Annotated in this window: 44 protein-coding genes; 11 read left to right on the top strand and 33 right to left on the bottom strand. The window is 64.9% G+C overall.

The genetic code is table 11. From position 1 onward, the window contains the following. The 4 genes from PMI42_RS38310 to PMI42_RS39535 all read right to left on the bottom strand — a co-directional run. On the bottom strand, nucleotides 1-124 hold a 124-nt coding region (locus PMI42_RS38310), incomplete at its 3' end, for an FAD-dependent oxidoreductase (protein ID WP_008144011.1). Next, entirely contained in the window at nucleotides 124-963 is an 840-nt protein-coding gene (gene hpnD / locus PMI42_RS34760) for a presqualene diphosphate synthase HpnD (RefSeq protein WP_008144012.1), read from the bottom strand. The genes hpnD and PMI42_RS38310, both read right to left, overlap by 1 nt. Beyond that, nucleotides 953-1,837: a squalene synthase HpnC gene (hpnC, locus tag PMI42_RS34765; RefSeq protein ID WP_008144013.1), complete on the bottom strand. Its 885-nt coding sequence runs from the start codon at nucleotides 1,835-1,837 to the stop codon at nucleotides 953-955. Before hpnC ends, hpnD begins: the two co-directional genes overlap by 11 nt. 192 nt (nucleotides 1,838-2,029) lie before the next feature. Further along, on the bottom strand, nucleotides 2,030-2,263 hold the full coding sequence (locus tag PMI42_RS39535) for a hypothetical protein (RefSeq protein WP_008144014.1): 234 nt from the start codon (nucleotides 2,261-2,263) through the stop codon (nucleotides 2,030-2,032). 459 nt (nucleotides 2,264-2,722) lie between these two features. On the opposite strand from PMI42_RS39535, the gene PMI42_RS34775 reads away from it, so the two are divergent. Next, nucleotides 2,723-3,220 (top strand): hypothetical protein, encoded by a 498-nt coding sequence (locus PMI42_RS34775; protein WP_008144015.1) that lies wholly within the window; start codon nucleotides 2,723-2,725, stop codon nucleotides 3,218-3,220. Between the two features lie 97 nt (nucleotides 3,221-3,317). On the opposite strand, the gene PMI42_RS34780 is transcribed toward PMI42_RS34775, so the two are convergent. The 4 genes from PMI42_RS34780 to PMI42_RS34795 all read right to left on the bottom strand — a co-directional run bounded on the left by PMI42_RS34780 (nucleotide 3,318) and on the right by PMI42_RS34795 (nucleotide 9,810). Further along, nucleotides 3,318-5,684, bottom strand: a complete 2,367-nt coding sequence (locus tag PMI42_RS34780; protein ID WP_008144016.1) for an efflux RND transporter permease subunit — start codon at nucleotides 5,682-5,684, stop codon at nucleotides 3,318-3,320. A gap of 205 nt (nucleotides 5,685-5,889) precedes the next feature. Next, nucleotides 5,890-6,675: an ethanolamine ammonia-lyase subunit EutC gene (gene eutC, locus PMI42_RS34785; RefSeq protein WP_008144017.1), complete on the bottom strand. Its 786-nt coding sequence runs from the start codon at nucleotides 6,673-6,675 to the stop codon at nucleotides 5,890-5,892. A gap of 6 nt (nucleotides 6,676-6,681) precedes the next feature. Beyond that, nucleotides 6,682-8,268, bottom strand: coding sequence for a B12-binding domain-containing radical SAM protein (locus PMI42_RS34790; protein WP_008144018.1), 1,587 nt, complete (start codon nucleotides 8,266-8,268; stop codon nucleotides 6,682-6,684). Between the two features lie 159 nt (nucleotides 8,269-8,427). Then, nucleotides 8,428-9,810 (bottom strand): ethanolamine ammonia-lyase subunit EutB, encoded by a 1,383-nt coding sequence (locus PMI42_RS34795; RefSeq protein WP_008144019.1) that lies wholly within the window; start codon nucleotides 9,808-9,810, stop codon nucleotides 8,428-8,430. A gap of 321 nt (nucleotides 9,811-10,131) precedes the next feature. On the opposite strand from PMI42_RS34795, the gene PMI42_RS34800 reads away from it, so the two are divergent. Then, nucleotides 10,132-11,871, top strand: a complete 1,740-nt coding sequence (locus tag PMI42_RS34800) for a methyl-accepting chemotaxis protein (protein WP_008144020.1) — start codon at nucleotides 10,132-10,134, stop codon at nucleotides 11,869-11,871. Nucleotides 11,872-11,952: 81 nt separating this feature from the next. On the opposite strand, the gene PMI42_RS34805 is transcribed toward PMI42_RS34800, so the two are convergent. Continuing rightward, a complete protein-coding gene (locus PMI42_RS34805; protein ID WP_008144022.1) occupies nucleotides 11,953-13,446 on the bottom strand; it encodes an FAD-dependent oxidoreductase in 1,494 nt (497 codons plus the stop codon). Nucleotides 13,447-13,495: 49 nt separating this feature from the next. Between PMI42_RS34805 and PMI42_RS34810 the strand changes: the two genes are divergently transcribed. The 3 genes from PMI42_RS34810 to PMI42_RS34820 all read left to right on the top strand — a co-directional run bounded on the left by PMI42_RS34810 (nucleotide 13,496) and on the right by PMI42_RS34820 (nucleotide 16,043). Continuing rightward, nucleotides 13,496-13,975 (top strand): MarR family winged helix-turn-helix transcriptional regulator, encoded by a 480-nt coding sequence (locus PMI42_RS34810; RefSeq protein WP_008144024.1) that lies wholly within the window; start codon nucleotides 13,496-13,498, stop codon nucleotides 13,973-13,975. A gap of 24 nt (nucleotides 13,976-13,999) precedes the next feature. Next, nucleotides 14,000-14,452 carry an arsenate-mycothiol transferase ArsC gene (locus tag PMI42_RS34815; RefSeq protein WP_008144025.1) on the top strand — a complete coding sequence of 151 codons (453 nt, stop codon included), beginning with the start codon at nucleotides 14,000-14,002 and terminating at the stop codon, nucleotides 14,450-14,452. A gap of 73 nt (nucleotides 14,453-14,525) precedes the next feature. Then, entirely contained in the window at nucleotides 14,526-16,043 is a 1,518-nt protein-coding gene (locus PMI42_RS34820; RefSeq protein WP_008144027.1) for a M81 family metallopeptidase, read from the top strand. Nucleotides 16,044-16,115: 72 nt separating this feature from the next. On the opposite strand, the gene PMI42_RS34825 is transcribed toward PMI42_RS34820, so the two are convergent. From PMI42_RS34825 to hpaR, 21 genes are all read right to left on the bottom strand, one after another. After that, nucleotides 16,116-17,078 carry an alpha/beta fold hydrolase gene (locus PMI42_RS34825; RefSeq protein ID WP_008144029.1) on the bottom strand — a complete coding sequence of 321 codons (963 nt, stop codon included), beginning with the start codon at nucleotides 17,076-17,078 and terminating at the stop codon, nucleotides 16,116-16,118. A 142-nt stretch (nucleotides 17,079-17,220) separates the two neighbouring features. Beyond that, entirely contained in the window at nucleotides 17,221-18,435 is a 1,215-nt protein-coding gene (locus PMI42_RS34830; RefSeq protein WP_008144031.1) for an acyl-CoA dehydrogenase family protein, read from the bottom strand. A 144-nt stretch (nucleotides 18,436-18,579) separates the two neighbouring features. Further along, nucleotides 18,580-19,791 carry an ABC transporter substrate-binding protein gene (locus PMI42_RS34835; protein ID WP_008144033.1) on the bottom strand — a complete coding sequence of 404 codons (1,212 nt, stop codon included), beginning with the start codon at nucleotides 19,789-19,791 and terminating at the stop codon, nucleotides 18,580-18,582. Between the two features lie 117 nt (nucleotides 19,792-19,908). After that, the gene (locus tag PMI42_RS34840; protein ID WP_008144035.1) at nucleotides 19,909-20,484 is read right to left on the bottom strand and encodes an HdeD family acid-resistance protein; all 576 of its coding nucleotides are present in this window, start codon (nucleotides 20,482-20,484) and stop codon (nucleotides 19,909-19,911) included. A gap of 221 nt (nucleotides 20,485-20,705) precedes the next feature. Further along, entirely contained in the window at nucleotides 20,706-21,602 is an 897-nt protein-coding gene (locus PMI42_RS34845) for an alpha/beta fold hydrolase (RefSeq protein WP_008144038.1), read from the bottom strand. A gap of 117 nt (nucleotides 21,603-21,719) precedes the next feature. Continuing rightward, complete coding sequence (locus tag PMI42_RS34850; RefSeq protein ID WP_008144040.1) at nucleotides 21,720-22,547, bottom strand: hypothetical protein; 828 nt, start codon at nucleotides 22,545-22,547, stop codon at nucleotides 21,720-21,722. Nucleotides 22,548-22,762: 215 nt separating this feature from the next. Continuing rightward, complete coding sequence (locus PMI42_RS34855) at nucleotides 22,763-23,641, bottom strand: transglutaminase family protein (RefSeq protein WP_008144042.1); 879 nt, start codon at nucleotides 23,639-23,641, stop codon at nucleotides 22,763-22,765. Next, nucleotides 23,638-26,175 (bottom strand): circularly permuted type 2 ATP-grasp protein, encoded by a 2,538-nt coding sequence (locus tag PMI42_RS34860; RefSeq protein WP_008144044.1) that lies wholly within the window; start codon nucleotides 26,173-26,175, stop codon nucleotides 23,638-23,640. The genes PMI42_RS34855 and PMI42_RS34860 overlap by 4 nt, the downstream gene beginning before the upstream one ends. 27 nt (nucleotides 26,176-26,202) lie before the next feature. After that, nucleotides 26,203-29,472, bottom strand: a complete 3,270-nt coding sequence (locus PMI42_RS34865; protein WP_008144046.1) for a transglutaminase family protein — start codon at nucleotides 29,470-29,472, stop codon at nucleotides 26,203-26,205. A 201-nt stretch (nucleotides 29,473-29,673) separates the two neighbouring features. Then, nucleotides 29,674-30,978 (bottom strand): methyl-accepting chemotaxis protein, encoded by a 1,305-nt coding sequence (locus tag PMI42_RS34870; protein WP_008144048.1) that lies wholly within the window; start codon nucleotides 30,976-30,978, stop codon nucleotides 29,674-29,676. After that, nucleotides 30,956-31,477 (bottom strand): PAS domain-containing protein, encoded by a 522-nt coding sequence (locus tag PMI42_RS34875; protein WP_008144050.1) that lies wholly within the window; start codon nucleotides 31,475-31,477, stop codon nucleotides 30,956-30,958. The genes PMI42_RS34870 and PMI42_RS34875 overlap by 23 nt, the downstream gene beginning before the upstream one ends. 192 nt (nucleotides 31,478-31,669) lie before the next feature. Then, on the bottom strand, nucleotides 31,670-31,810 hold the full coding sequence (locus tag PMI42_RS39540; RefSeq protein ID WP_157195871.1) for a UxaA family hydrolase: 141 nt from the start codon (nucleotides 31,808-31,810) through the stop codon (nucleotides 31,670-31,672). Between the two features lie 43 nt (nucleotides 31,811-31,853). Then, nucleotides 31,854-32,315: a hypothetical protein gene (locus PMI42_RS39545; RefSeq protein WP_157195872.1), complete on the bottom strand. Its 462-nt coding sequence runs from the start codon at nucleotides 32,313-32,315 to the stop codon at nucleotides 31,854-31,856. Between the two features lie 2 nt (nucleotides 32,316-32,317). After that, the gene (locus PMI42_RS34880; RefSeq protein ID WP_008144053.1) at nucleotides 32,318-33,028 is read right to left on the bottom strand and encodes a P-loop NTPase family protein; all 711 of its coding nucleotides are present in this window, start codon (nucleotides 33,026-33,028) and stop codon (nucleotides 32,318-32,320) included. Nucleotides 33,029-33,354: 326 nt separating this feature from the next. Next, complete coding sequence (locus PMI42_RS34885; RefSeq protein ID WP_008144055.1) at nucleotides 33,355-34,878, bottom strand: UxaA family hydrolase; 1,524 nt, start codon at nucleotides 34,876-34,878, stop codon at nucleotides 33,355-33,357. Between the two features lie 167 nt (nucleotides 34,879-35,045). Further along, the gene (locus tag PMI42_RS34890) at nucleotides 35,046-35,822 is read right to left on the bottom strand and encodes an HpcH/HpaI aldolase family protein (protein ID WP_008144057.1); all 777 of its coding nucleotides are present in this window, start codon (nucleotides 35,820-35,822) and stop codon (nucleotides 35,046-35,048) included. Nucleotides 35,823-36,077: 255 nt separating this feature from the next. After that, on the bottom strand, nucleotides 36,078-36,806 hold the full coding sequence (locus tag PMI42_RS34895) for an ABC transporter ATP-binding protein (RefSeq protein ID WP_008144060.1): 729 nt from the start codon (nucleotides 36,804-36,806) through the stop codon (nucleotides 36,078-36,080). Continuing rightward, entirely contained in the window at nucleotides 36,806-38,584 is a 1,779-nt protein-coding gene (locus PMI42_RS34900; protein WP_008144062.1) for a branched-chain amino acid ABC transporter ATP-binding protein/permease, read from the bottom strand. Before PMI42_RS34900 ends, PMI42_RS34895 begins: the two co-directional genes overlap by 1 nt. Beyond that, nucleotides 38,581-39,453 carry a branched-chain amino acid ABC transporter permease gene (locus PMI42_RS34905; protein ID WP_008144065.1) on the bottom strand — a complete coding sequence of 291 codons (873 nt, stop codon included), beginning with the start codon at nucleotides 39,451-39,453 and terminating at the stop codon, nucleotides 38,581-38,583. Before PMI42_RS34905 ends, PMI42_RS34900 begins: the two co-directional genes overlap by 4 nt. A gap of 83 nt (nucleotides 39,454-39,536) precedes the next feature. Further along, nucleotides 39,537-40,679, bottom strand: a complete 1,143-nt coding sequence (locus tag PMI42_RS34910; RefSeq protein WP_008144067.1) for an ABC transporter substrate-binding protein — start codon at nucleotides 40,677-40,679, stop codon at nucleotides 39,537-39,539. A 294-nt stretch (nucleotides 40,680-40,973) separates the two neighbouring features. Beyond that, nucleotides 40,974-41,492: a homoprotocatechuate degradation operon regulator HpaR gene (gene hpaR / locus PMI42_RS34915; RefSeq protein ID WP_035967495.1), complete on the bottom strand. Its 519-nt coding sequence runs from the start codon at nucleotides 41,490-41,492 to the stop codon at nucleotides 40,974-40,976. 112 nt (nucleotides 41,493-41,604) lie between these two features. On the opposite strand from hpaR, the gene hpaH reads away from it, so the two are divergent. The 6 genes from hpaH to PMI42_RS34945 all read left to right on the top strand — a co-directional run bounded on the left by hpaH (nucleotide 41,605) and on the right by PMI42_RS34945 (nucleotide 48,005). Then, complete coding sequence (hpaH, locus tag PMI42_RS34920) at nucleotides 41,605-42,411, top strand: 2-oxo-hept-4-ene-1,7-dioate hydratase (RefSeq protein ID WP_008144071.1); 807 nt, start codon at nucleotides 41,605-41,607, stop codon at nucleotides 42,409-42,411. A gap of 32 nt (nucleotides 42,412-42,443) precedes the next feature. Continuing rightward, nucleotides 42,444-42,842, top strand: a complete 399-nt coding sequence (locus PMI42_RS34925; protein ID WP_008144073.1) for a 5-carboxymethyl-2-hydroxymuconate Delta-isomerase — start codon at nucleotides 42,444-42,446, stop codon at nucleotides 42,840-42,842. Next, nucleotides 42,835-44,373 carry a 5-carboxymethyl-2-hydroxymuconate semialdehyde dehydrogenase gene (gene hpaE / locus PMI42_RS34930; RefSeq protein ID WP_008144076.1) on the top strand — a complete coding sequence of 513 codons (1,539 nt, stop codon included), beginning with the start codon at nucleotides 42,835-42,837 and terminating at the stop codon, nucleotides 44,371-44,373. The genes PMI42_RS34925 and hpaE overlap by 8 nt, the downstream gene beginning before the upstream one ends. Nucleotides 44,374-44,497: 124 nt before the next feature. Further along, a complete protein-coding gene (gene hpaD, locus PMI42_RS34935; RefSeq protein WP_008144078.1) occupies nucleotides 44,498-45,481 on the top strand; it encodes a 3,4-dihydroxyphenylacetate 2,3-dioxygenase in 984 nt (327 codons plus the stop codon). A 3-nt stretch (nucleotides 45,482-45,484) separates the two neighbouring features. After that, nucleotides 45,485-46,354 carry a fumarylacetoacetate hydrolase family protein gene (locus tag PMI42_RS34940; RefSeq protein ID WP_008144080.1) on the top strand — a complete coding sequence of 290 codons (870 nt, stop codon included), beginning with the start codon at nucleotides 45,485-45,487 and terminating at the stop codon, nucleotides 46,352-46,354. Between the two features lie 25 nt (nucleotides 46,355-46,379). Next, nucleotides 46,380-48,005, top strand: a complete 1,626-nt coding sequence (locus PMI42_RS34945; protein ID WP_008144082.1) for a thiamine pyrophosphate-dependent enzyme — start codon at nucleotides 46,380-46,382, stop codon at nucleotides 48,003-48,005. Here PMI42_RS34945 and PMI42_RS34950 read toward each other — a convergent pair. From PMI42_RS34950 to PMI42_RS34960, 3 genes are read right to left on the bottom strand one after another with little or no spacing between them, the layout of a single operon-like run. After that, nucleotides 47,983-49,224: an MFS transporter gene (locus PMI42_RS34950; protein WP_008144084.1), complete on the bottom strand. Its 1,242-nt coding sequence runs from the start codon at nucleotides 49,222-49,224 to the stop codon at nucleotides 47,983-47,985. The two genes, PMI42_RS34945 and PMI42_RS34950, sit on opposite strands and share 23 nt — an antisense overlap. A gap of 53 nt (nucleotides 49,225-49,277) precedes the next feature. Next, the gene (gene alkB, locus PMI42_RS34955; protein ID WP_008144086.1) at nucleotides 49,278-49,931 is read right to left on the bottom strand and encodes a DNA oxidative demethylase AlkB; all 654 of its coding nucleotides are present in this window, start codon (nucleotides 49,929-49,931) and stop codon (nucleotides 49,278-49,280) included. A gap of 9 nt (nucleotides 49,932-49,940) precedes the next feature. After that, nucleotides 49,941-50,690 (bottom strand): 2OG-Fe(II) oxygenase, encoded by a 750-nt coding sequence (locus PMI42_RS34960; protein WP_008144088.1) that lies wholly within the window; start codon nucleotides 50,688-50,690, stop codon nucleotides 49,941-49,943. Nucleotides 50,691-50,788 lie beyond the last annotated feature (98 nt).

Consider the following 50,788-nt stretch of genomic DNA (forward strand, 5'->3'; position numbering starts at 1 on the left):
GGCAGCGGCCGCCGGCCTGGTGCGTCGCCTCGTGCACGGCGACCTTGAAGCCGGCATTGGCGAGCCGCACGGCGGCGGAGAGGCCGGAAATTCCGGCGCCGATGATGTGAGCTGTCTTTTGCATCAGATGAAAGCGTAACGAAGCAGGATCAGGATGCGTGTGACCTTCGACACACGCACCGGCTCGCGCGGCGCGCTGAAGCCGCGCGCGATCAGGAGGTCCAGAATGGCGTGATAGTATTTCGACATCATCCGCGGCGCGCGCACGGCGCGGCGCCTGTTGCGGTTCATGATCTCGTCCGACTTCTCGAAATACACTTTCGCGCGCTGCGCCAGCGGCAGGCAGACTTTCGGCAGCGCGCGCTCGGCGATCACGCGGTCCGGATCGTCAGAGGTGATGCCGGCATGCAGCAGCGCCTCGCGCGGCAGATAGAGCCGGCCAAGGCCAGCGTCCTCGTCGATGTCGCGCAGGATGTTGGTGAGCTGGAGCGCGCGGCCGAGGTGATGGGCGAGCTGGATGCCGTCTTCCTCGGGCAGGCCGAACACGCGTACCGACAGCCGTCCCACGGCGCTGGCGACGCGATCGCAATACAGATCGAGCGTCGCCATGTCGGGCGCACGGATGTCCTGCGGCACGTCCATCTCCATGCCGTCGACGATCGCAAGGAAATCCTCGCGCTTGAGGCCGAAGGTTTTCACCGAGCCGACGTAGTCGGCGAGCCGCGGCGGCGGATGGCCCTGGTAGAGCGCGTCGATGTCGTTGCGCCATTCCTGCAGCGCGGCGAGCCGCTCGTCGCGCGGACCGTCGGAATCGGCGATGTCGTCGACCTGGCGGCAGAAGCTGTAGATCTGGAACATCGCTTCGCGCTGGTCATGCGGCAGGATGCGCATCGCAGCGTAGAAGGAGCTGTTCGATGCGGTCGAGCCGTAATTGGCGCTGGGCGAGGTCGCCTCAAGCGTCATGTGCAGTCCCCGGTCTGGAAATGGCCTTGCGTCCGATCGCGCGGCGGCCGACTTCGCCGATCATGCCGGCGAGGCTGAAAATGAGAAGCTCGAACTTGTTCAGGTGCACCCGCTCGCGCAGGGGATCGCGCACTTTCAAGAGGCGCACGATGCGGTCGGCATAGGCCTGGATCACCGCGACGTCGACGCCGAGGCGAACATCGCGGATCTCCGCGGCCAGCGACCGGCCTTCGTCGAGCAGCGCTGCGTTGCGCACGGCGAGCCCCTGGAGGCAGGCCAGCATCGCCGGCGGCGACTGCGCGAGCCCAAGCTGCTCGACCGAGGCACCGTGTGCTGCCAGCGCATCGCGCGGCAGATAGACGCGATTGAGCTCGCGAAAATCCTTGCCGCAATCCTGCAGATGGTTGTTGATCTGGAGGCCTGCGCACAGCGCATCCGACGCCGCCCAGGTCGAGGTGTCCTCGCCATGGACGTCGAGCATGAAGCGGCCGACCGGCATCGCCGAGTAGCGGCAATAATGGATGACCTCGTCCCAGGTCTCGTAGCGCAGCTTGGTCACGTCCATGCGGAACGCGATCAGCACGTCGAGCGCGTGGCGGGGGGCCATGCCGCGCTCGGCCAGCGCACGGCGCAAGGTGACGGCTTCGGCCTGGGTATCGCCCTTGCCGAGCAGTTCCGCCTCGAACAGGTCGAGCAAGCGCAGCTTCTCGTCGGGCGGCAGCGTGGCGTGATCGGCGATGTCGTCGGCGGTGCGGACGAAATTGTAATAGGCCAGGATCAGCGCGCGATGACGCGGATGAATGATCCAGGACGCGACGGGAAAATTCTCGTCGCGGTCACCCTTGCCGGATCGCAATTCGCTCGCAGAGGTCATCGAGGGCTGGCTTACAATCGTTTGGACAGGAAGGGCTTTTTCGCTCGCGCGGGCTCATGCCGGCGATGCCGCCGCGGCCCCCATATAGGGGAATACGGCCGCAAAACCAATCCTGTCTGTCGATGGCGGCCCTTTGCTGATCGGGCCCGAAAAGGCGGCCCGGGGGCCGCCCTTGTGGGCCAGTGGCCGAGCTTACTGGTTGTGGTTCTTCAGGACCTGGTCGCAAGCCTGCGAGATCTTGGCCCGGTTCTCCTTCAGGCAGGCCAGAATCGTGAAATCGCCCTGGTCGATAACCGGACGACAGAATTTCTGCACATCGCGCGTGCAGGCCTTCTGCTCGGAGTCCGTGCCACGCCCTGCCTGGGCGAATGCCGCCGTCGAAAGGGATGCCGACAGCAGGGTGAGAGCGACGAGAAGCTTACGCATTGTATTCCTTCATTCTGACGGCAGAATCGCACCGATCCCGGACAGCACTGGGCGGACGACCGGAACGGATTATTCTGATGGCAAGTCGCCGCGAAAGTAGCGGCCTCGGGAGAAGGCACAAGCACTGGCAAATGCGGCCAAATTGGCGCCACATCCACCAAATCAGGTCTTCCCTGCACCTTCCTTGGCAGATGTAAGGGATTGATACTACGTCATAATTCAGGCAAGGCGCATTTTACTGCATGGCTGTTGCAGCGCTGCATCTCTCCGCCCCTCCGTTTCGGCCGGAAACACGCCGAAACAGAGCAAATCGCCCGCTCACGCCATGGCGCGAGCGCCTCGTGAACCCCCGTCTCTGGCGGTCAGGCGTTGAACCTGACACAGGCTCGGAGCACTAAACCTTCGATGTGGCGAGACGTTCTCCCTCAGCGAACGTCATTCGAAAACGGGATATTCAAAATGCAATTCTTTGGGCAATCTGGACAGGCGATCAAGGCGGCCGGCATTGCGGCCGCGCTGCTCTTCTCGGTTTCGGCAAGCCACGCTCAGTCGTCCGGACCGTTTGCCGGCTTCGACGGCGCATGGACCGGCACCGGCACGGTGTCGCTGTCCGACGGTTCCACCGAACGCATCCGCTGCAAGGCGGACTACAAGGTCGCCGGCAGCGGCCTCGCCCTCAAGCAGGCGCTGCACTGCGCGTCCGACAGCTACAAGTTCGACCTCACCAGCGACGTGACGAGCCAGGGCGAGCGGATCTCCGGCAATTGGAGCGAGACCAACCGCAACATCTTCGGCAATCTGCAGGGCACCGCGGGAGGTGGCTCGATCGAGGTGTTCGTCGAGGCCAACGGCTTTGCCGCCAATCTGTCGCTGCGCACCAACGGCACCAAGCAGACGGTGCAGATCTCCTCCAAGGGCGAGATCCGCGGCGTCAACATCACGATGACGAAGGGCTGATCGCCCGTCGCACTTCGAACATTCACGACAACAAAAACCCCCGGTTCTTGCGAACCGGGGGTTTTACGTTGCGGAGCCAGTTGCGAGCGACGAACTCTCAGATCGCCGGCTTGTCGGTGCCCTGAAGCCTGGCGTGCAGGTTGATCAGCCACATCGCCGTCGGCCGCAGGATGAAGAGGTCGGCGACGAGGGCCATGACCATCGAGAAGGCGCTGAGCCAGCCGAACAGCCGCAGTGACGGCAAGTCGGAGAACACGGTGACGACGAGGCCGCAGGCCAGCACCACCGTGGTCAGGATCAGCGCAGGTCCGACCAGCACGGTTGCCCGCTCCACGGCCAGCGCCGAACCGACGCCCGGCTTGCTCTCCAGGCGGAGGCGGTTGAGGAAGTGGATGGTGGCGCTGAGGCCCAGGCCGAACGAGACGGTGAGCGCGACGACGCTGGCGAATTGCAGCCCCTCGCCCATCGCCCACAGCACTGTTCCCGACATCACGACGGGGAAGATGCCCGGCAGGATGCAGGCGAACATCACGACCCAGGAGCGGAAGGCCAGGCCGATGAAGATCGCGACCAGCGCGAATTCGACGGTGAGCCCGCGGTTCAGCTTCTCGATCATGCTGGCCGAATTGCGGGCGGCGATGGCGGCAAGGCCGGTCACCGCGACCTCGTAGCCCGGATGCTTCTTGCGGACGGCGTCGAGCTCGGTGTCGAGCTTGTCGACGATCGGCAGCAACTGGCTGGAATCCTTGTCCGGCACGCGGCCGGCCACCACGACCGCATCCTGCTCCGCGTCGATGAAGCGACGAACCAGATGCTCGGGAATGACGCTCACATATTCCTTCAGCGTCGCGACATCGGCACTGCCGGCCTTCTCGGCGAGCCAGCGGCGCAGGGTCTCGACCGACCAGACGTTGCCGACACCGGCCGCCTTCTCCACGGTCGCGTGCACGTCAGCGATGGTTTGCAGCGTCTCCGGCGAGTAGAGCGTTTCGCCCTTGGGGAACTGGATCAGCACGTTGACCGGATTGGCACCGGTGAGCTTGGCGTCGAGCCGGTCGCTGGCGGCAACCGCCTGGCGCTTGTCCGGCACCTGGTCGGCGAGCCGGTAGCGCGGCTCGAGATTGGCGTAGATCACGCCGAGGCCCGCGACGAACAGCACGGCGATCAGGCTGAACAGGCCGGGACGGCCGACCATGCGCACCGCGATCCAGTAGCAGAAATTGCGCAGGGCCTGCACGCCGGCATCCGCGCTCTGGAACTTGACCGCGAACGTCTTCTCGTTGCGCACCAGCAGCACGCCGAACACCGGCACCAGCGACAGCACCGCGACCAGCGCGATGATGGTGGCGGCGAGGCCCGCCTCGCCGAACTTGCGGATCAAATCGGAGTCGGAGAACTGGAGCGCGATGAAGGAAATCCCGGCGGTGCCGTGCGTCAGCACGCAAGCCGGCCCCACCACCAGCACCGCGTTCTTGAACGCGGTGAACTTGTCCTGGCCCGCGATCAGCCGGTCGCGCGCGGCGAAGGTGAGCTGCATCGAGTCCGAGAAGCTGATGACCATGATGAGCGGCGTCATCACGTTCAGGAACATGTTGAGATTGAAGTTTGCCCAGCCGAGCGCGCCGAGCGCCAGCAGGATCGCGATCATCGGCGGGAACGCCGCGGCCACCATGAAGGAGATCTTGCGGAAGAAGATGATGGCGATGATGCAGCCGGCGAGGATACCGAGGATGTTGTAGGTGAGCCCGTCGCGCTCGACCGCGTTGCGGATCTCGAGCTGCATCACCGGCACGCCGGAGAGCTGCACGTTGAGCCCGGTATCGCCGAGGTCTTCCTTCATCAGCGCGCGGATATCCGCGACGGTCTTGGTCAGCTTGCTGGAGGCAACCACCTCCGGATCGAGCGACAGCACGATCAGCGCCAGCGTGCCGTCCTCCGACAGCAGCTTGCCGCGGATGATCTCGTTGTTCTTGACCGTCTCGATGAACTTGTCATAGGCCGCGCCCTCGGGCAGCTCGGGCGGGAATAGCGCCGCCGGCAGCTTGCCCGGCGCCGGTGCCTGACGCGCGGAGAACAGCGAGACGAGACCGCGCGTGCCTTCGACCAGCTGCATGTCGGTGACGAAGTCGCGCAGCTTCTCGAGATTGTTCCGGGCCAGGAGGGTTTTGCCCTCGACCACGACGAGGACGTCGAATTCCTCGGCCGGGAACTTCTTGGTCACCTCTTCGTACTGCTTGAACTCGCGGGTGTCGGAGCGGAACAGCTGCGACAGCGAATCGTCGATCTTGATGCGGTGGATGCCGAACACGGCGCCGACGATCAGCGCGAGCAGGACAATGCAGGAGATGATCGGCGCCCGGACCGCGATCAGCCCGATACGCTCGAGCCCGAAGGCGATCGAGGACGTAGGCCCCTGCTCGACCTTGTCGACATGAACCTCACTCTCGCTGTGCTTTTCGAGCATGCCTTGTCCAGTTCCTAAATCGGCTCAAGCTGTGAGCTTATGGCGTCCCGCGAACGGCTTGAAAACGCCATACCAATGGGAGGCTTGCCCTTTGAAAATGCGCGGAAAATCGCCGTCAGGGGTTTAGCAGGTCAAGCGGTCTTTTCGCAAGCAGGCGAAGTGTGGCCAAATCGATCAAGATGTGGCGATTTTGTCGGAATGCCCGTCATTCGGGCCGCGCCGTGCCAATTCGACGCGGCGCGCGGTCCCCGCTCTCGTCCTTGAGCGCCACGCCTGTGACCTCCCGCGCCAGCCCTTCGCGGAGCAGCCAGGCGATCTTGAAGGCGGCCTCGTCATAGCTCAACCCAGCGTGGTGGATGTTCGACACGCAATTGCGCTCGGCATCGGTGCGGCCCGGTTTTGGCGCGAAGGTGAGGTAGGCGCCGAGACTGTCCGGCGCCGACAGGCCCGGCCGCTCGCCGATCAACGTCACGACCATGCGCGCGCCGAGAATCGCGCCGATCTCGTCGCCGAGCGCGACGCGCGCGCCTGAGGCGACGACGGCATGGCCGAGCGCGACGGCATCGCCTTCGTCCAGCAGCGGCAGCAGGCGCGTCACCAGTGCCGCCGCATGGGCATGGACCGCGGCCGCCGACAGGCCATCTCCGATCACGAGCGCGAGCTGGCATGGCGCGACGGCGTCGCGAGCGAGAGCTTCGGCGGAAGCTGCATCAAGCTGTCGTCCGAGATCCGGCCGGCGCAGATAGTCCCTGCGGTCGACCGCCTGGCTCCTCGCCTCGGTGACGACGAGGCCGAGTGCGCGGAGATCGTCGACTAGGCGCGGCGCGTCGAAGGCGGCATGCACGGCATCGCGGGCACGGGCATGGTCCAGTGTGAAATCGAGCAGCGCGCGCGTCGGCACGCTTACGCCGCTGCGTCCGAGCGCGACGCGCGCGGGCGTGAATGACCTGAGATCGAGGGTCGGGCGGCGCGGAACGGCCGGATCAGACATGTCGCATCATTCGGCGGGAACCGAGGCCTCGCGCAGCCGGATCGAATAGTTCGACGCGTTCTGGCTGCCGCTGGAAGCCGCGCGCGCAAAGGTGATGAGATGGTGCGCGATCAAGGTGCAGCCGATCAGGCCTTCGAGGTCGCCGCGCTTGATGCGTCCGAGCGCGAACTTCCAGAACACGCGCCTGTAGTCGCCGAGCACGCCGACCTTCCAGAAGATGTTGCGCAGCATGACGAGACCACGCCGGATGTTGGCCCAGGTCTTCATCTCGTCCGGCGTCGGCATCTTGAGCCGATGCACATAGACGTTGTCGCATTGATACTGGAAGCGCGCGTAGACCTTCTCGGGCTCGTAGGCGACGCTCATGGCGTGCTTCCAGGACGAGACGACGTCGTCATAGGGCAACAGGAAATCGACGTTGGAATCGCGGCCGTCGTCATCGACCAGACGCCCTTCCTTCTCCAGCCGGTCCCACAGCGGCGTCTTCGGCAGCGCCTGAAGCAGGTTGATGGTGAGCAGCGGAATCCGGGACTCCTCGACGAAAGCGAGCAGCGCCTCCGAGGTGTTGGGCTTATCGGTGTCGAGCCCCATGATGATGCCGGAGACCACCTCCATGCCGTAGGAGTTGATGGTTTGCACGCCCTCCAGGATCGGGACCATCATGTTGTGGTCCTTGTGCATCGCCTTGAGCGCATCGGGATCTGGCGTCTCGATGCCGCAGAAGATGGTGATGAAATAGGCCTCCCGCATTTTCTCGAGGATCTCGGGCCGCTTGGCGATGTTGAGCGTCGCCTCGCAGGCGAGCCGCACCACGTAGCCGGTCTTCTTCTGCCATTCGATCAGATGCGGCAGCAGGTCCATCGCCGCCTTGCGGTTGCCGATGAAATTGTCGTCGACGAAATAGACCGTGTCGGTCATCCCGCATTCGCGCAGGCGGTCGAGCTCGGCGATGATCTGCTCCGGCGACTTGATGCGCGGGTTGCGGCCGTAGAGACCGGGGATGTCGCAGAACTCGCACTGATAGGGACAGCCGCTGGAATACTGGATGCTGCCGAGGAAATATTTCTTCACGTCGGCGAGCTCGTAGGCCGGGATCGGAAACTCCGTCATCGGCACGCGGTCCTTGGTGGTGAGCACCACCTGCCGTTCGGGACGCGAGGTGTCGCGCGACAGGATCTCGAGCAGCTGGTTGGTCGCGTCGCCGAGTTCGCCGACATGGAGATAGTCGAAGGACGGATAATAGTCCGGGCAGGCACTGACCGAGGGGCCGCCGAGCGCGACCGGCAGATCGAACTCATGGGCGCGGCGGCAGATGTCGTTCATCTGCTGGCGCTGGATGTGCATGCCGCTGACGAAGACGGCCTCGGCCCAGGCAAACTCCTCCCTGGTTGCGCGGCGGAGGTTCTCGTCGACGAATTTGACTTGCCAGTCCTCGGGCAGATAGGCCGCGAGCAGCAGAAGCCCCTGCGGCGGCATGAAGGCGCGGACGCCATCGGTCAGCGGATAAGAATGCTCGAACGTACCGAACGACGAGGTGTAACGCGGAAACACGCACAGAATCCGCCGGGCCGTACCGTTGCTTTCAGCTCGCATCAAAGCTCCCCCGCCACTCGACATAGCTGCGGAAATTGCCAGCCAGACACATAGCGTAATGCTGTCGCCGGAATTTCTCAATATTGTGGCATGAGCATAATTCCGAGAGGGACCAATGGTTTCCTTGACTCCTTCCGAGGGAGAGCGCCTGCGGATGCCTCACGCAATCAGGCGCGAGGCAAAATCGGGCAACAGCCCTGCATCGCCGGCAAGACGGAAATCAGCGCCCGCCAGACCCGACTGCACAAGCCAATCGTCGAATTCCGGCGCGCGGCGCAGGGAGAAGACGTCGCGGACATAGAGCGCGTCGTGAAAAGACGTCGACTGGTAATTGAGCATGACGTCGTCGGCGCCGGGAACACCCATGATGAAGGTGACGCCGGCAGCCGCAAGCAGCGTCAGCAAATTGTCCATGTCGTCCTGGTCCGCCTCGGCGTGGTTGGTGTAGCAGATGTCGATGCCGAGCGGCAGGCCGAGCAGCTTGCCGCAAAAGTGATCCTCCAGCCCGGCACGGATGATTTCCTTGCCGTCGTAGAGATATTCCGGGCCGATGAAGCCGACCACGCTGTTGACGAGGAGGGGCGCATAGGCGCGGGCGACCGCATAGGCGCGCGCCTCGCAGGTCTGCTGGTCGACGCCGTGATGGGCATTGGCCGACAGCGCAGAGCCCTGCCCGGTCTCGAAATACATTACGTTCTGGCCGACCGTGCCGCGCTTCTGCGACAGCCCGGCCTCCTGCCCTTCCTTCAGCAAGGCGAGGTCGATGCCGAAGCTGCGGTTGGCGGCCTCGGTGCCGGCGACCGACTGGAAGACGAGATCGACCGGCACGCCCTGCCCGATCAGCGCCAGCGTCGTCGTGACATGGGTCAGCACGCATCCTTGCGTCGGGATCTGCAGCCGCGCGATGATCTCGTCCAGCAGCCGCAACAATTGCGCGATCACGGCCGGATCGTCGCTGGCCGGATTGATGCCGATGCAGGCATCGCCGGCGCCGAGCAGAAGGCCGTCGAGGATCGAGGCGGTGATGCCCCTGGCATCGTCGAACGGATGGTTGGGCTGGAGCCGCGTGCTCATCCGCCCTTTCAGCCCGATGGTGTTGCGGAAGGCGGTGGTGACCTGGCATTTCCGCGCGGCCAGGATCAGATCCTGGTTGCGCATCAGCTTTGAGACCGCCGCCGCCATCTCCGGGGTGATGCCGGGTGCCAGCTTCCGCAGAACCTCGGGTGTCGCGGCATCCGACAACAGCCAGTCGCGGAAGGCGCCGACCGTCAGCGAGGCCACGGGCGCAAAGGCCCTGGCGTCGTGGCCGTCGATGACGAGGCGGGTCACCTCGTCGGTCTCATAGGGAACGACGGCTTCCTGCAAGAACTGCCCGAGCGGGACATCGGCCAGCGCCATCCGCGCCGCAATCATCTGCTCGGCGCTGCCGGCGGCAATCCCGGCCAGCCGGTCGCCGGAGCGCGGCGGGGTCGCCTTGGCGAGCAGGTCGCGCAAATCAGGGAAGGTGTAGGTCGTGGCGTCGATGGTATGGCGGTAGACCAAGGGGCCCCTCCGAGGTTCGTCGGCCAAAGGCCTACTTCCAGATCGATCTCGAAGCCGGCCCTGGCATCAGGGAATACGCGCTTGGCGGCCGGTGTGCACGCTGATGTTTGGGGCAGTCCGGGCGTTGCCCGGGGGCGATCTGCCGGAAACCGATAGGCCCGCGGCAAATCACTGAGATAGCTCATATTTTCCCTCAAACCTGGCGTGCACCCAAGGCTTGCGCGTTAACGCCGCGTCCATCTTCGTTCTGCATAGTTTTGCATGAATTTTAGATGACCGCGCTGACCGGCCGCTTCAGGCCATTCCGGGCCCCTGACCACCATGACATCAGACCGATCTGGGAATGCCACCGGGCTGGCAGGCCGTTTCACGCTTGCCGCCAAGCTCTATGCGATCTTCGCGCTGTTCGCGCTGCTGACGGCGGCGATCGCGATGCTGTCCGACTACAACAGCCGGCGGGGCGCCGATTTGACCGTCGCGATCGAGACCGCGAATGCGGCCGCGCTGAACGTCGAGCGCGTCAACTCGCTGGTCTATGCAGTGGTGATGGAATCGCGCGGCGTCTACATGTCCACCGAACCCGCCGTCGTGAAGAAATACGGCGAGGGCCTGCTCAAGTTCAACGCGCAGATCCTCGATATCGTGAAGCGCTGGGAGACCATCGTCAAAGCCGACGATGCCGAGCAGTTCGCCACCTTCAAGAAACGCATCGAGCAGTTCGTCGAATTCCGCAAGGAGCTGGTGCGCCGCGGCGTCGAGATCAATGCGGCGGCGGGCCGCGAATGGGGCGACAACGAAGCCAACCGAGCGGTGCGCTCGGCCCTGAACAAGGATCTTGAGGCGCTGTCCAAGGTCTATGCCGGGCGCGCCCAGCAGATCGCGCAACAGACCGAGACCAACCGCATCCTGTCCCTGGTCCTGACCTGCCTCGGCGGCGTGGCGCTGGCGCTGGTCGTGATCGGCGTCGTCATCATCGCCCGCTCGATCGCGCGCCCCCTCTCCGCCATCACCGCGGCCATCAAGCAGGTCGCCGACGGCACCGAAGACGTCGTGGTGCCGCACGCCGGCCGCGCCGACGAGATCGGCGCGCTGGCCCGCGCCATCCAGATCTTCCAGGACGCGATGGGCCGCAACCGCAACCTCGCCTCGCAGGTCACGCAGGATTCCGCCGCGCGCGAAGCGCGCGCCCGCCACATCGAGCAATCCGTCGAGGCGTTTCGCGAAGCGATCGGCGCGATCATGCGCGGCCTCGGCGACAACGCCTCCGTCATGCGCGAGACCGCGCGGACCATCACGCGCGTCACCGCGGATGCCAACAGCCGCGCCGGCACCGCGGCGCAAGCCACCGAGCAGGCTTCGCACAACGTCACGGCCGTTGCAGGCGCAGCCGAGGAACTGTCGGCCTCCGTGGAAGAGATCGGCCGCCAGGTGAGGGCATCCGCGGGCGCGGTCGAGCAGACCGGCCAGCGTACCGAGAAGTCGATTGCGGAGATCGAGAGCCTTGCGGCGGCCACGCAGCGCATCGACGGCGTGCTGACCCTCATTCAGACCATCGCCGAGCAGACCAATCTGCTCGCCCTCAACGCCACCATCGAGGCAGCCCGCGCCGGCGATGCCGGCCGCGGCTTTGCCGTCGTCGCGCACGAGGTGAAGGCGCTGGCAGGCCAGACCGCGAAGGCGACCGCCGAGATCGGCGAGAACGTCAGCCAGATCCAGGCGTCCACGCGCAACGCGGTCGATGCCGTCCGCGAGATCGGCGGCGCGGTGCGCGAGATCAATGACGTCACTTCGGCGATCGCGGGTGCGATCGGCCAGCAGGACCAGGCCACGCGCGAGATCTCCTCCAACGCGCAAAGCGCAGCCCAGGGCAACGAGACGCTGGTCGCCAACATCACCTCGCTGCGCGACGCCATCGGCGAGACGGATACGGCGGCATCCTCGGTGCTGACGGCGGCGAGCAGCCTGACGGAGACGGCGGAGACGCTGTCACGCGAGGTGGAGAAGTTCTTCCAGAACCTGCGCTCGGGCGCGGCGGACGGCCGTATCGCCAAGGCTGGATGACCGCGCCCGCCGCCCGCGAGGTCGCGGCCTAAACAAGGCTGGCGGCCCGCCAATCCCATCACGAGTCCACCCGCCCCCTGATCAACCCAGCCCCTGCTCAGCCAGGAAATGCGCCAGCGCATCTGTCTGCGCGGAGCCCACAACAGCCCCGACATAACCGTCCGGACGCACCAGGACCCAATTCCCCGGGGACACCGCATAGGCGCCGCGGAAGTGGCCGTTCTCGTCGATGAGCTCACCATCAGGACCGATGCAATGGATTTGCAGCCCAGTCCGCGCCGGCACGGTGCCGCGCTTCGCCTCGTAGCCGAGCAGTGTCCAATGCGGCCCCTTGAACAGCTCGAACAGGCGCCTCGGCTGTCCGCCGGCACCGCGCAGCGGCGCGTCCGGTGCGCGGTCGCCCGCGAGCACGCCTGCGACGCGCTCCGGCGTCTCCAGCGCCAGCGGCGAGCCGGGATAGCCGATGTCGAGTTGCTGGACCTCACGACCGCGCCTGATGTCGCCGCGCTTGGCGGCCTCCAGCAGTCCGGTGGCAAGGCCGAGCATGCCGGCCGCGACGGGGCGGCGCTCGCTCTCATAGCTGTCGAGCAGCGTTGCGGACGCGCCGGCGATCACGCTCGCAAGCTTCCAGCCGAGATTGTAGGCATCCTGCACGCTGGTGTTGAGACCCTGCCCGCCCGTCGGCGGATGAATATGCGCGGCATCGCCGACCAGGAACGCACGGCCGTCCCGATAACGATCGGCCAGGCGCGCGTTCATCCGATAGGCCGAGGCCCAATGCACGGCGTGAACGTGGATGTCGTTGCGCCCGGTGCGATCGCCGATCATCGCCGACAGCCCCTCGGCCGACAGATCGACCTCGCCTTCAAGCGGGACCGGCGCCTGCAACTGAAACAGCTCCGTGCCGGCCAGCGGGCACAGCGCGAGCTGGCGGTCCATCGCGCCGTTGTTGAAGCGGTGCCATGCGGTGCGGTCGAGCCCGGTCAGGACAATATCGGCCACTACGGCGCGCACGCCGAGCGTCTTGCCGGGAAAGCCGATATCGAGCGCGTTGCGCACGAAGCTGCGGCCGCCATCGGCACCGACGAGGTAACGCACCCGCATCGTCTCCTCACCGGCCGCGCCGGACAGACGCGCCGTCACGCCGTCCTGATCCTGCTCAAGTCCGACCAGCTCACGGCCGAACTCCACGCAGTGACCGAGCTCGCGCAGGCGCTCACGCATCACGCCCTCGGTCAGGAATTGCGGGATCATCAGCGCCATGCGGTAGGGCTCGGCGGGGGTCGGCGCGATGCGCTCGACGACCTCTGATACGGTGAAGCTGCCGTCGTCGCGGTAGGCGCGCTCCGGCGGGTACAGGCCGCCGGCCGCGACGATGCGGTCGATGATGCCGAGATCCTCGAAAATCTCCTGGGTGCGCGGCTGGATTCCCTTGCCGCGGGAGCCGTGGAACGGACGGTCCATCTGCTCGATCAGGCGGAAGGAGACGCCGCGGCGCGCCAGATCGATGGCGAGCGTGAGGCCGGCCGCGCCGGCGCCGCAGATCAGGACATCCGCCGTGAATTGCTGTGTCATGGGATCCTCAATATGTGTATTATGCACATATAAGGCAGGGGTCAGCGGGATGTCAAGAAGCGTGCAAAATACACATATTAAAAAACAGGTGCGCTCGCTTCACGAGGCGTTGATCGACATCATCAGCGTCATCAACCGCCGCCAGGGCGACGAAATGATGATCCGCGAGGCCGGCATCTCGCTCGATCGCGCGCTGTTTCCGCTGCTCGTCGGCATCGAGCGGCGCGGTCCGATCGGCGTCGTCGACCTCGCCGACCGCATCGGACGGGATTACACCACGGTGAGCCGGCAGGTCGCGAAGCTGGAAGGCCTCGGCCTCGTCAAGCGTCACGCCAGCAAGGCGGATCGCCGCGTCAGCGAAGCCACGATCACGCCTGACGGCAAAGCCATGACGGATGCGGTCGACCGGGCGCGCGAGCGGATCGTCGGGGGGATGTTTGCAAGCTGGGACGATCAGGATATCGAGGATCTGGTCCGCTTGATGCGCAAGCTCGCAGATGCGATGACCGCGAGAAGCGAGCCGGCCTGAGATCGATTACGGAAGCGCTGCCTGATGAGCAAGACCAATCGCGTGCTGTTTCTCTGCACCGGCAATTACTATCGCAGCCGCTATGCCGAGGAGATATTCAACCATCGCGTCGGGCACGAAGGGCTCGGCTGGCACGCCTTCTCGCGCGCCGTCGCCGAAACACTGTCGCCTCAAAACGTGGGGCCGATCTCGCCCTACGCGCTGGAAGCGCTGCAGGCGAAAGGCATCGCGCCCGGCGGCGCGACGCGCAATCCGGTGCTCTGCACGCTCGACGACTTCGCGCAGGCCGAGCTCGTCGTCGCGCTGAAGGACGCCGAGCACCGCCCCATGGTCGCGCAGCGCTTTGCCGGCGTCGCCCATCGCGTTCAGTACTGGGACGTGGACGATATCGAGTACCTCGATCCCAAGACAGCGCTGGGCAAGATCGACGAACAGGTTGGGCTCTTGATCGGAAGCCTGCAAATCCGCGCCCGATAGCGGCAAGCCTATTGCATATGACGCGAGGCTGACCTTTCGTCAGATCGTACAAGCAAGACCAAGAAGGACTCCCATGAGCCAGACCCGGCGCGTTCTGTCGGCGCAAGTCGCCCACGAGACCAACACTTTTTCGATCGTTCCGACGACGCTCGAGGACTACCGCAAACGGCTGTTTCTTCTGGATGCCGAGGTCGCCGCGGCACTGGCCGATACCAGGATGGAGATCGCCGCGCATCTGGCCGCAGCCAAACGTTACGGCTGGACCCTGGTGCAGCCGGTCGCCGCCGCGGCCACCCCATCGGGCAAGGTGACGGCCGAGTGCTGGGCCGAATTGCAGCGCCTGGTCTATGATGCCTGCGAGACCGGGCCGCTCGACGGCGTCATCCTCGCATTGCACGGCGCGATGGTGACCGAGACCGACGAGGACGCGGAAGGCGCACTGCTCGAGGGATTGCGCAAGCGTCTCGGCGACACGATCCCGATCGCGGTGACGCTCGATCTGCATGCCAACGTCACCGAACGGATGGGCCGGCTGGCCAGCATCATGCTGCCCTACCGCACCTATCCCCACATCGATCAGTACGAGACGGCGTTCCGCGCCGCCGAACTGCTGCAATCGGCGATGGACGGCACGATCCGCCCGAAAGTGTTCCGCCTTCAGGGCCCCCTGCTCGACGGCTGCAATCACGGCCGGACCCAGGGCGGCGTGATGAGCGACCTGCTGGCGCGCGCCGCGGACATGCAGGCGCAAACGCCCGGCCTTCTGTCCGTCGATGTCTGCGCCGGCTTCAGCCGCTCAGACATTGCCGAGGTCGGCCCCAGCGTCCAGGTCACCTTTGACGCCTCCCACAACGCCGCCGAGGCGGCCGCACGGCAGGCGGCGGCCTCGCTCCAGGACGAAATGATCCGCCGGCGCGCCGAGGTCACCGTCACCGCGCTCGACTTGCCGGCCGCGACGAAGCTTGCCATCGCAGCCGCGGCGGACGGCGCCGATACCCGTCCCCTCGTGATCGCCGACTTCAGCGACAACCCAGGCTCAGGCGCCTACGGCGATGGCATTCGCCTTTTGGAAGCGCTGCTGCAGGCCGAGGTCCAAAGCGTGCTCTTCGGCGTCCTCGGCGACGGCGAAGCCGCCGCCCGCTGCCATGAAGCGGGCCTTGGGGCCAGCCTCGACGTCGTCGTCGGTGCCAAGCGCCATCCCGCCAGCTATGGGCCCCCGCTCACGCTGACCGGACGGGTGACCGGCCTGTCGGACGGCGCCTTCGTCTGCGAGGGGCCGATGAATGCCGGCCAGCCCTTGACGCTCGGACCTTCGGCCCTGCTCGAGGTCAACGGCATCTCCATCGCGATTTCGACCAACACGCTGCAGACCTACGATCAGGAGATGTTCCGGATTCTCGGCGCAGAGCCGGCTCAATTCCGGATCGTCGCGGTCAAGTCCGCGCATCACTTCCGGGCTGCCTTCGGGCCGATGGCCAAGGAGGTGATCCTGGCCGACAGCGGCGGCCTTGCCACCTTTGACCACACCAAGCTGTCCTACCGAAAAGTCCGCCGTCCGATCTGGCCACTCGACGAGATCCCGGCGGGCTGACCTGCCCGCCCGGGCTTGTACTCGACGACGCGCCGAAGATGCAGTTGATCCGGCGCGTCGCCGATGCGCCCGTCATTTGCCGTCGAGGAAAGCACGCACCTTGCTCACGGTCTGCGCCGGCTGCTCTTCCATGATCCAATGTCCGGAGCCGGTGATGATGCCGCCGTCGACCTTGGTACCGACTTCGCGCATGATCGCCGCTTGCTGATTGCCGAAGGACTTTTCGGCGCCAAGGGCAAGGATCGGCATGTTCAGCTTGGTCGCGGCAAAGACCTTGTTGTCGACGGCGTCCTTCCCGAACGCCGCGAACTGCTCGAAGGCGTAGTGCATGTTGCCGGGCCGGGCGTAGAGTTTCGCATAATGGTTGCGCGTCGCTTCGTCGATCGCCTTGGGATCGGCCGACAGCTCGTTGTAGAACCGGTCGAGATAGATGCGCTCGCGGCCTTTGACCAGGCGATCGACGTCGGGACCGCGGAAATTGAAATGCCATAGCATGGGGCTCTTCAGGATTTCATCCCAGGGACCGATGCCGGGGAGCGGCGCGTCGATGACGACCCATTTGGTGATGCGATCGGAATATTGCGCAGCGAGCGCGTAGCCCACCATGTTGCCGATGTCGTGAGTCACCAGATCGGCCTTCTGGACCTTGAGCTGGTCCATGACCATGGCGATGTCGACGCCCTGGTTTTTCTTGTCGTAGCCGCCTGCGGCCTGGGACGACAGCCCCATCCCGCGCAGGTCTGGAACGATCACCGTGTGGTCCTTGTAGAGTACCTTGGCGAGCGGCGCCCACATGTCGCCGGTGTCGGCGAAGCCGTGCAGGAGCACGACCGCCGGTCCCCGACCGCCGACGCGGACATGCAGAGTGACGCCGTTGACCGAAATGCGCTCGATTCTGAAATCCGCGGGAAAGGGTTCGACCGCCGCAAGCGCGGATCGGCCGCTACAGATCATCAGGATGGTCAGGAGAGAGGCGAAAATGACTGCGATGGACCGCGCGCCGGACGTCCGGCAGCCCGGGACGAAACTGTGCATTGTTGACCTGCTCGCTGATATGCCGAGCGCAACAACGTCGGCAGTGACGCACCAAAGAATCCAGCGCACCAAAGCACACCAGGCGACCTTCTGACCAGATGCGAGCACCAGTTTTTGCGCGATCGCCCGAAAGGCTCCTTGCCTATCCCATCACCCCGCCACGCCTGATCAGCTCCTTGCCAACCGCCGCCAGGTGGACCTGGTCCGGTCCGTCGCCGATGCGGATGAAACGGGCGTAGACATAGGCGCGGGCCAGGAACGTATCCTGCGAGACGCCGGCGGCGCCGTGGATCTGGATGGCGCGGTCGATGACGCGGGCGGCCATGCCGGGCACCACGATCTTCGCAGCCGCAATCAGGTCGCGTGCGGCCTTGTTCCCTTCGCGGTCCATCTTGTCGGCGGCCTGCAGCGTGAGCAGCCGCGCCTGCGCGATCTCGCAGAAGGAGTTTGCAATGTCCTCGCGCACCGAGCCCTGCTCGGCCAGCGGCTTGCCGAAGGCCGTGCGCGACACGGAGCGCTGGCACATCAATTCGAGCGCGCGCTGGGCGCAGCCGATCAGGCGCATGCAATGGTGGATGCGGCCGGGGCCGAGCCGCCCCTGCGCGATCTCGAAGCCGCGGCCCTCGCCAAGCAGGATGTTTTCCGCGGGCACGCGGACATTCTCGTAGACGATCTCGGGATGGCCGACCGGCGCATCGTCATAGCCGTAGGTGAGCATGTCGCGGACGATGCGCACGCCGGGCGTGTTCTTCGGCACCAGGATCATGGATTGCTGGCGGTGGCGGTCGGGATCGTCGGGCGCGGTCTTTCCCATCACGATCAGGATCTCGCAATCCTCGTTCATCGCGCCCGACGTGAACCATTTGCGGCCGTTGATGACGTAGTCGCCACCGTCGCGCTTGATCTCGCACTGGATGTTGGTGGCATCGCTGGAGGCGACCTGCGGCTCGGTCATCGAGAAGCCGGAGCGGATGCGCCCGTCCAGCAGCGGCGTCAGCCAGCGCTCCTGCTGCGCCTTCGTGCCGTAATTCGCCAGCACTTCCATGTTGCCGACGTCGGGTGCCGAGCAATTGAAGATTTCGGGCGCCCAGAGGATGCGGCCCATGATCTCCTTCACCGGCGCGTATTCGAGGTTGGTGAGCCCCGGTCCGTGCTCGCCCGACTGAAACAGGTTCCAGAGACCTTGCTCGCGCGCCAGCCGCTTCAGGTCCTGGAGCACCTGCGGCGTCCGGTAGCGCGTCGCCTCCGGCTTCACCTGCTCGTAATAGAGCTCCTCGACCGGCTCGACATGCGCCCGCATGAACTGGCGAACGCGGTCCTGAAGCTCCAGCGAACGGGCGGAGTGTTGGAAGTCCATTTTAGTCCTCCGCTCACCGGTCTCGTAGGGTGGGCAAAGCAAAGCGTGCCCACGCATCTGTTGCTATGTTCACGAGCTCGTGGGCACGGCGCAAGTGCGCCTTTGCCCACCCTACGAGTTCGAATTCGCGGAGAGTTCCGCCCCTCACGTCCCGCGCAACAGCTCGCTCGCCACGACCCAGTCGTTGCCGTCGAACTGGAGCATATAGCCGTCCTTGATCGGGCGGAAATCCTGCGGCGTGGTGTTGAGCGTGATGCCCGGCATCAGGAGCGACAGCGGCACGTTCTTCAGATTCGACGCCTGCGCCATGATGTTCTCGCGCGTCAGATTGTCCTTGCATTGCTTGAGCAGGACCACCAGCGCCTCGGCGACGGTGTAGCCGTAGAGGCCCGCGACGTTGTTGATGTCGGCGTTGGGCAGCCGCTTCTTCATGAACTCGATATAGGCAACCATCGCCGGATCGTCCTTGGGCTGCTCGACGAACGGCTTGAGCGAGCCGAGCGAGAGCACACCCTTGCCGGCATCGAGGCCCGCAGGGACCATCACGGTCGCCTTGTTGGCGCAGCCGCTGGCGAGGAAACGCGTCGGCTGCCAGCCGACCTCATGGGCCTTGCGGATCGCCTGCGCGCAGGCGCGCGGCGTCACCGAATAGATCATGAAGACGTCGGCCTTGGTGCTCGCGAGCGTCAGCACTTGGGAATCGACGGTGGGATCGGCGACCTCGAAGCTCGAGGCCATCGCGATCGCCTTGTCGGCGTCCGCGCCGAGCGCTTCCTTGACGCCGCGCAGATACTCCTTACCGGCGTCGTCGTTCTGGTAGAGCACCGCAAAGCGTGCGTTCGGGTTCTTGGCGCGGGCATAGGCGACGTCGATCGCGGCCTCGCTGGTGTAGTTCGGCGCCCAGGGCAACGCCATCGACCACGGCATGTTGACGGGGTCGTTCCACTTCGAGGCCGAGCTGATCAGGAAGAGCTGCGGCACCTTGTTGCTGTTGAGGTATTTTGCGATTGCCGAGCTCGGCGCGGTGCCCATGGTGGCGAAGATGAACGCGACGCCGTCCCCTTCCACCAGTCGCCGCGCGGCCTCCATGGTCTTCGGCGGCGAGAACGCATCGTCGAGCGACAGCAGATTGAGCTTGCGGCCGTTGACCCCGCCCTTCTCGTTGACCTCGTCGAAATAGGCGGAGATCACCCGGCCGGTAATGCCGAGCGGCGATGCCGGGCCGCTATAGGGCATGGTGTTGCCGATCTTGATCTCGGTGTCGCTGACGCCAGGACCGTAGGATTTTTGCGCGGAGACGGGCGTGGACAGACAGGCGGCAGCCAGCGCTGCAGCCAGGGCCAAAGCGGCTTTCATGATTTCTCCCCGGTGATTGTCGTCCGCGCGAGACGTGTGCGCGGCGTGCTGCTTTTTTGTCAGCGCGTCAGATCAGCGGAGTTCCGCAAAGCGGTCTTGCGTCGAGTTGCTGGTTAATCAGCCGCGTCGCTTCAACGCGAAGCCGAGGCTGACCCAGCCCGCGCCCGCCATGATCAGATCGATGCCGAGGAACAGGCCGAGGATATAGACGCTGTTGACCGGCCAGCGCGCCAGGATCAGCAGCCCGAGCAGCAGCGTGACGACGGCCGACAGCGCCACCCAGATCCACGGGCTCTCGCGCTTCATGCTGAAGGCGAGAAACAGCCTCACTGCGCCGGAGGCGAGCAGCGACGCGCCGAGAAACAGGGTCAGCAGCACTGCGGCAAACAGCGGGTTCTCGAAGGTCAGGAAACCGGCAGCGATGTAGAGCACGCCGAGCAGGGCCCAGATCGCGAACTTGCCCCAGCTCTTCATCTGGAAGGCGCCGATCACCTCGGTGACGCCGGCGACGATCATCATCGCACCGACCACGATCACGCTCGCCACCGTCGCCATCACCATGCTGCCGAGCGCGACGAAGCCGGCGACGAGATAGACGACACCGAGCGCGACGATCCAGCCCCATTTGGCATGCAGCGCCGCGATGCCCGAGCCGAGACTCGAAGGATGAGACGTATCTGTAGCACTTGTCATGATGGCACTCCCTGCACGCGAAGCCCCACAACACGCATCAGACTAGCATGGGTGTGGTGGCTTCGACAGCCAGAAGAGCAACAGAAACCCGCGCCGGCATTGACAGATGTCAATCTCCGGCGCGGCAGCTCCATGCCGAAACCGGCGCGAGACCGTCGAGATTGCGATAAATTGCAGCGATCCCGGGCGCACAACCACGAAAGCGTTGCGACGAGCGCGGATCAGGGTCGCTCGGCCGCCTTGCGCACATCGGCGACGGCCTGCGCCCATTCGGCCGGCCGCTCCTGCGGCAGGTTGTGACCGGCGCCGGCGAACACGCGCCGCTCGAAGACCCCTTCGAACTTGCGTGCATGATGCGCGGTGCCGGCATTGACACCGTCCCTGTCGCCGTCGATCGCGATGGTCGGGACGCGGACCTGCGGCTGCGCGGCGAGCTTCGCCTCGATCGCGGCATAGGCGGGATCGCCTGCGACCAGCGCATAGCGGTGGCGATAGGAGTGGATCACGACGTCGACGAAATCAGGATTGTCGAACGCCGCCGCGCTCTTCTCGAAGGTCGCGTCGTCGAATGCCCATGTCGGCGACCACATTGCCCAGAGCTGGCGAGCAAAACCGCGGCGATTGCGCTCCAGCGCGCGGCGGCCGCGCTCGCTGTGGAAGAGATATTGATACCAGAGCGCGGCCTCCTCCGGCGGCGAGGCCGGCTCCATGGCGCGCGCGATGTTCTGGATGTTGTAGGAATTGCCGGAGACGAGGCCGATCACGCGCTCGGGCCAGAGCGCCGAGACCACGCAGGCCGCGCGTCCGCCCCAATCATAGCCGGCGACGACCGCGCGCGCGATGCCAAGCGCGTCCATCAAGGCCAGCAAATCGGCGCCGAGTGCGGCCTGCTCGCCGGAGCGCAGCGTCGAAGCCATGCGGAAACGCGTCGGCCCATAGCCGCGCAGCCAGGGCACCAGCACCCGCGCGCCCGCCTGCGCGAGCAACGGTGCCGCCTCCGCATAGGCGTTCACGTCATAGGGAAAGCCGTGGCCCATGATGCAGGGCCAGCCGTCGGGCGCGCCATATTCGAGATAGGCGATGTCGAGGACATCCGTGGTGACGGTTTTTTGTTGCATGATTTGCTCACGGATTCTTGCGGTGTCGTAGCCCGGATGGAGCGCAGCGCAATCCGGGATTCACGAGCGACAGCGGCCCCGGATTGTGCTGTGCCCCACCCGGGCTACAAGGTCCCCCTATTTCTGCGGCCCGGACAGCGTGATGTCCCGCTCGGCGCGGAAGACGTTGCTGTAGAGATTGGCGATCCACTGCCGGCCAATCTCGGTCTTGTTGAGATAGCCGATCTCGGTCTGGATGTGCGGTGCGACGCTGTTCCAGTAGAATTGTGGATAGCGGTTCACGATGTCGGCAGGCGAGTCGTAGCCGAGCTGGCGGTTGATGCCGACCTCCTCGAACTCGTAATAGAGCGCATTGGCCTTGCGCAGATAGTTGGGATCGCCGAGCTGACCGATGAAATCGGCCGCGCGCAGGATCGAGGCGTCGACGTCATACTCCTGGCCTTCCCGGGCCGGAAAACGCGTCCCCTCGATCGCACGGGCGATGCGTTCGGGATCGAGACCGGGAATATGTTTCAGCCGCCGCGAGACATAGAGCTTCGAACGGTCGACGTGATACATCATCAAGCTGGCGTCCGACGCGCCGCGCGGCAACGAGATCTTGGTGTCGGCGGCATCGATCACAAAGCCGTCGATATCGTCCTCCTCGAACAGGCCGCGGACATAGCCGATATCGTGGGCGAGGCAGGCGATCAGGACATGGACGTAATCTTCGGCCGTCAAATGGGTATGGAGGTTTCGGCCACTGAGGATGGAATGGCCCGCCAGCGTCACCAGCATCGTATGCTCGATGTTGTGATAAAGCGCATCGCTGTTGCCGATGCATTCCATCGCCGTGCGGGTTGCGCTCTCGACCATGCTTGCAGCGGTCTCGCCGTAGCGACGCCGCATAAACGTACCCAGCAGCTTCTCCAGGGATTCAGCTGCCAGTCTCGGCAACGTCATCATGGATGCAGCCCCGCTGGTCGGTGGTGTCCCATGTCAGCTCCCGAAGTCTCGTTCTTGTCCTCGACGCAAGCGCCAGCATAGCCCAGTTTGGGCCAAGTGACCAAACCCCCGGGAACGCGATTACGGAAATATGTTACCGTTGTGCTATGCGACATCACGGTTGCGGCAGCGGCCCGATACACCCTGCCTGCCGGCGACGGCACGGCGGGCCCGCTTTACTCCACCAGCAGCACGTCCACGGCGACGCCGAGCTTCTGCTTCGGCGAGCCGACGATGATGCCGTCGACCGGCGAGACATCGGAGAAGTCGCGGGCGACCGCGAGCACGATGTGGTCATTGGCGGCGAGCAGGTCGTTGGTCGGATCGAAATCGACCCAGCCAAGCTCCGCCCCGCACCATAGCGACACCCAGGCATGGGTGGCATCGGCCCCCTGCAAACGCGGCTGGCCCGGCGGCGGAATGGTGCGCAGGTAGCCGCTGACATAGGCGGCCGGCAGGCCGAGCCCGCGAAGCCCTGCGATCATGACATGGGCAAAATCCTGGCAGACGCCGTGGCGCTTGTCGAAGACCTCGTCGAGCGGCGTCGAGATCACGGTGGCCTTGGGATCGTAGCGAAACTCGGTGCGGATGCGGTGCATGAGATCGACCGCGCCGGCGAGGATGCCCGCCCCTGGCGCAAAGCTCGCAGCCGCATAGGCGCTCACGGGGCGCAGCACCGGCACCAGCGGGCTCGCAAAGACATAGCCGACCGGCGAAGACGGCCCGAGGCTCGTCGCCTCGAAAGCGATGTCGCGGATGCTTTCCCACGACGGACTGGACGCATCGCGCGCCGGCGGCTGGCGCGAGACGGAGACACGCGAACGTGAATCGATCCGCAAGTTGCGATGGGCGGCTTCGATCACGATGCTCTCGGTCAGCGTGCCGAAAAAGTCGCGCCGGACGTGGCGCTCGGACGGGCGCGGACGGATCTCGATCCTGTGCGAGATCAGTTCCTGGCCGTTGCCGTCCTTCGGCTCGAGCCGCAGCGTGCAGCGGGCGAAGCTGACCGGGCTTTCGTATTCGTAGGTGGTGACGTGCCTTATGTCGTAGATCACGCCAGCCCCGTCAGCTTTTCCGGCCGGCTCGCGTTGGGGCCGTGCGGGAAGTAATGCAGCCCGATCGCCTCGGCGAGGCTGAGCAGATCCTGCTCCAGCGAGAACAGCGTCTTGACCTCGAGCTTCTCGGCTTCCGCCGTGGTCAGCATCGCCTGCACTGCAAGCGCGAGCCGCTGCGGCCGCTCGATCAGGCCATGCTCCTTCAGGCTCGGCAGCGCCGCGATGTGCTCGTTCAGTGTCGCGACCTGGAAGGCGACCGAACGCGGATTGTAGCTGTCAAGCACGGCGAGGTCGCGCACCGGCGCGAGGATCGGCGCCAGCAGATAGCGCGAGCGGTAGGTGATCTGGGAATCCACCAGCGTCAGCAGGATATCGAGGTCTTCGTCGCCGGCCTCGTCATAGGCGAACTGGCGGGCAAAGCGCGCCGTGTTGATGGCGCGCTCGGTGCGGCGACCGATATCGAGGAAGCGCCAGCCGGCGGCGCGGTTCATGTTCTCCTGCGCAAGGCCGGCAAAGCTCGCCAGCTCCTGCAAGGTCAGCTCGGCCGCACTCAGCACGCTGTCGTCGTCCTCGACCTCCCAGGCGAGGCGCTCGGCCATCTCGGTGATCACCTGCCAGGCATCGGGCGACAGCCGCTCGCGCAAGGATGTCGCGGTGCGCTGCGCCGCGCGCACCAGCGACAGGGCCGAGCCGAAACGCTCGGCGCTCTGCAACGCCTCGGCGACGATGCGACCCGGTGTGGCGCGCGATGTCTGCGAGATCGCGCCCCAGGCCACCAGCAGGCGCTGGATCCGCTCGGACGATTGCAGCGAGGCCGCGGTGCCCTTGTTGGGCCCGCTCGGCGAGCCGAGCGCACGCACCAGCCGCAGCGTCGCCTCCGCGCGTTCGAGGTAGCGGCCGAGCCAGAACAGATTGTCGGCGGCGCGGCTCGGCAGCACGCCTGCGATGCGGCGGATGCGGACCTTGTCGGTCGCCGGCAGCAGCGTCGCGGTCGAGACCTGCTTGCCGGAGACGACCCAGACATCGGCAGCGCGGGCGCCGTCGCCCATCGACACCGCGCGCGCATCCGCCTTCTCGGCGATCCGGCAGAAGCCGCCGGGCATGATGACCCAGCCGTCCGGGGTTGCGGCCGCGAACACCCGCAGCACGAAGGGACGCGGCGTGATCTGGCCCTGCTCCCACACCGGCATGGTCGAGAGCCGCACCACCTCCTGGCCGACATAATCCATGCCGCGCGCGCCGATGGCATCGACGAGACGCTGGCGCCCGGCCGCATCGAGCTCGCTCGCCAGCACCGGGCCGCTCGAATCGAAGCCGGGAACGCCGCGCTGGTAGGCGCCTTCGATCGCGACCTCGTCGAGCCGCGACAGCACCTCGTCGCGCGCGTTGCGCTGGCCGCACCACCAGGTCGCGATATGCGGCATCTTCAGCTCTTCGCCGAGCAGGCGGCGGCTGAGCGCGGGCAGGAAGCCGAGCAGCGCGCGCGCCTCCAAAACGCCGGAGCCCGGCATGTTGGCGACGACGACGCCGTCCTTGCGCAGCACGTCGATCAGGCCGGGTACGCCGAGCCGCGAGGACGCATCGAGCTCGAGCGGATCGAGCGAATTGGAATCGACGCGGCGGAGCAGCACGTCGAGCCGCTTGAGCCCCGCAACCGTGCGGATATGGATGCGATCGTCGCTGACGGCAAGATCGTCGCCCTCGACCAGCAGGAAACCGAGATAGCGCGCCAGTGTCGCGTGCTCGAAATAGGTCTCGCTGAAACTGCCGGGGGTGAGCACGCCGATCCGCGGCTCGTCGCGATCGGCGCGCGCGCGAAGCGAGTCGCGAAATGCCTCGAAGAACGGCGCGACGCGCGGCACGTTCATCGACTTGTAGAGATCGGAGAAGGCGCGCGAGAGCACGAGGCGGTTCTCCAGCGCATAGCCCGCGCCTGAAGGCGCCTGCGTGCGGTCGCCGAGCACCCACCAGCGGCCGTCGGGCCCGCGGCCGACATCGGCGGCGTAGAGCGACAGATAGCGCCCGCCCGGCGGCGGCACGCCGCAGACGGGACGGAGATATTCGGGGCTGCCGGCGATCGCGGCGGCAGGCAGCGCGCCTTCGGCGACCAGGCGGCCATCGCCATAGATGTCACGCAGCACGAGTTCCAAAAGCTCGGCGCGCTGGGTGATGCCGGCGGAGAGCTGCTTCCAGTCGGCTTCGTCGATCAGCAACGGCAGATGGCTGAGGGACCACAGCCGGTCGGCGCTGTCGCCGGGGGCGCGGTAGGTGACACCGGCCTCGCGGAGGTGGCGGTCGGCCATGCCGAAGCGCCGCTCGATCTCGTCGGGCGCGAGTGCGCCGAAGGCGTCGAAGAAGCGGCTCCAGACCGCGCGTGGAGCGCCATCGGGCCCCAGGAACTCGTCGGGAATGCCGGGCAGGCGGCTGTAGTCGCGGACCCATTGCGCGAGGCGACGCTGGCTCTCACGTTGGCCGTTAGCTTGTCCTGGCGCCTTACCCGCCTTGTCGTCCTGCTCGGCTGCGCCCTCGCCCATGCGCCTCTCCCTGCCCCACCCTCATACTCATTGCAGGAGCGGGGTCCGCAAGTCGAGGGTCAGCGGAAACTCATTTGTGCGTTCCTCGGGAGGCGGCTGCATCGGACCCGGGGTATGGCCGTGGTCCTGGAAGCGCGCCAGCCGCCGCGCCTCGGCTTCGTAGGTGTTGACCGGCTTGGTCTCGTAGCTGCGCCCGCCGGGATGGGCGACGTGATAGACGCAGCCGCCGAGCGAGCGGCCGTTCCAGGTGTCGATCAGGTCGAAGGTCAGGGGCGCGTGGACCGGGATGGTCGGGTGCAGGCCGGAGGCCGGCTGCCAGGCCTTGAAGCGCACGCCGGCCACGGCCTCCCCGGAGCGTCCGGTCGAGGTCATCGGCAGACGGCGGCCGTTGCAGGTGATGATGTGGCGGCCCTCGACGAACCCTTCCGCCTTGACCTGAAGCCGCTCGACCGAGCTATCGACATAGCGCACGGTACCGCCGGCCGAGCCTTCCTCGCCGAGCACGTGCCAGGGCTCAAGCGCCTGCCGCAGCTCCAGCGTGACGCCGCCATGATGGATGCGGCCGAAGGCGGGGAAGCGGAATTCGAGCTGGGCCAGATACCATTCCATTTCGAACGGATAACCGGACTGCTTCAGCTCGGAGAGCACGTCCTGAAAATCTTCCCAGATGAAATGCGGCAGCATGTAGCGGTCATGCAGCGCGGTGCCCCAGCGCACGAACTTGCCGGCCTGCGGCTCGCGCCAGAACTTTGCGATCAGTGCGCGGATCAGCAGCTGCTGCGCCAGCGACATGCGCGGATCGGGCGGCATCTCGAGCGCGCGGAATTCGACCAGGCCGAGCCGCCCCGTCGGCCCGTCGGGCGAATAGAGCTTGTCGATGCAGATCTCGGCGCGGTGGGTGTTGCCGGTGATGTCGACGAGCAGATGCCGGAACAACCGGTCGACCAGCCATAGCGGGGTCTGGTAGCCCGGTGGCGGCACGTGCGAGAGCGCGATCTCGAGCTCGTAGATGCTGTCGTGGCGGGCTTCGTCGATGCGCGGGGCCTGGCTGGTCGGACCGATGAAGAGACCGGAGAAGAAGTAGGACAGCGACGGGTGCCGCTGCCAGTACAGTACGAGGCTCTTCAGGAGATCGGGGCGGCGCAGGAATGGCGAATCTGCCGGACTGGAGCCGCCGATCACGACATGGTTGCCGCCGCCGGTTCCAGTGTGGCGTCCGTCGACCAGGAAACGGTTGGCGCCGAGGCGAACTTTCCCCGCATCCTCGTAGAGGCCGGAGGTGATCTCGACTGCATCGCGCCAGCTCTTCGCCGGCTGGATGTTGACCTCGATGACACCCGGGTCGGGCGTCACCTTGATGACCTCGATGCGCGGATCGAAGGGCGGCGGATAGCCCTCGACATGGACCTGGAGCTGCATCTCCTCGGCGGTCGCTTCCAGCGCCGCGACCATCTCGAGATAATCCTCGATGCGCTCGACCGGCGGCATGAAGGCGCAGAGCACGCCGTCGCGGACTTCGATCGACAGCGCGGTGCGGACCGGGATCGACGTGTTGAGCTGCTCGGGCGCGACCCGTGGCGGCGCTTCCGGGCGGGCTTCGAGCGTGAACACCGGGAGCTTGCCGCGCGGCTCCATCGGGTCCCGCTCGACGATGTAGGGATATTGGTTGGGCGGGACGAAACCGAGCGATCCGATCGGCAGGCGCAGGCCGAGCGGTGAATCGCCCGGTGTCAGGAACAGGTGGTTGCGCCGGAGTTGCCAGCGCTCGCTGCGCCAGCGCGGCGGCGCGTTCCAGCGCTGCACCGGGAGCACGTATCCGCGCGGATTGTTGAGTCCTTGCTCGAACACCCGCGCGATCCGCGCGCGTGCCTCCGGATCGGACAATTTGGAGTCGGAGGGATCGACATTATGAGGAAGCTCGGCTTCCTTCTGAAGCCAGAGCGCGGTGTCCTCATAGGCCGGCATGATGTAGCCGGGATCGAGCCCGAGCCGCAGTGCCGCGCCCTCCATGAAGGCCTCGGCGTCCTTCGTCTGCGCGGGCCGCGGGTTTTCGATCTTGGCGATGAGATCGGCATTCTTCCAGATCGGCAAGCCGTCCTTGCGCCAATACAGGCCGAAAGCCCAGCGCGGCAGGCTCTCGCCCGGATACCATTTGCCCTGGCCGTAATGCAGCAGGCCACCGGGCGCGAAGCGCGTGCGCAGGCGGCGGATCAGATCGTCGCCGAGCGCGCGCTTGGTCGGGCCGACGGCCTCCGTATTCCACTCCGCCGCTTCGAGATCATCCACGGACACGAAGGTCGGCTCACCGCCCATGGTGAGCCGCACGTCCTCACTGGCGAGATCACCGTCGACCTGCTCGCCGAGATCGTTGAGCCGCGCCCAGGATTCGTCCGAGAACGGCTTTGTGATACGCGGCGCCTCGCGGATGCGCTTCACGCTCATGTCGAAGGCGAACTCGACCTCGGCGAAGCCGGCGCCGCCCGAGATCGGCGCCGCCGAGCGATAATGCGGCGTGGCGGCGACCGGGATATGCCCCTCGCCCGCGAGCATGCCGGAGGTGGCATCGAAGCCGATCCAGCCCGCGCCGGGCAGATAGACCTCGGCCCAGGCGTGCAGATCGGTGAAGTCGTTCTCGACCTCGGGCGGGCCCTCGATCGGATCGATGTCGGGGCGGATCTGGATCAGATAGCCGGAGACGAAGCGGGCGGCGAGGCCGAGATGACGCAGCGTCTGGATCAGGAGCCAGGCGGAGTCGCGGCACGAGCCGGCACCGGACGAGAGCGTCTCCTCCGGCGTCTGCACGCCGGGCTCCATGCGGATGATGTAGCGGACGTGCTTCTGAAGCTCGCGATTGAGATCGACCAGGAAGTTGACGGTGTTCGGGGCCTCATGCGGGATCGAGTCGAGAAATTTCGCGAACAGGCGATCGGCTTTGATGGTCTCGAGATAAGGCGCAAGCTCCGTCTTCAGGTCCTTGGTGTATTCGAACGGGAAGCTGTCCGCATAGGGCTCGACGAAGAAGTCGAACGGGTTGACCACGGTCATCTGCGCCGTGAAATCGACCTCGAATTTCAGCTCGGTGGTCTTCTCCGGGAAGACATAGCGGGCGAGCCAGTTGCCCTGCGGATCCTGCTGCCAGTTCACGAAATGATTGGCTGGCGTGACCTTGAGCGAATAGCTCAGGATCGGCGTGCGCGTGTGCGGCGCCGGCCGCAGACGGATGGTCTGCGGGCCAAGATCGATCGGGCGGTCGTATTTGTAGTGCGTGACGTGGTGTAATGCGACGTAGATCGACACGGGGTGCGGTACTCCAGCAGCTTTTTTGAGCAGAACACCGCTGGTGATCGCGATCAAGCACTAACAACGGGCAGAGAGTGCCTAGGAAGTATCCCGATTGCCCGTAGCCCGGATGGAGCGAAGCGTAATCCGGGGTTCTTGATCCGCGGATGAACCGTCCCGGATTGCGCTACGCTCCATCCAGACTACGTGGACCCCCTCTTACGCCGCCGAGGTCAGCCGTTGCAGGAACTGCGTCACCTCGCGGCGGAGCGTCTCGACTTCGCCATGGACGCGCTCGGAGGCGCTGTTGACGCGGCTGGCGACGCGGCCGGTGTCGGCGGCGGCTTCGCTGATGCCTGTCACGTTGGAGGAGACCTGCGAGGTGCCGGCCGAGGCCTCCTGGACATTGCGGGCGATCTCGCGGGTCGCAAGGCCCTGCTGCTCGATCGAGGTCGCGATCGAGGCGGTGATGCCGTTGATCTCGGCGATGGTCTGCGCGATCGCCTCGACGGCCGCGACCGAAGTCGTGGTCGATTGCTGCATCTCGCCGACCTTGGCACTGATCTCCTCGGTCGCCTTCGCGGTCTGGTTGGCGAGGCTCTTGACCTCGGAGGCCACCACCGCGAAGCCGCGGCCGGCTTCCCCGGCCCGTGCCGCCTCGATGGTGGCGTTGAGCGCCAGCAGATTGGTCTGCGAGGCGATCTCGCTGATCAGCTTGACGACGTCGCCGATCCGCAGCGCCGCGTCCGCAAGCGTGCGGATCTCGCTGCCGGCGCGATTGGCCTCGTTCACGGCGCGGCCCGTGCTCGTGGTCGAGCCGCTGACCTGACGGCCGATCTCGGCAATCGAGGATGCGAGCTGCTCGGCGGCGCTGGCGACGGTTGCGACATTGCGCGAGGCCTGGTCGGAAGCACTGAGCACGCCGGAGGTCTGCTTGCTGGTCTTTTCGGCCGCAGCCGCCATCTGGCCGGCGTCGGATTCCAGGTCGCTCGCCGCGCCCATCAGCGTGCCCGCGACGCCGTCGAGATGCGTGCCGAACTGCCTTGCGAGATCACCGATCTCGACCACGCGGCGGCCGAGGCTTTCGCTGCCGGCATTGATGACGGTGGCCGAACGGCGGAACGAGCCGGGCAGCCCGCGCGCGAGGATCTTGCGGAAATACTTGCCGCGGCTGGCATAGTCCATCGACGCCGAGGCCTCGCGGACGAAGGCATCGGTGATGTCGAGCATGTCGTTGACCGACTTCTGGATCGACCCGATCCGCCCGGCCTGACGATCGCTGAGAATGCGCGCTTCGAGATCGCCACGAGCCGCCTTGCGGCAGACGTCGGCGACCTCATCGACGGCCGTTGCCGCGCGATGCTGGCACCAGACCGCGTAGCCGAGCACCACGACAGTCGCGCCAGTCAGCACCGCAGCAACGATCCCGGTCGCACCGAAAAGCGAGAGGGCGAACACGACGATTGCAAGAACACACGCGAGCGCCGTCGCTCCCTGTGCCTTAGAGAGAGAGCACAAATTCATCGTAACCGACACCCTGTTGCTTCAGTAGACCAACCATCGCATCGAAGCTCGCGCGCATGCCGTCCTTGGCGTTGGCGTGCCGCGCCTCTTCGGCGCACAGCGTCTTGTAGATCGGTTTGATGCGTTCGACCTGCGCAGGCTCCGGCTTGCGGCGGTTGGAATGGTAGCCGACGATATTGCCGCGCTCGTCGAATGTCGGCGTGACGTGGGCAAACACCCAGTAATGACTGCCGTCCTTGGCCAGGTTGACGACGTAGGCGAAGATTTCTTGCTTGGACTGGAGCGTGTCCCAGAGCAGCTTGAAGACAGCGCGCGGCATGTCGGGGTGGCGGATCAGGCTATGGGGCGCGCCCATCAGCTCGGCGTAGCTGTATTTCGCCATGCGGATGAAGACGTCGTTGGCGTAGGTGATCCGGCCCTTGAGATCCGTCTTCGAGACGATCAGCTCTTCCTCGCCGAGGAGATTTTCCACGCCGGTCGGCCGTATCGTGCGCGTCATCGTCGTCCAATCCTTGCGAAGGGCAACGCCTCGAAGGAGTGGAGCCCGCATCGCCCTCCAACCTAGGGCAACAGGGTTAATCGGGCGTGAGCGCAGAAACCCGCGCGGTCAAATGGCACCTCCGTAAGATTACCGAGGGGACGCCTGCGCATCCTGCATATTTCCGCAGAGAGGTGCGCGGCCCGCGCGCGATCAGATCGTTGCGCCCAGCACCCAGGGCGCGAACTCGGCGCCGCCGAAATCGAAGCTCTCGCTCTTGGTCGGCTGCCCGGAGACCGTCTTCAGGATGAGTTCGAAGATGCGCTGGCCGCACTCCTGGACTAAGGATGGCAATTGACAGTCTTCTAAACGCAAGCTCTCCGCGCGTCCGCGAAGCCTAAGCTAAGATTTTTGAAAAGAAAGATAAGCTCAATACTGCGAGCCCCCAAAAGATTGGCTCGCCGTTCTGGATTGCACCCAATACCCTTTCCTCTATACTGTATCGAAGATGATATTCGTAACGTATCGAGCGCTCTTCCCAGTCCTTTGACACACTATTTTCGTCTAGCGCATCAATTCGATACGTCAGTCGATTCAGGCGGTTTCGCTGCCTAACTTTATCTATAGCCCAAGTCCCGCACACCAGCGTCGCAGATAAAAGAACAGAGATTCTAAAGCGATCGTCCGCAATCCCGTGCGCGCCAACCGCCAACAAAAGGGCCACACAAACCAAACGTCCGAAATAATCTGAGATAGCAAGATGATTTACAATCTGATGAAGTTCGCTAGCCAGCCTTTCGCGCTGCGGATTTAAAGAAGCTGAAGAGCGCTTCCGCCTGATAGAGGGATCTTCGGCCATAACTAACCTTCGTTTAGCTTCAGAGCTAGCTTTTGGATTACGTTGTTGGCGGATTTTCCTTCGTCAAACGCCTCTACCAGGCTCGACTCGAGAACGTAACAATCAATCGTATCTACCCCAAACTTGGCCTGCTGTTTTGATCGAACGAATTCGTTCATTTTTTTCAGGAACGAACTCGCCCTCTTCGGATCTACCCTGTCTCTCTTGTTGGCTACTATGTAAACGGCTTTCAGCTTTCGCTTGAGCGAACGGCTCTTTTGGTAAGTTGAAGAAAGATACTCGAAGAACTCTTCAAGATAGTGACGCGCGTTGTTGTCATCTTTACTCTCCCAAGCGCCAGACATGTCGATGACCACCAAAATTGCATGAGGCTTGTAAGTTTTAGCTAGGCCAGCGTGTGCTTCGGCTGATACTTGTCCCACAGTATCGATCGCCTTTCGGACTTCGAGAGCTAGGGACTTGTCCCGCCCAACTTTGACGGAGAAGGCGGCAGTTTTCTTCACCGTTCGGGTTCGCGTGGTCTCTTGTTCAGCAAATACTCCATACTGGATGTAACGCACCAGGCTGGTCTTGCCCGCTCTGGCCTGCCCAACAACTAGCAGATCCCTTCCTACCCATTTGGACTTAATCCAAGCAAAACCGCGAGGTGTTACCCGCGTAAAGATCTCCATACCAACTTTGATGGCAACGGCTGATGCTGGATCTGGAGGCATGATCTACTCACAGTAAGGATGGTAAAAATATACAACTACAAAATTATTTGTACTTCGACTGAAAAATTTAGCAATATGCAAGCTTATTCGCACGCACCCGATTTGACGCGTCGTCCTAAGGGCCTATTTTCAAGGAATGCTGCGCTCTCCAATGAACAAGCAATAGCACGGCGAAATTGCTCAGCTGGATGCGCCGCCAAATTCGGTACCTCTTGTCCTATAGGCAGGATGAACTGAGCCTGGACGCTTTACCTAGTTCGTCGAGAACTACTCATAGACATACAATATAAAGAACTTAAAAATCTTAGCCGCAGACAGATTACCCACTACATCGTCGCGCCAAGCACCCAGGGCGCGAACTCGGCGCCGCCGAAATCAAAGCTCTCGCTCTTGGTCGGCTGCCCCGAGGCCGTCTTCAAGATCAGCTCGAAGATGCGCTGGCCGCACTCCTGGACGCTCTCCGCGCCTTCGAGGATGGTGCCGCAATTGACGTCCATGTCCTCTTCCATGCGCTTGTACATGGGCGTGTTGGTGGCGAGCTTGATCGAGGGCGCGGGCTTGCAGCCGAACACGCTGCCGCGCCCCGTCGTGAAGCAGACGAGGTTGGCGCCGCCGGCGACCTGCCCCGTTGCCGCCACGGGATCGTAGCCGGGCGTGTCCATGAACACGAAGCCGCGCTTGGTCACGGGCTCGGCGTAGCGCAAGACGTCGACGAGATTGGTGGTGCCGGCCTTGGCCATCGCGCCGAGCGACTTCTCCAGAATAGTGGTGAGACCGCCGGCCTTGTTGCCGGGGCTCGGATTGGCGTTCATCTCGGCGCCTTCGCGCGTCGTGTATTCGTCCCACCAGCGCATCAGGTCGACGAGCTTCTCGCCGACCTCGCGACTGACGGCACGACGGGTGAGCAGATGCTCGGCGCCGTAAGTCTCGGGCGTCTCCGACAGGATCACGGTGCCGCCGTGACGGACGATGAGATCGCTAGCCGCGCCCAGCGCCGGATTGGCCGACACGCCGGAATAGCCATCGGAGCCGCCGCATTGCAGAGCCACGGTCAGCTCGCTCACTGGCACGGACTCACGCTTGACCTTGTTGGAATCCGCGAGCGCTTCACGCACGAAGGCGATGCCGGCTTCCACCGTCTTGCGGGTGCCGCCGACCTCCTGGATGTCCATCGCGCGCAAGCGGCCGGCGAGCTTCTGCTCTTCCATCAGGCCGCCGATCTGATTCACCTCGCAGCCGAGGCCGAGCACGATGACATGAGAGAAGTTCACGTGCCGCGCATAGCCGCCGAGCGTGCGGCGGAGCAATGCCAGCGGCTCGTTCTGCGTCATGCCGCAGCCGGTCTTGTGGGTCAGCGCGACGACGCCGTCGACGTTCGGGAAATCGGCCAGCGGATTGTCGCCGGTGAACGGATTCTTCTTGAAGACGTCGGCGACGAGACCAGCAACATGCGCGCTGCAATTCACCGAGGTGAGGATGCCGATGTAGTTGCGCGTGGCGACGCGGCCGTCAGGACGGCGGATGCCTTCGAAGGTCGCCGGCAGATCGAAATTCGGCGTCGGCTTGACGTCGGCGCAATAGGCGTAGTCCTTGGCGAAATCACCCATGCCGCAGTTCTGCACATGCACGTGCTGGCCTGGCGCGATCGGAATGGTCGCAAAGCCGATGATCTGGCCGTAGCGGATGACAGGCTCGCCCAATGCGATCGGCTTGATCGCGACCTTGTGGCCGGAGGGAATGCGCTCGACCGTGGTGACGCCGTCGGCCACGACCGTGCCCGGCGGCAGGCTCGCGCGCGCGATCAGCACGCCATCATCGGGATGCAGGCGGATGACGGGGCTGATGGTCATGGCAGGTCTCCTTGGGTCTTCAAGTATCGTGCCCCGGACGCAGCGCAGCGTGAAACGGTGCGCTGCTGAGCCGGGGCCTAGTTGTCACATCATGTGCTTCGCTGGCTTCTGGGTCCCCGCTCTGCGAAGCGGCGCTATGCGCCGCATCGCGTCCGGGACACGAGAGCTCAGGCCTTGCCGCCGGAATCCTTGCGGGTCGCGTTGACCTGCATCTTGGCGTAGGTGGTCATCAGGCCGACTTCGTTGGACAGCGTCACCAGCTTGAAGCCCATGTTGATGGCGCGCGCCGCGCCTTCAGCGCCGCTGCAATGGATGCCGGGGTTGAGGCCGCGCTTGCCGCATTCCTTGATGATCTTGTCGTAGATCGCGAGGATCTCGGGCTCGCTGCGGTCGAGCTTCGGCTCGAGGCCGTAGGAGAAGCCGAGATCGGACGGGCCGATATAGACGCCGTCGATGCCCTCGACGTCGAGGATCGCTTCCATGTTCTCGACCGCGGTCTTGGTCTCCATCATCGGCAGCAGGATGGTGTCGGCATTCGCGGTCTTCTGGTAGGAGCCGGCGGTGCCGTACATGCCGGCGCGGATCGGGCCGTTGGAGCGGACGCCCTGCGGCGGATATTTGGAATAGGAGACGAGGTTCTTGGCTTCCTGCGCCGTGTTGACCATCGGGCAGATCACGCCATAGGCGCCGCCGTCGAGCACCTTGCCGATGATGCCGGGCTCGTTCCAGGGCACGCGGACCATCGGGGTCACGGGATGCTTGTCCATCGCCTGGAAGCACTGCACCATCGACAGATAGTCCTGCACGCCATGCTGCATGTCGACGGTGACGCTGTCGAAGCCGCATTGCGCGATCATCTCGGCCGAGAAGCCCGAGGGAATGGCCAGCCACGCGTTGACCACGGCCTTGCCCGACTTCCAGATTTCCTTGACCTTGTTCGCCACGTTGCCTTCCTTCTTTGTTGTTGGGCCTTCGTCACCATGACGAGCGCCGCGACAGCACGACACCGCTGTTACCGCGATCCGGCTCGCCGCGCTACGTTCGCAATGACGCAAGACCTATGCGCTCGCCCGCAGGGTGCGGGCCTCGCGGGCGGCGACTGTATCGCCGCCCGGGTTCATCCGGCAAGGGGATGCCTTTCAAGGCGCTCGGCCGGGGTTTCCGCTCGGAAACGGCATCCCGATGACGGAACCCCGGGGCTAGGCACTCACCTTGGCATGGCCGCCGAGATAGGCGGCGCGGATGGCTTCGTTGCCCCAGAGTTCGTCGGGCTTGCCGCCGAGAACGATGCGGCCGGTTTCGAGAACATAGCCGTAATCGGCGACCGACAGGCCCATGCGGGCGTTCTGCTCGACCAGCAGGACCGTGGTGTTGCGCCGGATCTCGGAGATGATCTTGAACACGGCCTGCACGATCACGGGCGCTAGCCCAAGCGAGGGCTCGTCGAGCAGCAGCAGCCGCGGCTTGGCCATCAGCCCGCGCGCGACCGCCACCATCTGGAGCTGGCCGCCGGACAGCGTCCAGCCGAGCGCATTGGTGAACTTGCGGATATCAGGGAACAGGTCAAACATCGCGTCCGCCTCGCGCGAGATCTCCGAGGTCGGCGCCCGGCGATTGGAGGCGCCGAGCATGATGTTCTCTTTCACGGTGAGACCCGGGAAGACGCGGCGACCTTCGGGCACGTGGCTGATGCCCATACGGACGATCGCTTCCGGGCCGAGACCCGCGATCGACTTGCCGTCGTACAGGATGTCGCCGGACGTCGGCTTGGCGAGACCGGAGATGGCGCGCAGGGTCGTGGACTTGCCGGCGCCGTTGGCGCCCAGCAGCGTCACGACCTGCCCCTCCTCAACGACGCAGGTGACGCCGCGCAGCGCTTCGATCTCGCCGTAGCGGACCACCAGATTGCGGATTTCGAGCAACGGCATCATTCGCTCCCGAGATAGGCGGAGACGACGTCGGGATGACGCAGCACGGCCATGGATTCGCCGTCCGCGATGCGGCGTCCGAAGTTGAGCACGGTGATGTGCTGGGCCGCTTCCGAGACCAGCGTCATGTCGTGATCGATGATCAGGATGGTGAGCCCTTGCGCTGCGATACGCTTGAGCAGCTCATGCAGCTCGAGTTTTTCGGTCGAGTTCAAACCGGCCGCGGGCTCGTCGAGCAGGAGCAGCGTCGGATTCGAGGCGAGCGCGCGTGCGATCTCGATCAGGCGCTGGTGGCCGTAGGAGAAGCTCGAGATCAGCTCGTTGGCACGGCTGCCGAGGCCGACGAAGGTCAGCGCCTCCATCGCGCGCTCGGTCAGGGCGTCGTCGCCCTTCCCCACCATGGTGTTGCCGGGCCGCTCGGCGCCGATCTCGACATTCTCCAGCGCCGTCATCGAGCGGAACAGGCGGATGTTCTGGAACGTGCGGCCGAGACCAGAGGCCGTGCGCTGATGCGGCGGCATGTCGGTGATATCGGTGCCGTCGAGCACGATCCTGCCGGACGTTGCCTGGTACAGACCCGAGAGCACGTTGAGCGTGGTGGTCTTGCCCGAGCCGTTCGGCCCGATCAGCGCATGCACGCCGCCGCGCTTCACGGCGATATCGACGCCGTCGACGGCCTTGAGGCCGCCGAAATATTTCGAGAGACCGGTGACTTCCAGCACGGTGTCGCCGCCGGTCATCGCCGGCTTCAACTGCAAGGCACCCGCGACCGGAGGCGCCGCGAGCTTGGCGCGCCAGCGCGTGAAGGCATCGGCGACAAAACCCCAGATGCCGTCGGGCATGAAACGGATGATCAGGATCACGAACAGCCCGTAGATCGCCAGATACAGACCCGGCACGCTCTTGAGGAAGCGCAGCCATTCCGGGATCAGGATCAGCAGGCCCGTGCCGATCGCCGAGCCGATCGGCGAAGCCACACCGCCGAGCAGCGACATGGTCAGGAACACGATCGATTCCGCGAAGGAGAACTGATCGGGGCTGACATAGGCGAAGCCGCCGGCGAACAATCCGCCGGCGAGACCACCGAGCAGTGCGCAGAGCGCGAACGCGTAGATCTTGGTGCGGAAGACGTCGATGCCGTTGACGCCGGCCGCAAGCTCGTTGTCGCGCACCGCGCGCATGGCGCGGCCGAGTTTGGTGTCGGAGAGATGCCAGACCAGATAGCCGACGATCGCCAGCATCGCGACACAAAAGGCGAGATAGCTCTGCGAGGTCTGGAACAGGTCGGGCCGCTTGATGTTGGAGACGCCGTCGGGGCCGTGCGTCAGCCAGATCGCGTTGATCATCACCAGCGTGACGATCTGCTGGAACGAGATCGTGACCATCGCAAGGTAGTGCCCGCCGAGCCGCAGGGTCGACATGCCGAGGAAGGCGCCGGCGAGCAGCGAGATCAGGCAGCCACCGACCAGGCACAGCCAGAAGCTGACATGCAGATCGGTCGTTCCGATGCCTACCGCATAGGCGCCGAGGCCGAAGAATGCGGCCTGCGCCAGATTGATCTGGCCGCACAGGCCGAGGACTACCGACAGCCCGAACACTGCGATCGAGAACGTGGTGGCCTGGAGCAGGATGTTGTGGACGTATCCGTCGAAGCGCATGTTGGCCGCGAGCGCGACCAGGATCGCCGCACCGATGAAGTACGGCAGGTGCCGGATCACGAGCGGCTTCGAACGGACGGCGGGCGCCGGAATCGGCATGTTGTCGCTGGGTGCGCTCATGCCTTCTCCGCCACGCGTTCGCCGAAGATGCCTTGCGGCCGGAAGATCAGGAAGGCGACCAGCACCAGGAAGGCGAAGCCGTCCTTGTAGGGCACCGAGATATAAGCAGCACCAAAGGTTTCGATCACGCCGAGCGCGAGGCCGCCGATGATGGCGCCGGCGACGTCGCCGAAACCGCCGATGATGGTGGCCGCGAACGCCTTGAGCGCGATGGTCGAGCCCATCTGGATCGAGACGAACAGCACCGGGGCGACGAGGATGCCGGCAAGGCCGCCGAGCACCGCCGAATAGATGAAGGTGATCATGATCATGGTGGAGACGGAAATGCCGAGCAACGAGGCCATTTCCTTGTCCTGCGAAGTCGCCTGCAGCTTCTTGCCGAGCAGCGTCTTCTCGAAGAACCAGAAATTGAAGATCACGAGGCAGATGGTGACGCAGATGATCAGCAGATACTGGCTGTCGAGATAGACCGGGCCGACCTGGATGCCGGGCGTTTCAAACCAGCCTTCCAGCACCTGCGGCTGCGGGCCGTAGATCGCGAGCACCGAGTTCGCCAGCAGGATCGAGGCGCCGATGGTGGCGATGATCACGGGCAGATAGGTGCGGTGACGCAGCGGATAATAGACGCCGAGATTGAAGACGACGCCGAGCAGCGCCATGCCGAGCAACGCGACGATGAAGGCCGCCCAATAAGGCAGACCGGCTTCGACCGCGACCACCATCAGATAGGCCGCGACCATGGAGAATTCGCCTTGGGCAAAATTCACCACGTTGGTGGCACGGAAGATCAGCACGAAGCCGAGCGCGACCAGCGCGTAGACGGCGCCGATACCGATGCCGGTGAAGAGGAGCTGTAGGGCGAGATCCATGACAAGCTTCTGTTGGAGGTCAAATAGGTTCGACAAAAGACGCCACGACCTCCCCGACCGGCATCGGGGAGGTCGCTTCCACGTCAGTCGTTGAACTCGATGTGCTTGTCGAAGACGATCTTGCCCTTCTCGTTCTTCACGATGTTGTAGCCGTGGAGACCGTCGCCGTTCTGGTCGAAATTGTATTCGCCCTCGGCACCCGGGAACTTCTTGATCGCGAGGATGGCTTCGCGGATCTTGGCCGGCTCGGTGCTGCCGGCCTTGTTGATCGCCGCCGACAGGACGTTGATCGCATCGAAGGTCCATGAGCTCTGGTTGTCCGGCGCAACCTTGACGGCATCGCGGTAGATCTTGCCGAACGCCTTCGAACCCTCGCTGGAATCCTCGGCATAGTCGGCGACGCCATAGGTATTGTAGAGCGCAGGGCCGGCGAGCTTCAGCGCGGTAATGTTGACGATCGAGGGCGAGCCGACCCAGGGGATGTTCACGCCGAGCTGTCGGAGCTGGCGGGCGAAGATGCCGAGGTCGTTCTCGAACGTGAAGTAGGAGCCGAGAATCTCGGCGCCGGACTGCTTGATCGCGAGCACGACCGGCGTGAAATCCTGGCTCTGGTTGGCATAGCCCTGATCGAAGGTCGTGCAGCCGAGCTTCTCGAGCGCACCGGTGAGCGCATTGCCGCCGGCGGTGCCGAACGCGTCGGTCGAATGCAGTACGGCCCACTTCTTCTTGCCGAGCGTGTTGACGCCGAATTCGGCGATGACGCGGCCGGAATAGCTGTCATTGGGGCGGAAGCGGAACAGCCACTGATTGTCCATATGCGTGAGTTTCGGATCGGTGCCGCCGATCATCACGGGCTTGCCGAGCTTGATGACGTCAGGCGCCATCGCGTGCACCTGGGTCGAACGGATCGAGCCGAGGAACCCGACAATATCAGGCTGAGACGCGAGCTTCGAGAAGGCGAGCACGATGCCGGGATTGGTGGTCTGATCGTCCTCGACGATCAATTCGCCCTGCTTTCCCAAAATACCGCCGGCCTTGTTGACGGCTTCGAGCGCGAGCTTGGCGCCCTTGATGGCGTAACCGCCGGACTCGGCGGCGGGGCCGGTGACGGGCGCGCACATGCCGATCTTGATGGTGGCACCCTGCGCATTCGCGCTCTTGATGATGTACGGAGCGGCAATGCCGGCAGCAATTCCGGCCGCGAAGTCGCGTCTCGTCAGTCTCATTCATTCCTCCCTGGGGCCGGGCATCCTTGTCGGCCCTTCTTGTCTTTGCTCTGTTTGGCTCTATCGCTGAATACAGAGCCGGATGCTAGTTACGAATTCTGCCGATACGAGTAAATTGAAATTGCGCTGACATCGACTAAGTGCGCAGAGCGCGCACCCAATAGTGATGAACACCCGCGACGGCTGTCTATTCTCGGCGATTTTTGAAGGGCTTTTCGTGACGAACGCCCTGCCCGCGCGTTATGCAATGACGACAGTCATGCGTAGCGGGAAAGTGATCATGCAAATTTGCCGTTACGTTTCGTCCGTCACGTCGTCACTTGCGTCGCTGGAAGCAAGACACACCTCCAACTGCCCGAGCATCTCCTGCAGCTCGGCGAGCTTGCGTGCGCCGAACCGTCGCGTGATCTCCGCATAAATCGCCTCAGAGGATGGCGCGACCGAAGCCATCAGCTTCACGCCCTCCTTCGAGATCGAGACCATGCTGCGACGCTGGTCCGTCTTCGCGGTCTGGCGCTCGATCAGATTGCGCGCCTCGAGATCGCGCAGGATGCGCGACAGGCTCGGGCCGAGCAGGAACGCCGTGCGCGCGAGTTCCGTGACCTCGGCAGCCTCGATGGAGGCCAGCGCGCGGAGGATGCGCCATTGTTGCTCGGTCAGGCCATGCTCGCGCAGATTGGGCCGAAACTGCCGCATCACGGCCTCGCGCGCCCTGAGCAGCGACATCGGCAGCGAGCGCGAGAAATCGCGCATCGGCACCTGGCGCGCGGCAGGTGCGCTTGCGTTCGCGGGATCAGCCGGTCTCTTCGTCATGACATCCCTTCAAGCCCGCAAATGTTTGCAGTGCAGCAAGGCCAGATTCTGTTTGACGCATTCACTTAACATGTTAAGTATTTCCCGGCACCACCAATTTGGCCGATCACAGATGTCGCTTTCCAACGACGATATCCAGTCTTGCGCGAACCGTCTGCATCAGGCGGAGAAGACCCGCACGCAGATCCGGCAGCTCTCGCAGGATTTCCCGGGGATCACCATCGCAGACGCTTACGCGATTCAGAAGGCCTGGGTTGACGTCAAGATCGCCGAGGGGGCCATCGTCAAAGGCCACAAGATCGGCCTGACCTCGAAGGCGATGCAGAGCGCGCTTGGCATTAACGAGCCGGATTCCGGCATGCTGCTCGACGACATGTTCTTCGCCGACGGCGGCGTCGTCCCGACCGAGCGCTTCATCGCGACGCGTGTCGAGGCCGAGCTCGCCTTCGTCATGAGCAAGCGGCTCTCGGGTCCTGATTGCACGATGTTCGACGTGCTCAACGCCACCGACTTCGTGGTGCCGGCGCTGGAGATTCTGGATACGCGGATCGAGCGCATCGATCCCAAGACCAAGGCGACGCGAAAGATCTTCGACACCATCGCCGACAACGCCGCCAATGCCGGCATCGTGCTCGGAGGACGACCGATCCGTCCGCTGGACGCCGATCTGCGCTGGATCGGCGCGCTGTGCTTCAGGAACGGTCAGCTCGAAGAAACCGGCCTTGCCGCCGGCGTCCTCAATCATCCCGCGACCGCGGTGGCGTGGCTCGCCAACAAGATCGCGCCGCACGGCCTCGCGCTCGAACCGGGACAGGTCGTGCTCGCCGGCTCCTTCATCCGCCCGATCGAGACCCGCAAGGGCGACACAATTCAAGCCGATTATGGCGCCTACGGCTCGGTGAGCTGCTACTTCGCGTAAAGCAACAAGACGACACAGGGAGTGAAACCGCGATGCCGCATTTCACGATCGAATATTCAGCCAATCTCGATGGCCGCCTCGACATCGGCGCCGTCTGCGAAGTCGTGCGCAAGGCGGCGGTCGAGACCGGCATCTTCCCGCTCGGCGGCATCCGCGTCCGCGCCATCCGCTGCGAGCATTATGCGATTGCGGACGCGCGGAACGACTACGGTTTCCTCGACATGGTGCTGCGCATCGGCGAGGGCCGCGACCTCCCTACGCGCCAGAAAGCCGGCGAACACGTCTTCCAGGCGCTCTCGAAACATCTCGATCCCGTCTTCACCGCCAGCAAGTTCGCCCTCTCGTTCGACATGCAGATCAACGACAAGGACACCAGCTGGAAGCGCAACAACATCCACGACGCCTTGAAAGTGGAGACCGCACATGGATAAGCCCACCCCGAAAGGCGACGTCTTCCAGGTCAACCGCGACCGCGCAGCCCCGCTGCTGAAGACGCTGCGTGCCGACGGCATCGGCCACATGATCGACGGCAAGATCGTGCCATCGATATCAGGCGAGACGTTCGAGACGAAGTCGCCGGTCGACGGTGCCGTGCTTGCAAGCGTCGCGCGCGGCAATGCCGAGGACATCGATCGCGCCGCGACAGCAGCCGCGCTCGCGTTCAAATCCTGGCGCGACATGGGGCCGGCGATGCGGAAGAAGCTGCTGCATCGCGTCGCCGACGCCATCGAGGACAACGCCGAAGACATCGCGGTGCTCGAATGCATCGATACCGGGCAGGCGTATCGGTTCATGGCGAAGGCTGCCGTTCGCGCAGCCGAAAACTTCCGCTTCTTCGCCGACAAGTGCGCCGAGGCGCGCGATGGCCAGAACACGCCGAGCGACGAGCACTGGAACATCTCGACCCGCGTGCCGATCGGCCCGGTCGGTGTGATCACGCCGTGGAACACGCCGTTCATGCTCTCGACCTGGAAGATCGCGCCTGCGCTGGCGGCCGGCTGCACCGTCGTGCACAAGCCGGCGGAGTGGTCGCCGGTGACGGCCGCCATTCTCGCAAAACTCGTCAAGGAAGCCGGCGTGCCCGACGGCGTGCTCAACACCGTCCATGGCTTTGGCGAAGAGGCCGGCAAGGCGCTGACCGAGCATCCCGCCATCAAGGCGATCGGCTTCGTCGGCGAGAGTGCGACGGGCTCCGCGATCATGGTTCAGGGCGCACCGACTTTGAAGCGTGTGCATTTCGAGCTGGGCGGCAAGAACCCTGTCATCGTGTTCGACGACGCCGATCTCGACCGCGCGCTCGATGCGGTCGTGTTCATGATCTACTCGCTCAACGGCGAGCGCTGCACCTCCTCCAGCCGTCTGTTGATTCAGGCCAGCATCGCCGAGAAATTCGTGGAGAGGCTGACCGCGCGCGTGAAGGCGCTGAAGGTCGGCCACCCCCTCGATCCCGCTACCGAAATCGGGCCGCTGATCCACGAGCGGCATCTCGCAAAGGTCTGCTCCTATTTCGACGTCGCGCGGCAGGACGGCGCGACCATTGCGGTCGGCGGCAAGGCCTATGACGGCCCCGGCGGCGGACATTATGTCGAGCCGACGCTGGTGACCGGCGCGAACGGCAAGATGCGCGTGGCGCAGGAGGAAGTATTCGGCCCGTTCCTGACGGTGCTGCCATTCAAGGACGAGGCGGACGCGATCGAGATCGCCAACGACATCCGCTATGGCCTCACCGGCTATGTCTGGACCAACGATGTCGGCCGGAGCTTGCGCGTCGCCGACGCGCTGGAGGCCGGCATGATCTGGCTGAACTCGGAAAACGTCCGCCATCTGCCGACGCCGTTCGGCGGCATGAAGGCCTCGGGCATCGGCCGCGACGGCGGGGATTACTCGTTCGACTTCTTCATGGAAACCAAGCACGTCTCGCTGGCGCGGGGCACGCACAAGATTCAGAAGCTGGGAATTTAGGGAGACGGTCATTCCGGGGCGTGCGGAGCACGAGCCCGGAATCCACGTCCACCAGCCGGGGTTATGGATCCCGGGCCTGGCCTTCGGGCCATCCCGGGATGACGAGAAGAGAGGGGAAACGCCAATGCCCGTACCGCAACATATCTTCGAGCCGCCCTTCAACATCATCCGCTCGAGCCATGTCGTGCTCGACGTGACCGATCTGAAGCTCAGCCGCGAATTCTATGAGACCACCGTTGGCCTGCATGTCGAGGATGCCGACGACAAATTCGTCTACTTGCGCGCAGCCGAGGAGCACCAGCATCACTCGCTGGTGCTGCGCAAGGCGGCCGCGCCGGCCTGCGCCCGGCTCGGCTTCAAGGTCGGCAACGACGGGGATCTCGACAAGGCCACGGCCTTCCTCTCCGAGAACGGCCTTGGCTACGCCTTCGTCGATCAGCCTTTCCAGGGCCGCACGCTCCAGTTCACCGACCCCTTCGGCTTCCAGATCGAGCTCTACGCGGCGATGGACCGCCGGCCGCATCTCTTGCGCCGCTACGACCTCTACAGGGGATGCCACCCGCAGCGGCTCGACCATTTCAACGTCTTCGCCGCCGAGGTGCAGGACACCGTCGACTTCTATGCCCGGCTCGGCTTCCGCCTCACCGAGTATGCGGAAGAGGACGGGCCGAACGGCCGGATCGCCGCGGCGTGGATGCACCGCAAGGGCAATGTCCACGATTTTGCCATCACCAACGGCAAGGGCCCTCGCCTGCACCACTTCGCCTACTGGACACCGACGGCGATGAACATCATCCATCTCTGCGACGTCATGGCTTCCCAGGGTTTTGTGAAGAACATCGAGCGCGGCCCCGGACGCCACGGCATCTCGAATGCGTTCTTTCTCTATGTCCGCGATCCCGACGGACATCGGCTCGAGCTCTACACCAGCGACTACTTTACCGGCGACCACGACCACAAGCCGCTGCGCTGGTCGCTGCGCGATCCGCGCCGCCAGACGTTGTGGGGCGCGCCCGCGCCGCGTTCCTGGTTCGAGCAGGGCTCGCCGTTCGCAGGGCAAACCGTGCGTGAGCCGAAATTCGTGGCCGACGTGCTGGTGGCGGATTAGGCCATGAAGCTCCCCCGACTCGCCACATATTCCGTCAAGGGTGATACCAGCTACGGCGCCGTCCTGGAGGGCGGCATCGTCGATCTCTCCGCGCGCTACGCCAAGGACTATCCGACTCTGCGCGACGTGATCGCCGCCGGAAAGCTGGTGAGCTTCGCCGAGGAAGCCGCTGGCCGCACGCCGGACCACGCACTCGCCGACATCACCTGGCTGCCGCCAGTGCCCGCGCCGGAAAAAATCATCTGCATCGGCGTCAACTACCCCGATCGTAACGCGGAGTACAAGGACGGCCAGGACGCGCCGAAATATCCGAGCATGTTCATGCGCTCGCCCCGCTCCTTCGTCGGCCATGACACGCCACTGGTGCGCCCGCGCGCCTCCGCGCAGCTCGATTATGAAGGCGAGATCGTGCTGGTGATCGGCAAGCCGGGCCGGCACATTGCGGAGAGCGCCGCGCTCGACCACATCGCAGCGCTGACGCTCTGCAACGAAGGCTCGGTGCGCGACTGGCTGCGTCACGCCAAGTTCAACGTGACGCAGGGCAAAAACTTCGATTCCAGCGGCAGCCTCGGCCCGTGGCTGGTGCCCTACATCAGGGAAGCGCAGCTCGCCGACATCAGGCTGACCACGCACGTCAACGGCGAGCTCAGGCAGGACGACCGTACCAGCCGGCTAATGTTCCCGTTCCGCTATCTGATCAGCTATATCTCGACCTTCGCAACGCTCGTTCCCGGTGACATCATCGTGACGGGCACGCCGACCGGCGCCGGTGCGCGGTTCGATCCGCCGCGCTATCTGAAGCCGGGTGACGTGATAGAAGTCGCGGCCGAAGGCATCGGATCCTTGCGCAACGGTGTCGTCGACGAAGCCTGACCAACAACGCGAATGGAATGAAACAATGACCACCCTCACCGGCGGCGAAGCGATCGTAAGCGGGCTCGTCGCCCATGGCGTCGACACCGTGTTCGGCCTGCCCGGCGCGCAGGTCTACGGCCTGTTCGATGCCTTCCACCAGGCCCAGCTCAAGGTGATCGGCGCGCGGCACGAGCAGGCCTGCGGCTACATGGCGTTCGGTTATGCGCGCTCCAGCGGCCGGCCCGGCGTGTTCAGCGTGGTGCCCGGCCCCGGCGTGCTCAACGCCAGCGCGGCGCTGCTGACCGCCTTTGGATGCAACGAGCCGGTGCTGTGCGTCACCGGCCAGGTGCCGACGCAGTTCCTGGGCAAGGGGCGCGGCCATCTGCACGAGATGCCGGACCAGCTCGCGACCCTGCGCACCTATGTGAAATGGGCGGATCGGATCGAAACGCCCGGCAACGCGCCGATTACGGTCGCACGGGCGTTCCAGGAGATGACGTCCGGCCGGCGCGGCCCCGCCTCGGTCGAGATGCCCTGGGACATCTTCACCCAGCGCGCTGACACGGCCGCCGCGCAGGTGCTGGAGCCACTGCCCGCGCCGCGGCCCGATCCAGATCTCATCAAGCAGGCTGCCGCGCTGATCAAGAGCAGCAAGGCGCCGATGATCTTCGTCGGCAGCGGCGCGATCGAGGCGCGCGACGAAGTCCTCGAGCTTGCCGAGATGATCGACGCGCCCGTCGTTGCCTTCCGTAGCGGCCGCGGCATCGTCTCCAATGCGCACGAGCTCGGGCTCACCATGGCCGCCGCCTATAAACTGTGGCCGAAGACCGATCTCATGATCGGCATCGGCTCGCGGCTGGAGCTGCCGACCATGTCGCGCTGGCCGTTCCGCCCCGACGGGTTGAAGAGCATCCGCATCGACATCGATCCGGTCGAGATGCGGCGCTTCATCTCGGACACGGCCATCGTCGCCGATGCCAGGGCCGCAACCGCCGACCTCGCTGCTGCCGTCAGCAAGGCCGGCTACAGCAAGACCGCCGGCCGCCGCGCCGCGATCCGTGAGGCGACTGCGACCGCGCTGGCGGAAATCCAGCGCATCCAGCCGCAGATGGCGTATCTGAACATTCTGCGCGAGGTGCTGCCGGCAAACGCGATCGTCACCGATGAACTGTCGCAGTTCGGCTTCGCCTCCTGGTATGGCTTCCCGATCTATGAGCCGCGCACCTTCATCACCTCGGGCTATCAGGGCACGCTCGGCTCGGGCTTCCCGACCGCGCTGGGTGCCAAGGTCGCCAATCCCGACAAGCCGGTGGTGGCGATCACCGGCGACGGCGGCTTCATGTTCGGCGTACAGGAGCTTGCCACCGCCGTGCAGTTCAACATCGGCGTGGTGACGCTGGTGTTCAACAACAACGCCTACGGCAATGTCCGCCGCGACCAGCGCGAACGATTCGACGGCCGCGTGGTGGCGTCAGATCTGGTCAATCCTGACTTCGTCAAGCTCGCGGAGTCCTTTGGTGTCGCATCCGCGCGCGTCACCGCACCGGACCAGTTCAAGGCGGCGATGGAGAAGGCGCTCGCGCATGGCGGGCCGTACCTGATCTCGGTCGAGGTGACCAGGGATTCGGAAGTCAGCCCCTGGGCGTTCATCCACCCGCCGAAGCCTTGAGGTGACCACCCCCCTGTAACCGCGCCGCCGCGATCACCAGCAAGCCGGCGCCTGCGACCGACCAGCAGGCGACCGGCGCCCAATGCAGCAACGGCGCGTAGTCCGGCATCTTCTGCAAGCCGCCGGCGACGGCGGCCATGCGCGCGAAGGTGCCGAGGGCCAGCGCCGAGAACACGAGCCCCGTGACCTTTCCCTCCGCGCCGGTCGAGCCGATGGCAAGCGCGGCCGAGATCGCGCTCATCAGCATGCAGCCCCACGCCGCTCCGGCGAGAAATTGCGCGGCGATCAGAACGTTGAGGCTACCGGCGAATTCGGCCGCAGCGATCGCGACCGCTCCGAGCAATCCGGCCGCGCCCATCACGATCAGGCCGCCGCGGTGCTTGACGACGAGGCTCGCCGGAAACATCGCGATGTTGAAGCCGATCCAGAACACCGGCATCAGCCATGGCAACTCGTCGGGCCTCGCAAAACGCAGATAGAACGGCGCGCTGTTCATGGCGAAGTGCAACTGATAGCCGAGCGCGAGCGCCACCATCGCGACGATGAAAGCGATCGGCACGAGGCCCAGCGGCTTTGCCGCCTCGGCCGGTGTCGGCGGCACGGTGTCGCGCGCGACATCATGTTCGATGCGCGACAGCCCCAGCGCCGTGAGCAGCAGCACGGCGCTGGAGATCACGAACGGCAGCCGCGCATCGTGCTCGCGCATCACCACACCGAGATAGGGCGAGACCGCGCCGGCGACGCCATAGCCGAGCATCGCGAGCGCGGCGAGGAACGGCACCTGCGGCCGCGCGCGGTACTTGCCGAGCAGGGTCAGCGGCGGCGCGCGCAGCGCGGATGACGCGACCGACCACACCACGATCAGCGCGATGAACCAGCCCTGCGCGGCAGCGCCGCCTCCGGCGACGAAGGGCAGCGCGACGAATGCGGCGCAGGAGATCGCGGCCACGAGCCCGACGAACAGGCCAAGCCTGCCGACATGGGGCGCGAGCTTGTCGGCGGCGATCCCCATGGCGGTGTCGGCGATGGTGAAGATCGCCTGGTCCAGCATCAGGATGAGGATGACGGCGGATGGCGCGATGCCGACTTCGGCGGCGAGCTTTGGCAGATAGATGACGTAGGTGGTCCAGCCCAGCGAGAATACGAGTTGCAGCGCGGCGAGATAAAGGCCGGTGCGGTTGGCCGTCCCGCTGTGGGCCGAGAGCTGTGTTGTCGTCATATCGCCGCCTCCCCGTCCCGAGCTTAGACGAGTGGGGGCTGCGAGAAAACGTGTCAACGCGTCCTTCGGAAGGTCAAATTGATTCGTTTCCGCCCGAGCAGCGCGTGCTCGCCCTCGGCGAGCGGCGCGACGCCGTGATAGGCGAGCCGGCTGGCGCCGCCCCAGACCACGACGTCGCCATGGACGAGCCGGAAGCGCCGCGGCTTGTCGGCGCGCGCCATGCCGCCGAACAGGAACGTCGCTGGCAGGCCGAGCGAGACCGAGACGATTGGCGCCGAATAGTCCAGCTCGTCCTTGTCCTGATGCAGCGACAGCCGCGTGCCGGGCTCGTAGCGATTGACGAGGCAGGCATCGGGCGCAAAGCCGGCAAAGCCGCCCTGCTCCGCCGCGCTGCGGGCGAGATCGCGGAGCACCGGCGGCATGACTGGCCACGGCGCGCCGGTGCGCGGATCGATGGGATCGTAACGATAGCCGGTGTGATCGGTGATCCAGCCGCGCTCGCCGCAATTTGTCATCGCCACCGACATCAGATGACCGCCGGGCGTGGTCATGCGACGGAACGGCGACTGCGCCACGATGGCGCGCACCGCTTCGATCAGCTCGCTCTCGATCGGCTTGACGAAACCGCGCAGCAGCACGGCACCGTCGGCGATCTCCTCACGCGACGGCTGGGCCTCGGCGACATTGTCGAACAGATCAGCCGTCAATAGCAGCGCTCATTTGGCATCATGAAAGATCACACCCAGGGTATGGCGCCGGCCAGAGCGAATCCGGCTGACGCCATGGCGGAGATTAACGCGGTAGGTGCCGCGTGTCCCCTGCACCGGGCGGTGATGCACGGCGAAAGCGACGGCGTCGCCCTGCGCGAGCGGCACCACCTCGGCGCGGGACTGCATGCGCGGGCGCTGCTCGGTCAGCACGAACTCGCCGCCGGCGAAATCGCGGCCGGGCTCGGAGAGCAGGATCGCGACCTGGAGCGGGAACACGTGCTCGCCATAGAGGTCCTGGTGCAGGCAATTGTAGTCGCCGGCCTCATATTGCAGCAGCAGCGGCGTTGGCCGCGCCTGCCCCGCTTCGTGGCAGCGTTTCAGGAATGCGGCATGCGAGGCGGGATAGCGGATGTCGATCCCCATCGCCTCGTTCCAGCGGCTGGCGACGCCTTGCAGATGCGCATAAAGCGCCGGGCGCAGTTGCGCGATCAGGTCGGGCAGCGGATAGGAGAAATACTTGTATTCACCGCGGCCAAAGCCATGGCGGCCCATAACGATGCGGCTGCGGAAGTTGGCGTCGTCGGGGTAGAGCGCGGCGACCGCGCGGCATTGCTCGGGGGTGAGCAGGTTCTTCAGGACGGCGCAGCCCTGGGTGTCGAGTTCGGCGGTGATTTGAGGCCAATCGAGGGCATCGATGTGCGCGGCGAGGTCGACCGCCATGTTAACAGCAGCGGGAGCACGTTTCGCAATTGCCATAGCGACATCCTATCCACATCCGTCATTCCGGGGCGCGCCCTCTAGGGCGCGAGCCCGGAATCCATACTCCCGATCGTGGTTATGGATTTCGGGCTCGC

It is taken from the genome of Bradyrhizobium sp. YR681 (assembly GCF_000282615.1).
GTDB lineage: Bacteria > Pseudomonadota > Alphaproteobacteria > Rhizobiales > Xanthobacteraceae > Bradyrhizobium.

Coding starts and splice junctions, on each gene's coding strand:
- hpnD (WP_008144012.1), bottom strand. CDS start 963: ATGACGCTTGAGGCGACCTCGCCCAGCGCCAATTACGGCTCGACCGCA.
- hpnC (WP_008144013.1), bottom strand. CDS start 1,837: ATGACCTCTGCGAGCGAATTGCGATCCGGCAAGGGTGACCGCGACGAG.
- PMI42_RS39535 (WP_008144014.1), bottom strand. CDS start 2,263: ATGCGTAAGCTTCTCGTCGCTCTCACCCTGCTGTCGGCATCCCTTTCG.
- PMI42_RS34775 (WP_008144015.1), top strand. CDS start 2,723: ATGCAATTCTTTGGGCAATCTGGACAGGCGATCAAGGCGGCCGGCATT.
- PMI42_RS34780 (WP_008144016.1), bottom strand. CDS start 5,684: ATGCTCGAAAAGCACAGCGAGAGTGAGGTTCATGTCGACAAGGTCGAG.
- eutC (WP_008144017.1), bottom strand. CDS start 6,675: ATGTCTGATCCGGCCGTTCCGCGCCGCCCGACCCTCGATCTCAGGTCA.
- PMI42_RS34790 (WP_008144018.1), bottom strand. CDS start 8,268: ATGCGAGCTGAAAGCAACGGTACGGCCCGGCGGATTCTGTGCGTGTTT.
- PMI42_RS34800 (WP_008144020.1), top strand. CDS start 10,132: ATGACATCAGACCGATCTGGGAATGCCACCGGGCTGGCAGGCCGTTTC.
- PMI42_RS34805 (WP_008144022.1), bottom strand. CDS start 13,446: ATGACACAGCAATTCACGGCGGATGTCCTGATCTGCGGCGCCGGCGCG.
- PMI42_RS34810 (WP_008144024.1), top strand. CDS start 13,496: ATGTCAAGAAGCGTGCAAAATACACATATTAAAAAACAGGTGCGCTCG.
- PMI42_RS34815 (WP_008144025.1), top strand. CDS start 14,000: ATGAGCAAGACCAATCGCGTGCTGTTTCTCTGCACCGGCAATTACTAT.
- PMI42_RS34820 (WP_008144027.1), top strand. CDS start 14,526: ATGAGCCAGACCCGGCGCGTTCTGTCGGCGCAAGTCGCCCACGAGACC.
- PMI42_RS34825 (WP_008144029.1), bottom strand. CDS start 17,078: ATGCACAGTTTCGTCCCGGGCTGCCGGACGTCCGGCGCGCGGTCCATC.
- PMI42_RS34830 (WP_008144031.1), bottom strand. CDS start 18,435: ATGGACTTCCAACACTCCGCCCGTTCGCTGGAGCTTCAGGACCGCGTT.
- PMI42_RS34835 (WP_008144033.1), bottom strand. CDS start 19,791: ATGAAAGCCGCTTTGGCCCTGGCTGCAGCGCTGGCTGCCGCCTGTCTG.
- PMI42_RS34840 (WP_008144035.1), bottom strand. CDS start 20,484: ATGACAAGTGCTACAGATACGTCTCATCCTTCGAGTCTCGGCTCGGGC.
- PMI42_RS34845 (WP_008144038.1), bottom strand. CDS start 21,602: ATGCAACAAAAAACCGTCACCACGGATGTCCTCGACATCGCCTATCTC.
- PMI42_RS34850 (WP_008144040.1), bottom strand. CDS start 22,547: ATGATGACGTTGCCGAGACTGGCAGCTGAATCCCTGGAGAAGCTGCTG.
- PMI42_RS34860 (WP_008144044.1), bottom strand. CDS start 26,175: ATGGGCGAGGGCGCAGCCGAGCAGGACGACAAGGCGGGTAAGGCGCCA.
- PMI42_RS34870 (WP_008144048.1), bottom strand. CDS start 30,978: ATGAATTTGTGCTCTCTCTCTAAGGCACAGGGAGCGACGGCGCTCGCG.
- PMI42_RS34875 (WP_008144050.1), bottom strand. CDS start 31,477: ATGACGCGCACGATACGGCCGACCGGCGTGGAAAATCTCCTCGGCGAG.
- PMI42_RS39545 (WP_157195872.1), bottom strand. CDS start 32,315: ATGGCCGAAGATCCCTCTATCAGGCGGAAGCGCTCTTCAGCTTCTTTA.
- PMI42_RS34880 (WP_008144053.1), bottom strand. CDS start 33,028: ATGCCTCCAGATCCAGCATCAGCCGTTGCCATCAAAGTTGGTATGGAG.
- PMI42_RS34885 (WP_008144055.1), bottom strand. CDS start 34,878: ATGACCATCAGCCCCGTCATCCGCCTGCATCCCGATGATGGCGTGCTG.
- PMI42_RS34895 (WP_008144060.1), bottom strand. CDS start 36,806: ATGCCGTTGCTCGAAATCCGCAATCTGGTGGTCCGCTACGGCGAGATC.
- PMI42_RS34900 (WP_008144062.1), bottom strand. CDS start 38,584: ATGAGCGCACCCAGCGACAACATGCCGATTCCGGCGCCCGCCGTCCGT.
- PMI42_RS34905 (WP_008144065.1), bottom strand. CDS start 39,453: ATGGATCTCGCCCTACAGCTCCTCTTCACCGGCATCGGTATCGGCGCC.
- PMI42_RS34910 (WP_008144067.1), bottom strand. CDS start 40,679: ATGAGACTGACGAGACGCGACTTCGCGGCCGGAATTGCTGCCGGCATT.
- hpaR (WP_035967495.1), bottom strand. CDS start 41,492: ATGACGAAGAGACCGGCTGATCCCGCGAACGCAAGCGCACCTGCCGCG.
- hpaH (WP_008144071.1), top strand. CDS start 41,605: ATGTCGCTTTCCAACGACGATATCCAGTCTTGCGCGAACCGTCTGCAT.
- PMI42_RS34925 (WP_008144073.1), top strand. CDS start 42,444: ATGCCGCATTTCACGATCGAATATTCAGCCAATCTCGATGGCCGCCTC.
- hpaE (WP_008144076.1), top strand. CDS start 42,835: ATGGATAAGCCCACCCCGAAAGGCGACGTCTTCCAGGTCAACCGCGAC.
- hpaD (WP_008144078.1), top strand. CDS start 44,498: ATGCCCGTACCGCAACATATCTTCGAGCCGCCCTTCAACATCATCCGC.
- PMI42_RS34940 (WP_008144080.1), top strand. CDS start 45,485: ATGAAGCTCCCCCGACTCGCCACATATTCCGTCAAGGGTGATACCAGC.
- PMI42_RS34945 (WP_008144082.1), top strand. CDS start 46,380: ATGACCACCCTCACCGGCGGCGAAGCGATCGTAAGCGGGCTCGTCGCC.
- PMI42_RS34950 (WP_008144084.1), bottom strand. CDS start 49,224: ATGACGACAACACAGCTCTCGGCCCACAGCGGGACGGCCAACCGCACC.
- PMI42_RS34960 (WP_008144088.1), bottom strand. CDS start 50,690: ATGGCAATTGCGAAACGTGCTCCCGCTGCTGTTAACATGGCGGTCGAC.